This window comes from Streptomyces sp. TSRI0281 (assembly GCF_001905125.1).
Taxonomy (GTDB): Bacteria; Actinomycetota; Actinomycetes; order Streptomycetales; family Streptomycetaceae; genus Streptomyces.
In genome coordinates this window covers 59,976-116,229 of the sequence record NZ_LWLE01000006.1, presented here as the reverse complement: position 1 = coordinate 116,229, position 56,254 = coordinate 59,976, and the positions used below count along the sequence as shown (strand labels likewise).

General features: G+C 72.5%; 49 protein-coding genes and 4 pseudogenes (1 of these 53 running past the window's edge). 27 read left to right on the top strand and 26 right to left on the bottom strand.

Annotation, left to right across the window (positions count from 1 at the left end; translation table 11 throughout):
* Positions 1–226, bottom strand: the beginning of a protein-coding gene (locus tag A6A29_RS13240; RefSeq protein WP_241838444.1) for a DUF7847 domain-containing protein. It extends 776 nt beyond the left edge of the window; the window shows 226 of its 1,002 coding nt (coding positions 1–226); it begins with the start codon at positions 224–226; its stop codon lies off the left edge, out of view.
* 326 nt (positions 227–552) lie between these two features.
* Here A6A29_RS13240 and A6A29_RS13235 point away from each other — a divergent pair, with 326 nt between their 5' ends.
* Together A6A29_RS13235 and A6A29_RS13230 are read left to right on the top strand one after the other, a co-directional pair.
* On the top strand, positions 553–873 hold the full coding sequence (locus tag A6A29_RS13235; RefSeq protein ID WP_073720260.1) for a DMT family transporter: 321 nt from the start codon (positions 553–555) through the stop codon (positions 871–873).
* Positions 873–1,427, top strand: a complete 555-nt coding sequence (locus A6A29_RS13230) for a TetR/AcrR family transcriptional regulator (protein ID WP_073720259.1) — start codon at positions 873–875, stop codon at positions 1,425–1,427. Before A6A29_RS13235 ends, A6A29_RS13230 begins: the two co-directional genes overlap by 1 nt.
* Before the next feature lie 200 nt (positions 1,428–1,627).
* Here the strand turns inward: A6A29_RS13230 and A6A29_RS13225 are convergent, their stop codons facing one another.
* Positions 1,628–2,515 (bottom strand): winged helix-turn-helix transcriptional regulator, encoded by an 888-nt coding sequence (locus tag A6A29_RS13225; protein ID WP_073720258.1) that lies wholly within the window; start codon positions 2,513–2,515, stop codon positions 1,628–1,630.
* A gap of 131 nt (positions 2,516–2,646) precedes the next feature.
* Here A6A29_RS13225 and A6A29_RS13220 point away from each other — a divergent pair.
* Positions 2,647–3,989, top strand: a pseudogene (locus tag A6A29_RS13220) (MFS transporter).
* A gap of 10 nt (positions 3,990–3,999) precedes the next feature.
* Positions 4,000–4,998 carry a 2,3,4,5-tetrahydropyridine-2,6-dicarboxylate N-succinyltransferase gene (gene dapD, locus A6A29_RS13215; protein WP_073720257.1) on the top strand — a complete coding sequence of 333 codons (999 nt, stop codon included), beginning with the start codon at positions 4,000–4,002 and terminating at the stop codon, positions 4,996–4,998.
* Here the strand turns inward: dapD and dapA are convergent.
* Positions 4,995–5,882 carry a 4-hydroxy-tetrahydrodipicolinate synthase gene (gene dapA / locus A6A29_RS13210; RefSeq protein ID WP_073720256.1) on the bottom strand — a complete coding sequence of 296 codons (888 nt, stop codon included), beginning with the start codon at positions 5,880–5,882 and terminating at the stop codon, positions 4,995–4,997. The two genes, dapD and dapA, sit on opposite strands and share 4 nt — an antisense overlap.
* Positions 5,883–6,140: 258 nt before the next feature.
* Here dapA and A6A29_RS13205 point away from each other — a divergent pair, with 258 nt between their 5' ends.
* Positions 6,141–6,815: a DUF4232 domain-containing protein gene (locus tag A6A29_RS13205; RefSeq protein ID WP_073720255.1), complete on the top strand. Its 675-nt coding sequence runs from the start codon at positions 6,141–6,143 to the stop codon at positions 6,813–6,815.
* Positions 6,816–6,833: 18 nt separating this feature from the next.
* Here the strand turns inward: A6A29_RS13205 and A6A29_RS13200 are convergent, their stop codons facing one another.
* A complete protein-coding gene (locus A6A29_RS13200) occupies positions 6,834–7,628 on the bottom strand; it encodes a phosphodiesterase (protein ID WP_073720254.1) in 795 nt (264 codons plus the stop codon).
* Between the two features lie 140 nt (positions 7,629–7,768).
* Here A6A29_RS13200 and A6A29_RS13195 point away from each other — a divergent pair, with 140 nt between their 5' ends.
* Positions 7,769–8,476 (top strand): antibiotic biosynthesis monooxygenase, encoded by a 708-nt coding sequence (locus A6A29_RS13195; RefSeq protein WP_073720253.1) that lies wholly within the window; start codon positions 7,769–7,771, stop codon positions 8,474–8,476.
* A gap of 9 nt (positions 8,477–8,485) precedes the next feature.
* Here A6A29_RS13195 and A6A29_RS13190 read toward each other — a convergent pair whose 3' ends face one another.
* Complete coding sequence (locus tag A6A29_RS13190; protein WP_073720252.1) at positions 8,486–10,318, bottom strand: endonuclease/exonuclease/phosphatase family protein; 1,833 nt, start codon at positions 10,316–10,318, stop codon at positions 8,486–8,488.
* 228 nt (positions 10,319–10,546) lie between these two features.
* On the opposite strand from A6A29_RS13190, the gene A6A29_RS13185 reads away from it, so the two are divergent.
* The 3 genes from A6A29_RS13185 to A6A29_RS46445 all read left to right on the top strand — a co-directional run bounded on the left by A6A29_RS13185 (position 10,547) and on the right by A6A29_RS46445 (position 14,448).
* A complete protein-coding gene (locus A6A29_RS13185) occupies positions 10,547–12,049 on the top strand; it encodes a hypothetical protein (protein WP_073720251.1) in 1,503 nt (500 codons plus the stop codon).
* A 324-nt stretch (positions 12,050–12,373) separates the two neighbouring features.
* Entirely contained in the window at positions 12,374–13,852 is a 1,479-nt protein-coding gene (locus A6A29_RS13180; protein WP_073720250.1) for an alkaline phosphatase PhoX, read from the top strand.
* Positions 13,853–14,217: 365 nt separating this feature from the next.
* Positions 14,218–14,448 (top strand): hypothetical protein, encoded by a 231-nt coding sequence (locus tag A6A29_RS46445; protein ID WP_073720249.1) that lies wholly within the window; start codon positions 14,218–14,220, stop codon positions 14,446–14,448.
* Positions 14,449–14,596: 148 nt separating this feature from the next.
* Here the strand turns inward: A6A29_RS46445 and A6A29_RS13170 are convergent, their stop codons facing one another.
* From A6A29_RS13170 to A6A29_RS13160, 3 genes are all read right to left on the bottom strand, one after another.
* Positions 14,597–15,814: a TerD family protein gene (locus tag A6A29_RS13170; RefSeq protein ID WP_198953060.1), complete on the bottom strand. Its 1,218-nt coding sequence runs from the start codon at positions 15,812–15,814 to the stop codon at positions 14,597–14,599.
* 131 nt (positions 15,815–15,945) lie between these two features.
* Positions 15,946–16,170: a hypothetical protein gene (locus tag A6A29_RS13165; protein WP_073720247.1), complete on the bottom strand. Its 225-nt coding sequence runs from the start codon at positions 16,168–16,170 to the stop codon at positions 15,946–15,948.
* 156 nt (positions 16,171–16,326) lie between these two features.
* Entirely contained in the window at positions 16,327–17,136 is an 810-nt protein-coding gene (locus tag A6A29_RS13160; protein ID WP_073720246.1) for an NAD-dependent epimerase/dehydratase family protein, read from the bottom strand.
* Positions 17,137–17,408: 272 nt separating this feature from the next.
* On the opposite strand from A6A29_RS13160, the gene A6A29_RS13155 reads away from it, so the two are divergent.
* Together A6A29_RS13155 and A6A29_RS13150 are read left to right on the top strand one after the other, a co-directional pair.
* Complete coding sequence (locus A6A29_RS13155; protein ID WP_073720245.1) at positions 17,409–18,368, top strand: 5-dehydro-4-deoxyglucarate dehydratase; 960 nt, start codon at positions 17,409–17,411, stop codon at positions 18,366–18,368.
* Positions 18,365–19,543, top strand: a complete 1,179-nt coding sequence (locus tag A6A29_RS13150) for a hypothetical protein (protein WP_073720244.1) — start codon at positions 18,365–18,367, stop codon at positions 19,541–19,543. The genes A6A29_RS13155 and A6A29_RS13150 overlap by 4 nt, the downstream gene beginning before the upstream one ends.
* Positions 19,544–19,569: 26 nt before the next feature.
* Here the strand turns inward: A6A29_RS13150 and A6A29_RS13145 are convergent, their stop codons facing one another.
* Positions 19,570–20,820, bottom strand: coding sequence for an MFS transporter (locus tag A6A29_RS13145; RefSeq protein WP_073720243.1), 1,251 nt, complete (start codon positions 20,818–20,820; stop codon positions 19,570–19,572).
* Positions 20,821–20,964: 144 nt separating this feature from the next.
* Between A6A29_RS13145 and A6A29_RS13140 the strand changes: the two are divergent.
* Both A6A29_RS13140 and A6A29_RS13135 read left to right on the top strand, forming a co-directional pair.
* Positions 20,965–21,149: pseudogene (locus A6A29_RS13140) on the top strand (GntR family transcriptional regulator); the annotation flags it as partial.
* Positions 21,148–21,360, top strand: a pseudogene (locus tag A6A29_RS13135) (dihydroxy-acid dehydratase domain-containing protein); the annotation flags it as partial. The pseudogenes A6A29_RS13140 and A6A29_RS13135, both read left to right, overlap by 2 nt.
* Positions 21,361–21,407: 47 nt before the next feature.
* Here the strand turns inward: A6A29_RS13135 and A6A29_RS13130 are convergent.
* The 5 genes from A6A29_RS13130 to A6A29_RS13110 all read right to left on the bottom strand — a co-directional run bounded on the left by A6A29_RS13130 (position 21,408) and on the right by A6A29_RS13110 (position 26,982).
* The gene (locus A6A29_RS13130; protein ID WP_073720242.1) at positions 21,408–22,859 is read right to left on the bottom strand and encodes a peptidoglycan D,D-transpeptidase FtsI family protein; all 1,452 of its coding nucleotides are present in this window, start codon (positions 22,857–22,859) and stop codon (positions 21,408–21,410) included.
* Between the two features lie 92 nt (positions 22,860–22,951).
* The gene (locus A6A29_RS13125; protein WP_073720241.1) at positions 22,952–23,611 is read right to left on the bottom strand and encodes a response regulator transcription factor; all 660 of its coding nucleotides are present in this window, start codon (positions 23,609–23,611) and stop codon (positions 22,952–22,954) included.
* Entirely contained in the window at positions 23,608–24,945 is a 1,338-nt protein-coding gene (locus tag A6A29_RS13120) for a sensor histidine kinase (protein ID WP_073720240.1), read from the bottom strand. Before A6A29_RS13120 ends, A6A29_RS13125 begins: the two co-directional genes overlap by 4 nt.
* Positions 24,942–25,973 (bottom strand): hypothetical protein, encoded by a 1,032-nt coding sequence (locus tag A6A29_RS13115; RefSeq protein ID WP_073720239.1) that lies wholly within the window; start codon positions 25,971–25,973, stop codon positions 24,942–24,944. The genes A6A29_RS13120 and A6A29_RS13115 overlap by 4 nt, the downstream gene beginning before the upstream one ends.
* 238 nt (positions 25,974–26,211) lie before the next feature.
* Entirely contained in the window at positions 26,212–26,982 is a 771-nt protein-coding gene (locus tag A6A29_RS13110; protein WP_037691667.1) for an IclR family transcriptional regulator, read from the bottom strand.
* Between the two features lie 159 nt (positions 26,983–27,141).
* Here A6A29_RS13110 and A6A29_RS13105 point away from each other — a divergent pair, with 159 nt between their 5' ends.
* From A6A29_RS13105 to A6A29_RS13070, 9 genes and pseudogenes are all read left to right on the top strand, one after another.
* Entirely contained in the window at positions 27,142–28,662 is a 1,521-nt protein-coding gene (locus A6A29_RS13105; protein ID WP_073720238.1) for an aldehyde dehydrogenase (NADP(+)), read from the top strand.
* On the top strand, positions 28,659–29,270 hold the full coding sequence (locus A6A29_RS13100) for a DUF1349 domain-containing protein (protein WP_073720237.1): 612 nt from the start codon (positions 28,659–28,661) through the stop codon (positions 29,268–29,270). The genes A6A29_RS13105 and A6A29_RS13100 overlap by 4 nt, the downstream gene beginning before the upstream one ends.
* A 284-nt stretch (positions 29,271–29,554) precedes the next feature.
* A complete protein-coding gene (locus A6A29_RS13095; protein WP_073720236.1) occupies positions 29,555–30,850 on the top strand; it encodes a cytochrome P450 in 1,296 nt (431 codons plus the stop codon).
* Between the two features lie 178 nt (positions 30,851–31,028).
* On the top strand, positions 31,029–32,909 hold the full coding sequence (locus tag A6A29_RS13090; protein WP_073720235.1) for a serine/threonine-protein kinase: 1,881 nt from the start codon (positions 31,029–31,031) through the stop codon (positions 32,907–32,909).
* 46 nt (positions 32,910–32,955) lie between these two features.
* Positions 32,956–33,093: pseudogene (locus A6A29_RS43930) on the top strand (pectate lyase); the annotation flags it as partial.
* A gap of 82 nt (positions 33,094–33,175) precedes the next feature.
* Positions 33,176–33,673 carry a GNAT family N-acetyltransferase gene (locus A6A29_RS13085; RefSeq protein WP_073720234.1) on the top strand — a complete coding sequence of 166 codons (498 nt, stop codon included), beginning with the start codon at positions 33,176–33,178 and terminating at the stop codon, positions 33,671–33,673.
* 183 nt (positions 33,674–33,856) lie between these two features.
* Positions 33,857–34,405, top strand: a complete 549-nt coding sequence (locus tag A6A29_RS13080) for a hypothetical protein (RefSeq protein ID WP_073720233.1) — start codon at positions 33,857–33,859, stop codon at positions 34,403–34,405.
* Positions 34,406–34,681: 276 nt separating this feature from the next.
* Entirely contained in the window at positions 34,682–35,398 is a 717-nt protein-coding gene (locus A6A29_RS13075) for a DsbA family oxidoreductase (RefSeq protein WP_073720232.1), read from the top strand.
* An 83-nt stretch (positions 35,399–35,481) separates the two neighbouring features.
* Positions 35,482–36,546: an aminotransferase class V-fold PLP-dependent enzyme gene (locus tag A6A29_RS13070; RefSeq protein ID WP_073720231.1), complete on the top strand. Its 1,065-nt coding sequence runs from the start codon at positions 35,482–35,484 to the stop codon at positions 36,544–36,546.
* 181 nt (positions 36,547–36,727) lie between these two features.
* Here the strand turns inward: A6A29_RS13070 and A6A29_RS13065 are convergent, their stop codons facing one another.
* A complete protein-coding gene (locus A6A29_RS13065; protein ID WP_073720230.1) occupies positions 36,728–37,282 on the bottom strand; it encodes a MarR family winged helix-turn-helix transcriptional regulator in 555 nt (184 codons plus the stop codon).
* Positions 37,283–37,427: 145 nt separating this feature from the next.
* On the opposite strand from A6A29_RS13065, the gene A6A29_RS13060 reads away from it, so the two are divergent.
* Positions 37,428–38,498, top strand: a complete 1,071-nt coding sequence (locus A6A29_RS13060; RefSeq protein ID WP_073720229.1) for an alkene reductase — start codon at positions 37,428–37,430, stop codon at positions 38,496–38,498.
* 58 nt (positions 38,499–38,556) lie between these two features.
* On the opposite strand, the gene A6A29_RS13055 is transcribed toward A6A29_RS13060, so the two are convergent.
* The 6 genes from A6A29_RS13055 to A6A29_RS13030 all read right to left on the bottom strand — a co-directional run bounded on the left by A6A29_RS13055 (position 38,557) and on the right by A6A29_RS13030 (position 44,612).
* Positions 38,557–39,588, bottom strand: coding sequence for a VOC family protein (locus tag A6A29_RS13055; protein ID WP_073720228.1), 1,032 nt, complete (start codon positions 39,586–39,588; stop codon positions 38,557–38,559).
* Positions 39,589–39,695: 107 nt separating this feature from the next.
* Positions 39,696–40,589, bottom strand: coding sequence for an ectoine hydroxylase (gene thpD, locus A6A29_RS13050; protein ID WP_073720227.1), 894 nt, complete (start codon positions 40,587–40,589; stop codon positions 39,696–39,698).
* A 3-nt stretch (positions 40,590–40,592) separates the two neighbouring features.
* Positions 40,593–40,991 (bottom strand): ectoine synthase, encoded by a 399-nt coding sequence (locus A6A29_RS13045; RefSeq protein WP_073720226.1) that lies wholly within the window; start codon positions 40,989–40,991, stop codon positions 40,593–40,595.
* Positions 40,992–41,073: 82 nt separating this feature from the next.
* Positions 41,074–42,336 (bottom strand): diaminobutyrate--2-oxoglutarate transaminase, encoded by a 1,263-nt coding sequence (gene ectB, locus A6A29_RS13040; RefSeq protein ID WP_073720225.1) that lies wholly within the window; start codon positions 42,334–42,336, stop codon positions 41,074–41,076.
* A gap of 286 nt (positions 42,337–42,622) precedes the next feature.
* Positions 42,623–43,153 (bottom strand): diaminobutyrate acetyltransferase, encoded by a 531-nt coding sequence (ectA, locus tag A6A29_RS13035; RefSeq protein WP_198953059.1) that lies wholly within the window; start codon positions 43,151–43,153, stop codon positions 42,623–42,625.
* A gap of 352 nt (positions 43,154–43,505) precedes the next feature.
* Positions 43,506–44,612, bottom strand: coding sequence for a pyridoxal-phosphate-dependent aminotransferase family protein (locus A6A29_RS13030; RefSeq protein WP_073720348.1), 1,107 nt, complete (start codon positions 44,610–44,612; stop codon positions 43,506–43,508).
* Between the two features lie 86 nt (positions 44,613–44,698).
* On the opposite strand from A6A29_RS13030, the gene A6A29_RS13025 reads away from it, so the two are divergent.
* A complete protein-coding gene (locus tag A6A29_RS13025; RefSeq protein ID WP_079182726.1) occupies positions 44,699–45,796 on the top strand; it encodes an amidohydrolase family protein in 1,098 nt (365 codons plus the stop codon).
* A 336-nt stretch (positions 45,797–46,132) separates the two neighbouring features.
* On the top strand, positions 46,133–47,131 hold the full coding sequence (locus A6A29_RS13020; RefSeq protein WP_073720222.1) for an SCO1860 family LAETG-anchored protein: 999 nt from the start codon (positions 46,133–46,135) through the stop codon (positions 47,129–47,131).
* A gap of 293 nt (positions 47,132–47,424) precedes the next feature.
* On the opposite strand, the gene A6A29_RS13015 is transcribed toward A6A29_RS13020, so the two are convergent.
* Entirely contained in the window at positions 47,425–47,847 is a 423-nt protein-coding gene (locus tag A6A29_RS13015; RefSeq protein WP_073720221.1) for a MarR family winged helix-turn-helix transcriptional regulator, read from the bottom strand.
* 163 nt (positions 47,848–48,010) lie between these two features.
* Here A6A29_RS13015 and eno point away from each other — a divergent pair, with 163 nt between their 5' ends.
* Entirely contained in the window at positions 48,011–49,318 is a 1,308-nt protein-coding gene (gene eno, locus A6A29_RS13010) for a phosphopyruvate hydratase (RefSeq protein ID WP_073720220.1), read from the top strand.
* Between the two features lie 200 nt (positions 49,319–49,518).
* On the opposite strand, the gene cobC is transcribed toward eno, so the two are convergent.
* Positions 49,519–51,108 carry an Rv2231c family pyridoxal phosphate-dependent protein CobC gene (cobC, locus tag A6A29_RS13005; RefSeq protein WP_073720219.1) on the bottom strand — a complete coding sequence of 530 codons (1,590 nt, stop codon included), beginning with the start codon at positions 51,106–51,108 and terminating at the stop codon, positions 49,519–49,521.
* Positions 51,109–51,268: 160 nt separating this feature from the next.
* On the opposite strand from cobC, the gene A6A29_RS13000 reads away from it, so the two are divergent.
* Positions 51,269–51,991, top strand: coding sequence for a ZIP family metal transporter (locus tag A6A29_RS13000; protein ID WP_073720218.1), 723 nt, complete (start codon positions 51,269–51,271; stop codon positions 51,989–51,991).
* Between the two features lie 17 nt (positions 51,992–52,008).
* Here the strand turns inward: A6A29_RS13000 and A6A29_RS12995 are convergent, their stop codons facing one another.
* From A6A29_RS12995 to A6A29_RS12985, 3 genes are read right to left on the bottom strand one after another with little or no spacing between them, the layout of a single operon-like run.
* Positions 52,009–53,373, bottom strand: a complete 1,365-nt coding sequence (locus A6A29_RS12995) for a cobyrinate a,c-diamide synthase (RefSeq protein WP_073720217.1) — start codon at positions 53,371–53,373, stop codon at positions 52,009–52,011.
* Positions 53,367–53,966: a cob(I)yrinic acid a,c-diamide adenosyltransferase gene (gene cobO / locus A6A29_RS12990; protein WP_073720216.1), complete on the bottom strand. Its 600-nt coding sequence runs from the start codon at positions 53,964–53,966 to the stop codon at positions 53,367–53,369. The genes A6A29_RS12995 and cobO overlap by 7 nt, the downstream gene beginning before the upstream one ends.
* Complete coding sequence (locus A6A29_RS12985; protein ID WP_073720215.1) at positions 53,966–56,011, bottom strand: putative cobaltochelatase; 2,046 nt, start codon at positions 56,009–56,011, stop codon at positions 53,966–53,968. Before A6A29_RS12985 ends, cobO begins: the two co-directional genes overlap by 1 nt.
* Positions 56,012–56,254 lie beyond the last annotated feature (243 nt).

The window sequence follows — 56,254 nt, the reverse complement described above, 5'->3', positions numbered from 1 at the left end:
CGAAAGCGGCCACCAGCGGAACCCAGTCCTGCGAGTCCGGGGAGCCCGCGTAGTCGTCGACCATGACCGCGTCCCAGTGGTCCGCGACGGAGGAGTACGCGATGAGGGCCCCCACGGCCATCAGCAGCGTCGCCCCCGCGAAGACGGCCAGTCCCATGCCGAACAGGGGCTTCCAGTAGCGGCCCATGGTGGAGAAGGCGCCGCTGAGTATGTCGGAGACCCTCATCGGGGCGAGGGGTATGACCCCCGGCTTCGGCGGTGCGGCCCATGGGCTGCCCCAGCCCCCACCGTCCCAGCCCCCGCCGCCGTACGGGCCTCCTCCGTGGGGAGCCCCTCCGTAGGGGCCTCCTCCGTGCGGGCCCCCGCCGTAGGGCGTGCCTCCGTGTGGGCCACCGCCCCACCCTGCGTCCTGCGTCACTGCGTCTCCGTTGTGTCGTCGGCCGGTGCCGGCCGTGCCCTGTCATATGCCATGTCGTCGGTCGGGACACCGTAGCGCCCTGGGCGCCACGGCCATGTGTACGGCCGTACGCAACGATGCGTACACTTGTACACATGGGATACGGACTGCTGGCAGCGGCCATCACGGCCGAGGTGGCCGCGACGACGGCCATGAAGTACAGCGAGGGATTCACCAGGCTCTGGCCCTCGCTCATCACCCTCGTGGGGTACGTCCTCGCCTTCTCCCTGCTCGCGCAGACGCTGAAGACGCTGTCCGTGGGCACGGCCTACGCGATCTGGGCCGGAGTGGGCACCGCCGCCGTCGCCGCGATCGGCGTGATCTTCATGGGGGAGTCCGGCAGCCTGTTCAAGGTGGCGGGCATCGCCCTGATCATCGCCGGAGTCGTGGTGCTCAACCTGGGTGGAGCCCACTGATGGCCCGGCGTTACGACCCCGAGCGGCGCGAGCGCATCATCGACGCGGCCATCCGCGTGGTCGCCGCCGACGGCATCGCGGGGCTCACCCATCGCTCCGTCGCCGCCGAGGCGGACGTGCCGCTCGGCTCGACGACGTATCACTTCGGCTCGCTCGACGAGCTGCTGATCGCCGCCCTGCGCCGGTGCAATGAGGGCTTCGCCCAGGCGCTGAGGGAGAGCAGCGTCTTTGCCGCACCCTCCGGTCAGCGGTGCGGGGCCGAGCTGGTCGACGAGCTGAGCAGGCTGCTGGGGGAGTGGTTCGAGGGCGAGCGCGGGGCGACGGAGCTGGAGTACGAGCTGTATCTCGCCGCCCTGCGCCGCCCCGCGCTGCGTCCCGTCGCCGCCGAGTGGACCGATGGCGTGGTCGAACTGCTGGTCCGGCGCACCGACCCGGCCACCGCGCGGGCGCTCGTCGCGCTGATGGACGGGATCTGCCTCCAGGTGCTGCTCACCGGCGGTTCCTACGACGCGGCTTACACCCGGGAGATGCTGGCCCGAGTCGCCGGTGCCTGACGCTGGCCGGGGCCGCAGCCGGTGTGCCGGGTGGGTGGACGGTCGGCCGGGTGGGTTCGTCCGGCGCCAACGGCCCCGTGACGCCAGGTGAGTTCGGCTCGGTGCGGTGCGGCCCGGTGCGGCCCGGTGCGGCCCGGCCCGGTGCGGTGCGGTCCCGTGCGGACCGGGGTGGCCCGTTCGGGACGGTCCGTCCGGTGCGGTCAGGCGGGCGCGCTCAGGCGGCGCACCGTGGTCAGCGCCGTGCGTACGCTCGCCTCGATGTCCGTGATCGGGTACAGCGCCTCGTGGATCGTCCGGTCCCGGTCCACCACCAGCGTCAGCCGCTTGAGCCGGCTGACGCCCGCCGCCCGGAACGTCGGCAGCCGCAGGGCCGCCGTCAGGGACAGTCCCGCGTCGGAGAGCAGCGGGAAGCGCAGCCCCTCCGCGTCGGCGAACGCCCGCTGCTCGTCCGGGCGTTGGGTGGACACCCCGTGCACGGTCGCGCCGGCCTCCGTGAACTCCGCCCACAGGTCCCGGTACGTGCACGATTCGAGGGTGCAGCCGCTCGCCCCGGGAATCCGCCCCCACCCCGGCGGGTAGGCGTCCTGGCGCGCGTACGCGCCGGGGAAGCAGTACAGGACGGTGTACGGGGTGGCGTCGGCGACCGGGTCGCGCGGTGCGCCGTCGTGGTCCGGCACGAGCAGCTCCGGCAGCCGGGTGCCCACCAGGGCGCGCACCCGCGCCGCCTCCTTCGACGACTCGGCCGTCGTCGCCATCGTCTCCCCGTCCCCCAGCACCCAGGCGTCGCCCCAGTCCTGGAGCGCGATCAGTACGGGCAGCAGAGCGCGGCCGCGCGGGGTGAGCCGGTACTCGTACCGGACGGGGCGGTCCTGGTACGGCTCCCGCGCGAGCACGTCCGCCTCGACCAGCAGGCGCAGCCGTTCGGTGAGCACCTTGCGCGAGACGCCCAGCTCCTGCTGGAGGGCGTCGAAGCGGTGCACCCCGCGCGCCGTGTCGCGCACGATCAGCAGGGTCCACCGGTCGCCGACGACGTCCAGCGCCTGGGCGATCGAGCAGTCGGCGTCCGCCAGGCTGGTGCGCTGTGGCATGGCTCGCCCTCTTCCGTTCGTGGCTTCCCTCGGCTGTCGGTCCCGGTCAGTTGTACGCGGTTGACCTGCCGAAAGCATGCTGCCCTAGTCCGTTCCCAAAGGGAACTTTATCGGGGGCGGGTGGAACGGGCATGCTGCGCGGAGTGCCGAGAACGGTACGGCTGCTGGCTGTGGGCGCATTTCTCAACGGCGTCGTCAGCTTCACGTTCGTCTATCTCTTCGTCCATCTGACGGGACCGCGCGGTCTGTCCGTCACCCAGGCCGGAGCGATCGGCGGCATCGGCGGTGTCGGGCTGGTCGCCGGGAATTTCACCGGGGGCTGGTTCGGCGACCGGTACGGGCACCGCCGGATGCTCCTGATCGGCGCCTGTACGAGCGGTGCCGCACTCGTCACCCTGCCCGCCCTGCCGATCGCCGCCCTCTACGCGGTGCTGCCGCTCGCCCAGTACGCCTCGGGCGTCGTCCGCGCGGCCAATTCCGCGCTCGTCGCGGTGTCCGTGCCCGAGGGTGGCCGACGTCAGAGCTTCGCCCTCACCCGCTTCGCGGCGAACGGGGGCTTCGCCGTCGGACCGCCGCTCGGCGCGCTGATCGCCGCCCGCTTCTCGTACGACTGGCTCTTCCTGGCCGACGGGCTCGGCACCCTGCTCTTCCCGCGTACGTCGCCAAGATCCTGCCGGCCCGCGACATCGCGCACACCGGGTCCGCGCGCGACCCGCACGCGCCGGGGCTCTGGCGCGAACTGCGGGCCAGACCGGCGGTTTTGGTGCTGCTCGCCGCGATCGTCTGCGTCGACCTCGTCTACCGGCAGCAGTACTCCACCCTGCCCGTGTTCCTCGCCGACCACGGCCTCGGCACCCAGTTCTACGGCTGGCTGATCGCCATCAACGGCGGTGTCATCCTCTGCCTCGAACTGCCCGCCGCGCACGCCCTGCGCAAGCGGTCACCGCTCGGCATCGTCGGGGCGGGCCTGCTGCTGGTGGGGCTGGGGTACGCCGTACTGATACCCGGGGCCGGAGCGGTGTTCGCCGTCGCCATGATGCTGTCGCTGACCCTGGGGGAGATCCTCTACAAGACGCCCGCCACGGCGTACGTCGCCGACCAGGCGCCCGGCCACGCGCAGGGCCGGTTCCAGAGCCTGTACGCGGGCGCCTCGATCAGCGGTCAGGTTCTGGCACCACCGCTGGGCGGGGCGCTGTACGCGAGCGCCCCGGCGCTGCTGTGGCCGGTCTGCGCGGTGCTCGCGGGCGGTGCCGGGGTGGCGGTGCTGGCGGCGCGGCGGCTGCGGGAACCCGGACGGCCCCCGCGTGCGGCGGGGTGCGGGAAGGGCGAGGCGGCGGCCGGTATCCCGGCGGGGCGCGGCGAGGACCTGGGGACCGGCGCGGCGGCGGGGTACGGCAGGGGTGTGGGGACCGGCGCGGCGACGTGCGGCCCGGACGCTGAGACCGGTTCGCCGGAGCGGGCCCCGGCCGGTTAGGTTTCTGTTCATGACCGACACGACTTCCCAGGGTTCTGCCCGCACCACCGGCGCCGTCGCCGCCGGCCTCGCCACCATCGCCGGTGACGGCACCGTCCTCGACACCTGGTTCCCCGCCCCCGAGCTGTCCGCCGAGCCCGGCCCGGCCGGCACGCAGCGCCTCAGTGCCGAGGAGGCCGTGAACCGGCTCGGCGAGGGTGCGGCCAAGGCCCTCGGCGTGGACGCCCGGCGCGGTGTCGAGGTCGTCGCCGTCTCCACGGTCATCTCCTCGCTCGACGACAAGCCGCTCGACGCGCACGACGCGTACCTGCGTCTGCACCTGCTCTCGCACCGTCTCGTCCAGCCGCACGGCCAGAACCTCGACGGGCTCTTCGGCCTGCTCGCCAACGTCGCCTGGACCTCGCTCGGCCCCGTCGCCGTCGACGACCTGGAGAAGGTGCGGCTGAACGCCCGTGCCGAGGGTCTGCACCTCCAGGTCACCTCGGTCGACAAGTTCCCGCGCATGACGGACTACGTCGCACCGAAGGGTGTACGCATCGCCGACGCCGACCGCGTACGGCTCGGGGCGCACCTCGCGTCCGGCACGACGGTCATGCACGAGGGCTTCGTGAACTTCAACGCGGGCACGCTCGGCACCTCGATGGTCGAGGGCCGGATCTCCGCGGGCGTCGTCATCGGCGACGGCTCCGACATCGGCGGCGGCGCCTCCACCATGGGCACCCTCTCCGGCGGCGGCAAGGAGCGCATCGTCATCGGCGAGCGCTGCCTGATCGGCGCCGAGGCGGGCGTCGGGATCGCGCTCGGCGACGAGTGCGTCGTGGAGGCCGGGCTGTATGTCACGGCCGGTACGCGCGTCACGCTGCCGGACGGCCAGGTCGTCAAGGCCCGTGAGCTCTCCGGCGCCTCGAACATCCTCTTCCGCCGCAACTCGGTCACCGGCACCGTCGAGGCCCGCCCGAACAACTCGGTGTGGGACGGGCTCAACGACATCCTGCACGCCCACAACTAGCGTGTAGCGGCGAGGAGTTCCTCGTACGCCTTCCGCAGCCCGTCGGTCGCCCCGCGCCCGGCGGGCTGTAGCGGTTCACGGACCGGGCCCGCCGCGAGCAGGGCCTTGGCGGTGACGGTGCCGGGCAGGCCGGAGGCCATCATCAGCTCGGTGAGGTGTGCGGTGAGGCCGTTCAGACGGGCCGCCTCGGCCGTGCGGCCCGCGTCGAACGCGTCCAGGGGCGCCCGCATCTGACGTGGCGCCACATTGGCGACCGTGCTGACATAGCCCGCGCCGCCCAGCGCGTACAGCGCAAGGTTCAGCTCCTCGCAGCCCGAGTAGTACGCCAGCGAGGTCCGGGTCATCACCTTCGTCGAGCCGAGCAGGTCGTACGCGCAGTCCTTCACCGCCACGACGCGCGGGTGCTCCGCGAGCCGCAGCAGGGTCTCCGGTTCGACGCGGGTGCCGGTGCGGCCCGGGATGTCGTACAGCATCAGCGGGATGCCGGACGCCTCCGCGACCCGCAGGAAGTGCGCCTCGACGGCGGCCTGCGGGGGGCGGCTGTAGTACGGGGTGACCACCAGGAGGCCGTCCGCGCCCGCGTCCTCGGCCTCCCGGGCCAGGGCCACCGTGTGCCGGGTGTCGGCGCTGCCGACGCCCGCGACCAGCGTCACCCCGTCGCCGACCGCCTCCCGGACCGCCCGCAGCAGCGCGGTCTTCTCGGCATCGCCCGTGGTGGGGGACTCACCGGTGGTGCCGCTGAGCACCAGCCCGTCACAGCCGTCCGCGACCAGACCGGTGGCGTGTGCGCGGGCCGCGTCCAGGTCCAGCTCACCGGCGGCGGTGAACGGCGTGATCATGGCGCAGAGGGTGCGGCCGAAGGGGCGTGGCGCAAGGGGGGTCATGTCCGAAGTGTCGGCCCCATGACGGTGAAGGTCCACTTAGATCTGCTTGGCGTGACAGGGAAGCGATGCTGAACGGTCCCGGTCGGCCGGGCGCGCCCGGACGCGGCCGACCGCCGCCTTCGCAGGCCGGGGAAAACCCTGCGGGACGCGGCCCGAGGGCCGGGCATCCGCACCGGACCGCTCCGCAGCCGCCCGGCCCCGGCCGTCTGACATGATCCAACGGACAGGCGGGCGCGGGTCGTTGCGAGGGGTGGGCGTATGAGGAAGCGGGTACGGAGAGCGGTTGCGGCGGCATGGCCGGCGGTGGCCGGGATGGTCCTGAGCGGCTGTTCCGGATTCCTCGTCCCGGCCGGTGAGGGCGAGCCGGAACCCACGCCGAGCGCCACGCGTACGGTCCCGTCCGGTGTGCACGCGGACACCCTGCCGCCGACCCCCGCCGCCCCGCCGGGCCCGCCGGTGACCGGCGCACCGGACCGGGGCTCCCGCCCCGGTGACGGCGCCACCGCCTCCGGCGACTGCCCCGCCTCCGGTGTCGTCGTGGACATGGGGCAGGTGGAGACCGCGATGATGCACCGGGCCGTGGTGCTCACGCTCACCAACTGCGGCGACAAGCCCTACCGCGTCCACGGCTATCCCTCGGTCCAGGCGCTGGGCGAGGAGGGCGAACGGCTGCCGGTCAAGGTGAATCCGGGCGGCTCGTACTTCGGCCAGGACCCGGGGCCGAAGGAGGTCACGCTGAAGCCCGGTGCCGCTGTGAAGTCGATCCTCGCCTGGGTCTCCACCCAGGAGGGCGGCGACCTCATCGAGGGCGACGCGCTGGAGATCGCCGCCGCCACCGACACGGGCGCCCGCGTCTTCCCGCTGGAGGGCCACGACATCCGCCTGATGGACGAACTGAACATGACCGCCTGGCGTACCCGCCTGAGCATCTGAGGCGGGTGCGCCGGGCGGTCAGCGGCCGAGCAGCGGCGCGGCCGTATGGCTCACCGGGACGATATGGGTGACCCAGCCGTCCGCCGCGGTGTCCCCGGTGAGCAGGTGCAGCAGGAAGGACGTCGGCTCGGGCAGGTATCCCGGCAGGCCCCCGCCCCGTACCAGGCCGCTCTGGAGATATGTGCTCGGGGCGACCGCCACCGTGCTGCCCGCGAACGCCGCCGTGACCGGGCGGTGGACGTGGCCCGCCAGCACCCGTACGACATGCGGGTGGGCGGCGACGACGTCGGCCAGTGCCGCGCCGTCGGCCAGGCGCATCCCGTCCAGGAACGGGATGCCGACCGGGACCGGAGGGTGGTGCAGGCAGACGAGGGCGGGAACCCCGGGCCGGTGGGCGAGCGCCGTGTCGAGCCAGGCCAGTTGGTCCGGCCCGAGGCGGCCACCGCCCGAACCGGGCACCGTCGAGTCCAGGACGAGAACCGTGAGCGCCGGATGCTCCACCGCGTAGTACGGCAGCCGGCCGCCGCCCAGGAAGGGTGTCCCGCCGAACGCCCCTACCAGCGCGCCGGGCGCGTCGTGATTCCCCGCCACCAGGTGCAACGGCAGCGGGAAGTCATCGATCAGCTCGCGCAGCACGGCGTACTCCCCGGGCTCACCGTGCTCGGTCAGATCGCCGGTGACGACCACGCAGTCGGGGCGGGGTTCGAGCGCCAGCACCCGGCGCAGGGCGGTGTTCAGCCCGGTGGCGGGGGCGCCGGCCAGGACACCGGTCGTGAGGTGGGGATCGCTGAGGTGGGCCACGGAGACAGTCATCCCGGTACCCTGCCCCGCCCCGTCCGGCGTGCACCCGGTCGAGTGGGGCCGGCCTGCGCTTCTTGACCTCAAGTGCGCTTGAGGGATCAGTGTGGTGAGCGGCGGCGCACCACCGGGTGCGGCCAGAGGGGATCACCGTCATGACCGTGCAGTTCAACTCCCGGCCCGACCTGACGCGTTCCGATGCCGGCATCGTCAAGGTCAGCACCTGGGACGTCGGTACGCCCGAGCGGCAGCGCCGGAGCGTCGAGGCCATCCGTGAGGCATGGGGAGGCCGCGACTGGCCGCATCCGGGGCTGCTCTCGTACAGCGTGTACACGGGGGAGGACGGCAGGACGCTGCTGCACTACTCGCAGTGGTCCGGTGAACAGGCGTACCAGGACTTCTTCCGGGAGAGCCGCGACGCGCGCAACGCCGACATCGACGCCGCCGTCCCCGGCATCGAACGCCTCGGGCTGCACACGTACGAGCCGTACCGCTCCACACCCCTGGCCGGGGGCGAGAGCCGCGAGCCCGGGTGTGTCGTGATCGTCGACGTGGAGTTCGCGGGTCCCGACCCGGCCCGGCAACGGGACTGGGTGGACTCGGTGTTCGAGGCGCTGGGCACCGATCCGGCGCCCGCCGCGGGCGGTATCGCCGGGCACTTCCATGTGAGCACGGACGGCACACGCGTCCTCAACTACGCCGAGTGGGAGAGCGCACAGGCCCACCTCGACGCCCTGTCCGCACCCGGAGACGGCATCGGGTCCCGGACGCCGCAGTGGGAGAAGGTGCGGTCCTACCCGGGGGTGACCGGCGGCGGTGTGCACCGCTACGCGCCCGCGCTCTCCCTCGGCGCGGGCGGGTAGCGGGGCCGCTCAGGGGCGGAAGCGCAGCACCTGCGGGTCGTGGTCGCTGTTCTGGTCGGCGAACTCCGCGTTGATGTGCACGCTGTCGTAGTCGAAGCCGCGGATCGACGGGCTGGTCAGGATCTGGTCCAGGACCTGGGTGTTGCCCTGGAAGACGTACGAGTAACGCTCCGACCGAGGCAGGGACTTCACCGCCGGGTACAGCGCACCACCGGCTGTCAGCGCCCCCGTCGTACCGGAGAACTCGAAGTCGTTGATGTCACCCACGACCAGGACGTCGGCGCGCTTGTCCGCGCTCAGCAGCTTCTTCACGAAGGTGTTGACCGAGGTGGCCTGCGCCAGGCGCTGGACCTCCGAGGAGCGCGTCGGCGGCTGGTGGTGCGAGAGGATCGACTCGTCGCCGCCCTTCGACGCGAAGTGGTTGGCGACGACGAACACCGGACGCCCCCGGAAGGCGAACTCGCCGACGAGCGGCTTGCGGCTGTCCGTCCACGCGGCCGCCGCCGGATCGATCCGGCCGGGGGAGTGCGTCAGGGCCGCCCCGCCCCGCTCCCGTACGACCTCGGTCGCCGTCGTCGCGTCGCCGCCCGCGCGGTCGGTGAACGACACCCGCTCCGGGTTGAACAGGAAGACCTGGCGGATGTTGCCGCCCGGCTCGCCGCCGTCCTTCTTGTCCTCGGGGGCGATGGAACGCCAGTCGTAGGCCGGGCCGCCCGCCGCCGCGACCGCCTCGGTGAACCTGCGCACGGTCTGTTCGGCCGAGACCGTGCCGTCGTCCGTCGCGCCGTTGTCGTCCTGGATCTCCTCCAGGGCCAGGATGTCCGGCGAGGCGAGGTTGTCCACGACAGCCGCGGCCAGCGCGTCGAACTTCTCCTGCGGGTCGCCCGGGTCGAGGTTCTCCACGTTGTACGTCGCCACCGCGAGCTCACCGTCGCGCTGGGCACGGGTCCGCTCCTGGCGCAGCCCGCGGTCGAGGACCGTGCCGAGGGTGCGGGCGGTCAGCGTGTAGCCGCCGTACTGGCTGAAGTCCAGCGGCCCTTCCGTCCTGCCCGCCAGCACATCACCGACATCGGCCTTGGGGAACGGCTGCTCGGCGAGCGGCACCAGCGACTGGATCTGGAGCCGTCCGGTGTTCTGCGAGGTGTACGAGCCGTAGACCGTGCCGCCCCGGCGGTTGGCGTTCTCGTGCGGCTTCACCGTCACCCACAGCTCCGCGTGCGTGTCGGTGGCGCCGACCACGCGCGAGGAGCCGACGCGGACGTTCATGCCCTCCAGGGACTCGTAGAAGTCCAGGGCGTACCGGCCGGGGGAGAGCGGGAGCCCGTTGACCGAGCCGCCCGCCGCCGGGTCGCCCGCCGGGGCGTAGCGGGAGGGGACCGAGCGTTCCGAGACGGTGACCGGGGAGGGCAGCGCGTTGCCGGACGAGACCACGGCGACGGTGGGCTTGGTGAGCTGGGTGAGCGACTGGTTGCCGGAGGCGGCGCCGCCGGGGACGTACTCGGCGACCGTGCCCGAGACGGTGACCGCGTCGCCGACCGCGACGGCGGGCGACGAACCCGTGTAGACGAAGACACCCTCACTGGTGGCCCGGTCGGCGTCGGGGTTCGGGTCCTGGAACCAGAAGCCCTTCGAGCCGTAACCCCGCACACCGGTGACGATGCCCGGGACGTCGGTGACCTGGGTGCCGGCCAGCGGGGATATCCGGGTGGCGCCCTGGATGTCATGGATACGGACCTGGCCGTCGGCGGCGACGGCCGAGGACGCACCGGTGAGCAGACCCGCGGCCAGGGCGGCGGTCACGACGGCGGAGACGGCGGTGGTTCGGGAGGATGCGGCAGGCATCACGGACTCCGGAGGTTCGGGGGCGGAGACGGGCCCGTACCGGACAGGACGGTACAGGTCTACGCGCGTCAATCTCTTGGGTCCGCACGTGAGTTGTCAAGGTTCCCCGGATGACGGTCGCGGTACGTTCTGCGAACCGGGTGGCATGGGGCGAAATGCGTCTACGCTTGGGCGGCCCAACCGCGTACACACCCGGTACGCCCGAGCACGTCCCGAGGAGAACCCCCGATGTCCGCAGAGCGCCCCACCCTGCCGCCGGTGCGGCTGCACTCCGAGGCCGAGCTGGCGCGGGCCGCACTGGCCGCTCCGCTGCTCGCCCGCGCAGTCCGGCTCGCCCGCTGGGCCGGACCCGGGACCCGGGTCGGCGCGGGCGGCGAGCTGGTCGAGGCACAGCTGCCCGCGGCGGCCGAGCACCTGGGCCTCTCCCCGGACGAGGACGGTGCCGCGTACGCCAGTGAGGCGTGGCGCCTCGCCGTCGACACCGGGCTCCTCGATGTCACCGATCCCGAGGGCGATGACGAGGTGCCCGAGGGCTCCGAAGGCGCCGAGGACGTCGCGGAGGCCGAAGGGACCGTCACGGTGGGCGAGGGCCTGGCCGTGCTCACCGGCGGCTCCCCGCAGGACATCCTGGCGCTCTGGCTCGAAGGCCTGGAGGCCGTGCACGCCGACGCCACCGCACCGGTCTTCGACGACTTCGCCGATCTCGTCCAGGAGGACGGCTCGATCGACTTCGACGCCCTGGACTGGGACCCGGAGGCGGAGGCGGAATTCCTCGACGGAGTCCTCGGCAACCTGTATCTCCTCACCCTCGCGGAGAACGGCGCGGGCGACACCCCCGTACCGCTGCCGGCCCTCGCCGCGTCGATGATCGTGCCCGACGACATGGGCGAGCCCACCGACGACATCCTGGAGCAGGTGTCGGAGGCGATGATGCGGCTGGACGACCAGTTCCGGCTGCTGGAACCCATCGGGATCGTCGAGTACCGGCCGGTGGACGAGGCGCTGCTGGTCGAGGAGGGCGAGGGCGACGGGTCGGCCGGTCTCCCCGACGAGGACGACGTCACCCGCTACGGCATGGTCAAGCTCACCCCGCTCGGCCTCTACGGCATCCGCAACCGGATGCTGGAGGCCGGAGTGGACGCGCCCGCCGTCGGTGACCTCGCCGACAAGGGCGCCGACGCGCTCCTCGACGGCATCGCCCACTACCCGGAGGCGGCGGCCCGGTCCGAGGTCGAGCTCTGGCTCGCCCGCCGGGGCACGGGCGACGCGGTGGCGGCGGCGGCCGACCTGCTGGCGGCGGCGCGCGGTACGGACGAGGGCGCCCCGCTGCGCCGGCTCCACTGCCAGCAGGCGCTCGCCCTGGCGGGCCACGAGGCGGAGCCGGCGGTACGCGCGGTGCTGGACGACCCCGAGCTGGGCGGCCTCGCCCGGGTCTGGCTCGCCGAGCGCGGTGCCGCCGACGTGCCCGTACCGCCGGAGTCGATGGTCTTCTGGCTGGCCATCGACACCATCGCCGCGCAGCTCGACGCGGACGGTGATCTGGACGAGCTCCAGGGGCTGGTGGAGGGCCTGGCCGGGCAGCACAGCGGCTTCTTCGACGGGGCCTGGCGGGTGGACCACCCGGCTACGGCGGACGTGCTGGAGGCCATGGGGCGGCTGCACAGCGACAAGAGGTCGGCGAAGGACGCCCGGAAGGCGGCGTTCAAGGCCCGCTCACGCACGGGCGCCTGAGCGAGGCCGCCGAGGGCTTGGTGTGAGCCTGGCCGCTTGAGGGCGTGGCGTGAGGGCCTGGTTTGAGCGCCTGGCGTGAGCGGGTCGCGAGCGCGAGGGCGAGCGAGCCGCCCGAGCGTGTGGCTTGAACAGGACCCTTGAGCGGTGCGGTCAGTGCCGCACGGGACACCTGTGGTGGGTGGGGCGGGCCCGGCTTCCGGACCCGCCCCACCTGCGTTCACAGCAAGGGTGCGGCTCGAAGTCGTGTGCTGTTCAACCGGCGTTCGCCCGGGGGAGGGAACGTGATCGCGCCAGTCACGCCGCCCGCCGCACCAGGAGTCCGCCATGTCGTTCACACGCAGGGAATTCACCAGACAGTCCGCCCTCACCGGCGCGGGCATCGCCCTCACCGGTGCCGTCGGCGCCCTGGCCACCGCGCCCGGCGCCCTCGCCGCCGAGGACGCGAGGCACGGCCACGACGGCCATGACCACGACGGCCACGGCCACGACCACCACGGGCACGGCAGGGAGCCCGGCTACGGCCCGCTCCTCCCCGACCCCAAGGGCATCCTCGCGCTGCCCGCCGGATTCTCGTACCGGATCGTCACCCACAGCGGTGTCACCAAGCTGGAGTCGGGCGAGTACACCCCCTCCAACCACGACGGCACGGCCGCCTTCGAAGGCCCCCGCGGCGTCACTCTCCTCGTCAACAACCACGAGCTGAGCGGCACCCGCGCCAAGTGGCAGTACCCGGTCCCGCTCACCGAGGGCCTCGTCTACGACCCGGTCGCGGCCGGTGGCTGCACGGTCGTGGAGACCCGCCGCGACGGCCGCACCGCCGAATGGGTCGGCATCGCCGGTACGTCCACCAACTGCGCGGGCGGCAGCACCTCCTGGGGCACCTGGCTGACCTGCGAGGAGACCGAGGACAAGGCGGGCAAGAACGGTCTGCTCAAGGACCACGGCTACGTCTTCGAGGTCGACCCCTACGACAAGCGCGCCAACCGCGACCCGCGCCCGATCAAGGCGTTCGGCCGGTACGCCCACGAGGCCGTCGTCATCGACCCCAAGCGCGGCCACGCCTACCTGACCGAGGACGCCTCCGGCCCCAACGGACTGCTCTACCGCTGGGTCCCGCCGCACGGCTTCAAGCACGGCCGGGGCAAGCTGCGCACGCTCGCCGACGACGCCGGTGTCCTCCAGGCCACCAGGTGCTTCGACAAGAGCGGGCGGTTCGTCGACGACCTGTCCCGTGCCACGAAGATCGGCACGGTGTACGGCGTCGACTGGGTCGACGTCCCCGACCGTGATGCCAAGAAGGTCTCGGTGCGCAAGCAGTTCGCCGACACCGACATCACCCGCGCCCGCAAGCTCGAAGGCATGTGGTGGGGCGACGGCGGCGCCTACTTCGTCTCCTCCTTCGCCCGCGACGAGAGCCCCGTCCAGCACGACGGCCAGGTCTGGTTCTACGACCCGAAGCGCCGCACGGTGACCCTGAAGGTGCTCCTCGGCGTCAACGCCGACCCGTCGAAGGACGGCGCCTTCGACGGCCCGGACAACATCACCGTCTCGCCGTACGGCGGCATCGTCATCTCCGAGGACGGCGAGGGCATCCAGCACCTCTTCGGGGCCACCGAGAGCGGCCGGACGTACCCGATCGCGCGCAACGAGCTCAACGCGGGCACCGCGGAGGACCCCTCGTACAGCGAGATCGCCGGGGTCACCTTCTCGCCCGACGGGAAGACGCTGTTCGCCAACATCCAGACGCCCGGCATCATGCTCGCCATCACCGGTCCGTGGAAGCGTCAGCCGAACCGGCACTGACGGGCGTGGGCCGAACCGGTACTGACGGGGGTGGGCCGAACCGGTACCGACCGGGTGCCCCGTCGTCACCGACGGGCAGGGGGCGGTCACGTTCGGTGGCGCGGTCGTCGGGGGCTTCCCGGCGGCCGCGCCCGGCCGCGCCCGGAACCGGGCCGCGCGCCGGGTCCGCCACACCCTGTCCGGAGGGGAGAACCACCACACCTTCGGGGGTCTTTCCGGCGCGGAATTCCGTGTGACGCCCCGGCCGGCAGCGGCCGGAACCGCCGACTGGCCCCGGTAACGCCTGATTACGAATCCGGCACTACTGGGCCCCCGGGAGCGGTCGGGCATGGCGTCGGGCGTCCGGGAGGCGCATACTCAAGGTAATGAAACAGTCAGCCGGATCCCGGCGTCACCTGCCTTCCAGTCCCTTCAACCGCCCGGCCCAGGCGGCCCCACCGGTCGAATGTTTCGATGTGGGCGACAGGGTGTCGCACGACCAGTTCGGGCTCGGCAGAATCCTTGCTGTCGAGGGCGACAACGATGCAGTCCTCATCGACTTCTCGGGGCGACAGGGGAGGATCCTGAGCCCGTACTCCAAGCTGACCAAGCTCTGAGAAGGAGGACGAGCACGAGCAGCGTCCACCCGGAGAATCTCCGGATCCGGGGCACCTGAGAACCATCAGGTGCCCCGGAAGCCGTTCCCGGACGGGTCCGGGAACGGCGAGTCCGGGAACGGCTTCGGGCTTGCGCTCGGGCGGGGTCCTACAGGGCCTTGGCGGCGGGCTTCACCATGCCGCGCACGGTGCGCGACTTCACGAACTCGCCCATGCCGGTCATCTCCCACTCGCCGGAGAACTGCTTGATCAGCTTGGCCATCAGCACACCGGTCTGCGGCTCGGCGCCCGTCAGGTCGAAGCGGACCAGCTCTTCACCGGTGGCCGCGTCGATCAGCCGGCAGTACGCCTTGGCGACCTCGGTGAACTTCTGTCCGGTGAACGAATTCACCGTGAAGACCAGGCCGGTCGCCTCGGCGGGGATGCGGCCCAGGTCCACGACGATCACCTCGTCGTCACCCGCGCCCTCGCCCGTGAGGTTGTCGCCGGAGTGCTTGATCGCGCCGTTCAGGATGGAGAGCTTGCCGAAGTAGCAGCTGTCCAGGTGGTTGCGGTTGGGGCCGTAGGCGATCACCGAGGCGTCGAGGTCGATGTCCTTGCCGCGGAACGCGGGCTCCCAGCCGAGGCCCATCTTGACCTGGGACAGCAGCGGCCGGCCGCCCTTGACCAGGGACACGGTCTGGTTCTTCTGGAGGTTGACCCGCCCCTTGTCGAGGTTGATCTTGCCGGAACCGGCGGGCGCGGCGGCCGGCGGCGCGGGCGGGGCGGGCGGTGCCGGGGGAGCGACCCGCGGGTCCACGGGGGCGGCGACCGGGGCCGGAGCGGCGACCGGGGCCGGAGTGGCCGCGGCGGCCGGCGCTGCGGGCTCCTCGACCGAGACGCCGAAGTCCGTGGCGATGCCGGCCAGCCCGTTCGCATACCCCTGGCCGACCGCGCGGGCCTTCCAGACGCCGTTGCGCCGATAGATCTCGATGACCACGAGCGCCGTCTCGGCGCCCAGCTGGGGCGGGGTGAAGGTGGCGAGCGCACTGCCGTCGTCCGCGTTGCGCACGGTGGCGGTGGGCTCGATGCCCTGGAAGGTCTGGCCCGCGGCGTCCGGGCTCGCGGTGACGACGATCTTCTCGATGCCGGGCGGGACCGCGGCGGTGTCCACCACGATCGCGTCGGGCGCGGAGCCGCCGCCGGAGCGGTAGGACACGCCGGGGCCCGAGGGCTGGTTGTAGAAAATGAAGTCGTCGTCGGAGCGCACCTTGCCATCGGCGGTGAGCAGCAGGCCCGAGACGTCGAGCCGCACCGGTGCGGCGACGTCCACCGCCACGCGGGCGGCGGAGAGAGGGATGTTCGAGCCGGGGGTCATTGCGGTCATGCACGGGGTAACGAACGACCCCGCTTTGCCGTTCCCTTACCTTTGCCCGCCATCACCCGGCTGCGCGCGTGCCGTCCCGGACCGTTCCGTGCGGCCCCCGGACCCGCTCGGCGGCGGGCCCCGGACCCGCTCTACCGGCGGCGGTTGCGGGGGTGGTCGCGGGCGGCGCGCTCGTTGCCGTGCTTGTACGCGCCCGTCCAGCGCGCCATCACCAGCTGGGCGTCCCCCGACTCCACCTCGGCCAGGAACTTCTCCGCCCGGCCGCCGCGCAGGGTGCCCGCGGGGCGGCCGTGATGCGTGAGCGTGACGGCGGCGTCGCCGTGCTGCTCGTACCGGAATCCGGAGGGTCTGGGCATGGGCGCATCCTGCCCGGCCGCCGGGCGGCACGTCGCCCGGTTATTGCCCGCCGCCCCGCCGCCCCGCCGCCACGCCCGCTCCCACCGTCAGCCGCCCGGCCTGCCCGTCACGGCCACCGCTGCCCCCGCCACCAGCGCCGGGCTGCCCGTGGAGGCTCAGCGCGGCCAGATCGGCGGGTCGGTCACGAAGTGGCCGCCCAGGTGCGCGTGCTCGGGATTGTCCGGGTCCAGTTCGCCGTGTTCGGCGATGAGCGCGGCGGCGTAGCTCTCCGAGTCGTCCTGCGGCTCGTACCCCAGCGACCTGGCCGTCGACAGGTCCCACCACAGGCGGGTGTTGTCGGAGGAGCCGTGGACGACGGTGTGTCCGACGCCCTCGGCGGTGAGCGCGGCGTGGAAGAGCCGGGCGCCGTCGCCGGGGCTCATCCAGACCGACAGCATCCGTACCGAGGACGGCCGGGCGAAGCAGGAGCCGATGCGCACGGAGACGGTCTCGATGCCGTGCCGGTCCCAGTAGAGCTGGGCCAGGTCCTCGCCGAAGGACTTGGAGAGGCCGTAGAAGGTGTCGGGGCGGCGGGTGATGCCGATCGGGATCAGCGGATCGCCGGGGGCCGGGGGCGGGGTGTAGCCGATGACGTGGTTGGAGGAGGCGAAGACGACGCGCCGTACGCCTTCCTCGCGGGCGGCCTCGTAGAGGTTGTACGTCCCCTCGATGTTGGCGCGCAGAATCTTGTCGAACGAGGCTTCCAGGGAGATGCCCGCGAGGTGGATGATCGCGTCGACGCCCCGTACGGCCGCGCGCAGCGCCTCCTTGTCGCCCAGGTCGGCGGTGATCGCGTCCGGTTCGCCCTCGACCGGGGCGACGTCGAAGAGACGGAGTTCGTAGCCGTACGCGGGCAGCAGTCCGCGCATCAGGGTGCCGAGGCCGCCGGCGGCGCCGGTGAGCAGGACGGTGCGGGGAGCGGGCATACGGGGATCTCCTCGGTGCGAGCGCATGAGTCGACTGCGCGACGCCTCAAAAACATGGATGACATTCACATGCGTGGACACGCTAGGAAGGAGTGGCGGGGCGCGTCAAGTGTCCCGCCGGGGCCGGTTCCCCGGTGCGGGGCGAGTGGTTCCGCTTGTGGCTGCGAGTTTCCTTCTTGACCTGCGCCGCACGGCTGCCTTAGCGTGGCGGCGTTCAGAAATATGGACAACGATCAGAATTGTGTACGCCTGAATCCGCTCAGGGAGCGCCCGTGACCTCAGCCCCCCTCGCCGCCCGGCTCACTCGTGTCGCCGGACCGCTCTTCTTCCCCGTCACCGCGTACGGGCCGGACGGCACCGTCGACCTCGACACCTTCCGCGCACATGTGCGCCGGGGCATCGACGCCGGAGCGGCCGCCGTCTTCGCCTGCTGCGGCACGGGCGAGTTCCATGCGCTGACCCAGGAGGAATTCCGCCTCGTCGTCGCCGCCGCGGTCGAGGAGACCGCCGGTCAGGTGCCCGTCGTCGCGGGCGCCGGATACGGCACGGCGCTCGCGATCCAGTACGCGAAGCTCGCCGAGGAGGCGGGGGCCGACGGGCTCCTCGCCATGCCCCCGTACCTCGTCGTCGCCGACCAGGAAGGGCTGTTGAGCCACTACGCGGCCCTCGCGGCGGCCACCTCGCTGGAGACGATCGTCTACCAGCGCGACAACGCGGTCTTCACCCCGCAGACCGTCGTCGCCCTCGTGCAGACGCCGGGAGTGATCGGGCTCAAGGACGGCTACGGCGACCTCGACCTGATGCAGCGGATCGTCAGCGCCGTACGCACGCAGTTGCCCGGTGAGGACTTCCTGTACTTCAACGGGCTGCCCACCGCCGAGCTGACCGGGCTCGCCTATCGCGGCATCGGCGTCACCCTCTACTCCTCCGCCGTCTTCGCCTTCGCCCCCGATATCGCCCTCGCCTTCTACCGGGCCCTGGACTCCGGCGACGACGGCCTGGTCAACGCGCTGCTCGACCGCTTCTACCGGCCGCTCGTGGAACTGCGCGGCAAGGGGCGCGGTTACGCCGTCTCGCTGGTCAAGGCGGCCGTGCGGCTCCAGGGCCTGGACGTCGGCGAAGTGCGCACCCCGCTCACCGAGCCGCCCGCCGCCCACATCAAGGACCTGGTGGAGATCATCGCGAGCGGTCGCGCGGTGCTGGAGGAGTACGCGGCGGGGGAGCGGGCGTGAAGACCTCCGCCTTCCTCTACCCGTGGGACGTCGTCGGGGACCCGGACGCCGCCGCGCGGATCGCGGACCTCGGCGTCCAGCAGGTGACGCTCGCCTCCGCGTACCACTCCACCCGGGCGCTCACCCCGCGCCATCCCGCGCACCGGATCGTCACCGCCCAGCACGCCGCGGTGCTCTACCCGCCGGAGGAGAACCGCTGGGCGGGCCGCGAACCGGCTCCCTACGGGCAGACCTGGATGGACCGGGACGACCCGTACGGGGATGCCGCCCGCGCCCTGACCGACGCCGGTCTCGACGTGCACAGCTGGGTCGTCCTCGCGCACAACTCCCGCCTGGGCGCCGAGCATCCGCACCACAGCGTCGTCAACGCCTACGGCGACCGCTACCCCTGGGCGCCCTGCATCGCCCGCCCCGCCGTCCGGGCCTATCTGGTGGACCTGGCCGCCGAGGCGGCCGCCCGGCCCGGGACGAGCGGCACCGAACTGGAGTCCTGCGGCTGGTACGGCTTCGCCCATCTGCACGCCCACGACAAGATCGCGGGCGTCGGACTCGGGGACGCGGCGCAGTACCTGATGTCGCTGTGCTTCTGCACCGCCTGTCAGGACGGCTACGGCACGCAGGGACTGGAGGCCGCGGAGTTGAGTGCCGCCGTGCGCCGCGCCCTGGAACCCGTCTGGGCCGGTTCCGGCTCCACCGAAGCCGGCTGGTCCGGTGTCGAGAAGCTCCTCGGCCCCGACCTCGCCGCGGCCACCCTCCGGTGGCGGACCCGGGCCGCCCGCTCCCTCCAGGAGTCCGCGGTCGCCGCGGTACGGGCGGCGGCCGGTCCGGACTTCCAGGTCCTGCTGCACGCCGACCCCGCCCCGTACCGCTCCGGCGCCAACGTCGGCGTCGACGCGGAACACATCCTCGCCGTGGCCGACGGCGTGGTGCTGCCCTGCGCCGGCGGCGACGCGGCGCGCGAGGCCGTGCTCGGGCCGTTCACCGGACGGTCCGGGGTGCTCGCCGCCAACTTCGGCGTGGTGAGCGGGATGGGCGGCAGCCCCGGCACGCTGGAGCGGGACGCGGCCCACGCCGCCTCCCTCGGCGCGAACCAACTGCGCCTGTACCACGCCGGGCTGGCCTCCGACCCGGACCTCAGGGCCGTCGCCGAAGCGCTGGCACGCATCGGGCGATGACGGGACCGGACCGGTGGGGGCGCCCGTCAGCCGCCCCCGCCGGTCCGTGCTCCGGCGTGCCGGTCCCCGTTCCGCCGTCCCCGGCCGCCCAGGACCAGGACCGCCGCCGCGAACAGCCCCGCCGCGCCCGTCAGCGACAGCAGCAGCCGGGTGTCCAGCACCGCGACCAGCCCGGCGCCGAGCGCCAGCGCCACCGCGTTGGGCGCCATCATCAGCGAGTTGGCGGTGGCCGCCGTCCGGCCGAGCACCGCGTCCGGTGTCTCCCGCTGCACCGCCGTCATCGCGGTGATCAGCACACACGGCAGCCCGAACCCGATCGCCGCCGCGGTCACCGGCCCCACCGCCTCGTACGGCAGCGCCCGCGCCGCCACCGCCGCCGCGAACAGGGCTGTCCCGGCCGCCGCGAACCTCCGCTCCCCCAGCCGCCGAAGCAGCGCCCCCGCCAGCAGCCCGACCGCCACCGAACCGGCGCCCTGCACCGCGTACAGCAGCCCGGCGTAGGCGGGGGGACGGCCCAGCACGTCATCGACGTAGGCGTAGGTCGCGGCCCCGTTCAGCCCGGCGAGCAGCATCGTCACCGACCCCGCGTACACCAGTGGCCGCAGCGTCGACGAATTTCGCAACTGCCGTGCGCCCGCCGCCAGTTCGCCCCACCAGGCCCCCTTCCCGGGCCGGAGCCCCACCCGTTCCCGCACCCGTTCGCGTACCGGCAGCCGCGCGAAGGCCAGGGCGGCCAGGGCGAAGGTCGCCGCGTCCAGCACCGCCACCGTCCCGCCGCCGAACCGGGCGTACAGACCCGCGCCCGCGAGCGGTGCGAGCAGCTTCATGCCCTCGCCGGCACTCATGCGCAGCCCGTTGAGATCGCCGAGCAGCCGTGTGTCCACCGACCGGGCGATCAGGGTCGCCTCCGCGGCGTCCACGAGCACCCCGCTCACCCCGTAGAGCACCAGAACCACGAAGACCAGCCAGATCCGCCCGGCCGAATCGACCAGCAGCAGAGGGGTCAGCAGACCCGCCATCGCGACGTTCACCCAGACCAGCAGCGGCTTCTCGGGCAGCCGGTCCGCCACCGCGCCGAGCGCGGGGCCGACCAGCACCGGCGCCCACATCGCGAACACGGTCAGCGCCGCCAACGAGTCCGAACCCGTCAGGGACTTGACCCAGATCCCGGCCGTGAGCCACAACGCCGAGGTCCCGAAACCGGAGACGACCACCCCCGCCAGATACCGCCCCGCCGTGCGATCCCGCAGCACCCTGCCCATCGCCGAACCCGCCATCGCGCTCTCCCCGCCTCCCTGACCTGCACATCTGTCACACGGGTCAGGGTGGTGACTAAGGAGGGGGCGGGGCATCGGGCAGATTCCCTAGAGCTTCCGCGGTGGACCGGGCCCCGGCACCCCACAACTTCATTTGTCAGAAGCGTGGCGATCAAGCACGCGATCCTCACGGCGCGGCTGAGACCAGGGCAGGCGCTCGTCGAGACCGAACTCGCCGCACAGTTCGGGGTGTCGAAGACCCCGTGCGCGAGGCGCTGAAGACGCTCGCCGGTACCGGGCTCGTCGTCAAGAGCCAGTACAAGGGCGTCACCGTGCGGCTCGTCGACGCGACGGGCCGGGCTCATCGGCGACTGCGAGACGGCCGAGCCGGAGAGCGGGCTCGCCCGTTCGCCCGGCCACTGCATGACCATGGGGACGGCCTCCACACTGACGGCCGCCGCCGAGGCGCTGGGTGTCACGGTGCCCGGTGCCTCGTCCATCCCGGCCGTCGACTCCGGCCACGACCGGACGGCGGCGCGGTCCGGGCTCCGGATCGTCGAACCGAAGCAGGTCCCCGGGGGTGGCACCGAGGCGGCCGGGCACGCCCGCTATCCCTTGAGCGCCGCCTTCATCATCTTCTGGGCGATGGGCGCCGCCAGCCCGTTGCCGCTGGTCTCCGAGCGGGAGGTGTCCGAGCTCTCGATCACCACGGCGACCGCCACCTCCTTGCCGGAGGAACGGTCCTTCGCGTACGAGGTGAACCAGGCGTACGGGGTGTTGCTGTTGTCCACGCCGTTCTGCGCGGTGCCCGTCTTGCCACCGACCTCGGCCCCGGCGATCCGGGCGTTGCTGCCGGTGCCCTCCTCGACGACGGTGACCATCGCGCTGCGCAGCTGCTTCGCCGTCGACTCCGAGACGACCCGCTCCGCCTCGCCGTCGCCGAAGTCCTCCAGCGTCTCGCCGTCCGCGTCCGTCACCTTGGAGACCATGTGCGGTGCGGCCAGCTCACCGCCGTTGGCGAGGGTCGCCGAGACCATGGCCATCTGCAGCGGGGTCGCGGTGACCTCGAACTGGCCGATGCCCGTCAGCGCCGTCTGCGCCTTGTCCATGCCGGACGGGTACACGCTCGGCGAGGCCCGCACAGGGACGTCCAGCTTCTCGGTGTCGAAGCCGAACTTGTCCGCCATGGCCTTCAGCTTGTCCTGGCCGAGATCGGCGGCGACCTTCGCGAACACGTTGTTGCAGGAGTACTGGAGCGCGGTGCGCAGCGTGGCGTTCTCGCACGGGGCGGAGGCGCTCTCGTTGCGCAGCACCGTCGAGGTGCCCGGCAGCGTGTACGGGTCGGGGCTGTCGGTCCGCTCGTCGACCGAGCCGTAGAGCCCGTTCTCCAGCGCCGCCGACGCCACCACCAGCTTGAAGGTCGAACCGGGTGCCAGCGGCTGCCGCAGCGCCCGGTTGACCAGCGGCTTGTCCTTGTCGGTGAGCAGCTGCTTCCAGGGGTCGCCGTCCGTCGTGCCGCTGATCGCCGAGGGGTCGTACGAGGGAGTGGAGACCATGCCCAGGATCTGCCCGGTCTTCGGGTCGATGGCCACGGCCGCGCCCTTGTCGTCGCCCAGCGCCTCGTAGGCGGCCTTCTGGACGTCCGGGTCGATGGTCGTCAGCACACTGCCCGGCGCGGCCTGCTCGCCGGTGAGCAGACCGGCCGGGTTCTTCAGCCGGTCGTCCGTGCCGTCGAGGACGTCGCCGTAGATGCCTTCGAGCTGGGTGGCCCCGTACGCCTGCGAGCTGTAGCCGGTCACGGCCGCGTAGAGATCGCCCTGCGTGTAGGTGCGTTTGTACTGGAGATCGCCACCCGTCGTCCTCTTCGATCCGGTGACCGGGGAACCGGCCACGACGATGTCACCGAGCGGCTGCGCGTACTGCGCGATGGTGTTCCGCCGGTTGTGCTTGTCGTCCGCGAGCGCCCGTGCCTCGTACGCCTGCACCCAGGTCGCCCGCACCAGCAGGGCGAGAACCATCAGCAGACAGAAGACCGAAGCGCGCCTGATTGTCTTGTTCATCCCGCTGGAGGGACGAGCGGGGCGGCGTCCGGCGTTCCCGGCTGTGCCCCTTCTCACCGTTTTCTCAGGCGCCGGACCGGCCGGGCGGGGGCTCAGCCGGGGGTGATGAACCCGGATTCGTACGCCACGATCACCGCGTGCGTACGGTGCCGGGCGCCGGTCTTCGCCAGGACCGCCGCCACATGGGTCTTCGCCGTCGCCGCGCCCACTCCGAGCCGCCCCGCGATCTCCGCGTTGGTCAGGCCCGCCGCCATCAGCCGCAGCACCTCCGCCTCCCGCTCGGTCAGCCGCGCCACCCAGTCCGGGGGCGCCGGCGCCCGCGGTTCCCCGTACGCCGCCGCCAGATTGCGTACGGCGGACGGGTACAGCAGGAACTCGCTGCGGGCGACCAGCCGCACCGCCTGGACGAGTTCCCCGGCCGCGGCCCGCTTCAGCAGGAAGCCCGCGGCCCCGGCGCGCAGCGCCTCGTACACGTACGAGTCGTTCTCGAAGGTCGTCACGACCACGATCCGCGGTGGTCCGTCGACGGTGGCCAGGATCCGCTCGGTGGCCCGGATGCCGTCGGTCTCCGGCATCCGGACGTCCATCAGCACGACGTCGGGGCGCAGCGAGCGCACCACGGAGAGCGCCTCGGCCCCGGTGGCCGCCTCGCCGACGACCTCCAGACCGGGTTCGGCGTCCAGGATCACGCGCAGCGCCGTACGGACCATGCGCTCGTCGTCGGCGATGACGATCCGGATGACGTCGCTCATCGCTCCGTCCGCCCGGCGGCGTCCAGGGGCAGCCGGGCGGTCAGCCGCCAGGTGCCGCCGTGGGGACCGGCCTCGGTGCGGCCTCCCAGCAGCACGGCCCGTTCGGCGATGCCGCGCAGCCCGCGGCCGCCGCCGGGCCGCAGCGCCGGGGGCCGTCCGGACAGCGGGTTCTCCATCGTGATCTCCAGCTCCTCTTCGCGGACCGCGATCCGCAGCTCCACCGGCGCCCCGCCCGCGCCGTGCCGCAGGGCGTTGCTGAGCCCCTCCTGCACGATCCGGTACGCCTCTCCCGACACGGCCCCCGTGACCGTGCCGGGCTCGCCCAGCGCCTCGTACGCCACCGGAACCCCGCAGCGCGCCAGCAGCCCGTCCAGCGCGTCCAGCCCGGGTCCCGGACCCGGTTCTTGCCTCGGTCCCCGTCCCAGTCCCTGCTCCGGTCCCAGTCCCTGCCCCGGTCCCGGTCCCTGGTCCTGCGGGACGCCGTCCGGGCCGTTCGCCGGTTCGTCGTTCTGTCTCAACAGGCCGAGCATGGAGTCCAGTTCACCGACCGTGCGCCGGGTGGTCTCCTCGATCGCGGCCAGCGCCTCCCGGACGAACTCCGGATCGTCGGCCAGGACCCGGCGGGCCGCGCCCGCCTGGAGGGTCACCGCGCTCAGGGCGTGGCCGACCGAATCGTGCAGTTCCCGGGCGAGCCGGTTGCGCAGCGCCAGAGCGGCCGCCCGGCGCTCGGCGGCGGCCAGCCGGTCGTCGGGCGTCGGCCCCAGCAGCACCGGCGCCCGGCGGGCCAGCAGCTCTCCGGCCGCCGCCGCGCACAGGGCCGGCGCGGAGAGCAGCGCGAGCCCGGCGAGCGGGGTGAGGGCCACGATCCAGGGCCGGTCCAGCGCCGGTGGCAGCCCCAGCAGCGCGGAATCCCGCAGCGCCGCGGAGAACGGCAGCCCCATCACACCCACCGCGAACGGGGTCAGGGCCAGCGTCATGCCGCTGACGACACCGCCCAGCGCCAGGTGCAGGGTGTACCAGCCCGCGGCCCTGACCCTGGCCTGCCGGGACCGGGCCGGGCCCTCGGCCAGCCGCTCGGCCGGAATGCCGCACAGCGCACGGGCCGCGGCCACCGAAAGGGGCCGTACGAGCGGGAAGAGGCCGGTGACCGCGGCCATCGGCAGGGCGTACGCGAACGCGGTGAACTGGCCGGTGAGGGACGAGAAGACCCCGTCGCCCCCACCGGAGGCGCCGACGAGGACCATGCCGACCAGGAAGTACGGCATCAGCAGCGCGCCGCCGATGATCAGATGCAGCCACCGCAGCCGGGCCCGGCGCCCGAACAGCGGGGTCACGCGCGGGCGGCGGGCAACGGCCGGGCCTCCGCCGCGTTTCGCTCGGCGAGGAAGTACGCGCCCAGGGTGAGGACCAGCATCCCGACCAGCATCTGCACAGCGTAGATGAGGCCCATCGCCGGGGTCGGCCGGTCCCCGATGCCGTCGACCCCGCCCAGCGAGGCGATGCTCATCCAGCCGCCCCAGCAGGCCACCGCCCCGGAACCGCCCCAGGCCAGGGCGAGCGGCACGGTGAGGGGGAGCCGTCCGCCGAGCCGGAAAGCGAGCATCAGGGCCCCGGTGGCCGCGGTGACGGCGAAGAGCGTGTCGACCGCCTGAAGGACGTAGAAGTCGCTGGTGCGTTCCGCGATCCGGCCCTCGTTGAGCCCCGCGGTCGAACCGGTGGCCCAGAGCAGATGCATGGTGCCCGGTACGAGGGCGAGCAGCGAGGCCGCGACCGCGGCGAGGCGCAGGACGGGCGTGGTGGGGCTGTCCCGCAGGTCGCGCACGGTGCCCTGCCACAGATGTCCCCAGCGGTCCCCGGCGTGGAGCACGAACAGGGAGCCGAGGGCGAGTCCCTGGACGATGAAGCCCGTGTAGACGACGCCGAACACCCACTCGTCCAGGAACGGGCGGGCGGCGCCCGCCGAGCCGTCCGTATCGCCGCCGAGCAGTCTGACCAGCATCTGGAGGGGGAAGCCCGTCATGATCGGCAGGAGCAGCCCGGTCGCCACCCAGACCGGCAGGACCAGCGGCCAGGCGGGCACCCGGTGCCCCCGGGGCCGGGTGAGCAGCACGGCGAGGACGACGACCGCGCCGTCCATCAGCGCCGACACACCATTGGCGAGGATCATCGTGGTGCGGTGGTCGAGCAGGGTGCTGTGGTCCGGGATGCCGAGCCGACTACCCGCTATCCAGGCGGACTTGAGGGCGATGTAGGGCAGGCAGGCCGCGATGGCGAGCGTACGGAGCACGGCGCGGGCGCGGCCGGTGCGGGGCGCGGGCGCCGGCGGCGCCGCGGTGCGGGAGGTACGCGGTGTGCGTGTCATGGCGGCCACGTTTCCGTGCGGCCCGCTTCCGCACGTCGTGCGCGGCGACGATCCGTCTCCGCCGTACGGCGGAGACGCCCTCACCCGCCGGGCGCCACTCGGCACCGGTGCCAGGACCCGGACCGGCACCGGGGCCGGGGCCGCCGGGTCGGACATCCGTGCGTGGAGCGGCGGCAGTTCGCCGCCCCGCGATCCCGCGCGGGAGGTTCGCCGTCCCGTCTCGGGTGCGGGAGGTCCGTCAGAGCCGGCGGGTGGCGAGCGTGAGCCGGTCGCGGGCGTCGAACAGGGCGTCCTTGACCATCTGCTCGTGCGCGGGAGTGAGCCGGGCGACCGGCACCGAGCAGCTGATCGCGTCGCGCGCGGGCGTCCGGTAGGGGATCGCGACACCGAAGCAGCGCAGGCCGAGGGTGTTCTCCTCGCGGTCCACCGCGTACCCCTGCTCGCGGATGAGGTGCAGCTCCTCGATCAGCTTCTCGCGGTCCGTGAGGGTGTGCTCGGTCAGCGCGGGCAGCGTCTCGGGCAGCATCTTGCGGACCTGCTCGTCGCTGTGGGTGGCCAGCAGCGCCTTGCCGAGCGACGTGGAGTGGGCGGGCAGCCGACGGCCGACCCGGGTGAACGGGCGCAGATAGTGCTGGGACTGCCGGGTGGCGAGGTACACCACGTTCGTCCCGTCGAGGCGGGCCAGGTGGATGGTCTCCGTGGTGTCGTCGGAGAGCCGGTCCAGGGTGGGGCGGGCGGCGGCCACGACCTCGTCGCCGTCGATGTACGACGTACCGACGAGCAGGGCGCGCACCCCGATGCCGTACCGGGTGCCCGTCGCGTCGGTCTCCACCCAGCCCAGTTCCACCAGTGTGCGCAGCAGCATGTAGAGGCTGGACTTCGGGTAGCCGACGGCCTCCTGGACGGCGGCGAGCGAGTGCATCCCGGGGCGCCCCGCGAAGTATTCGAGCAGCTCCACCGTCCGTACCGCGGACTTGACCTGTGCCCCACCAGACTCGGCAACCGACATCGCCCTACGCCCCTTTCCAGCCCTCACGCCAAAATCCTGCGACTTCTTGCCAACACGGAACGCACGGAAATAGAGTCCCAGCACATTCACGATCAGGAACGCTGTTCAGAATACCGAACAACGCCGTGAAGCGTGGCAGCGGACCGGGAAGGAAACACGGTGGCAGCAGCACCAGTCTGGAGCGTCGACCCCCGAACCGGGAACCCGCGTGAGCAGGTTGCGGTGGAGGCTACAGCGGAGGAGGTCGACCGGGCGGTCCGGGCGGCCCACGCCGTACGCGACGCCCTCGCCGACCGGACCGTACGTGCCGCGTTCCTGCGCACCGCGGCAGATCTGCTCGCCGAGGCGGGGGAGCACGTCATCGAGGCCGCCGACGCGGAGACCGCGCTCGGCCCGGCCCGGCTCACCGGCGAACTCGCCCGCACCGCAGCACAGTTGCGGGCCTTCGCGGAGGTCGTCGACGAGGGCGCCTACCTCGACATCCACATCGACCACGAGGACGGGACCAGGACCCCGCCCTGGCCGGACCTGCGCCGCTACAAGATCCCGCTCGGCGTCGTCGCCGTCTACGCGGCCAGCAACTTCCCGCTCGCCTTCTCCGTCCCCGGCGGCGACACCGCGAGCGCGCTCGCGGCCGGCTGCCCGGTCGTCGTCAAGGCGCACCCCGACCACCCCGCGACCTCCGAGCTGTGCGCCTCCGTGATCCGCCGCGCCGCGGCCCGGGTCGGGCTGCCCGAGGACGTACTGATCCTGGTGCACGGCTTCGGGGCGGGCATCGAGCTGATCAAGCACCCGCTGGTGAGCGCGGCGGGCTTCACCGGCTCGGTACGCGGCGGACGGGCCCTGTTCGACGCGGCCGCCGCCCGGCCCGCCCCCATCCCCTTCCACGGTGAACTCGGCTCCCTCAACCCCGTCGTCGTCACCGAGGCCGCCGCCGCCGAGCGCGGCGAGCAGATCGGTGCCGGCCTCGGCGCCTCGATGACCATGGGCGCCGGGCAGTTCTGCACCAAGCCCGGCTTCGTCCTGGCCCCCGAGGGCGAGGCCGGGGACCGGCTGCTGAAGGCCCTCACCGAGACCGTCAGCGACACCGACGCCGGAGTGATGCTCGACCACCGGATGCGGGACGCGTTCCTGGCGGGCGTCGGCGAACGGGCCGCGCTCGCCGATGTGGAAGCCCCCGTCACCCCCGGCGCGGGCGGCGAACACACCGTGTCCGCGGGCTTCCTGACCGTACCGGCCCACCGGCTGGCCGCCGAGGGCCCGCACGACGCGCTCCTGGAGGAGTGCTTCGGCCCGGTCACCGTCATCGCGCGGTACGCGTCCGAGGACGAGATCACCGCGGTGCTCTCCCGGCTCCCGGGCAACCTGACCGCCACCCTCCAGATCTCCGCGGAGGAGGCCGACGGCGGCGCGGCGGACCTGCTCGCCGCCCTCACCCCGCTCGCCGGACGCGTCCTCGTCAACGGCTGGCCGACCGGCGTCGCCGTCGCCCCCGCCCAGCACCACGGCGGCCCCTACCCGGCCTCCACCTCCACCTCCACCTCCGTCGGCACCACCGCCGTCGAACGCTGGCTGCGCCCGGTCAGCTACCAGAACACCCCCGCCGCCCTGCTGCCACCGGAACTGCGCGAGGACAATCCGCTGGGCCTGCCCCGCCGCCTGGACGGACGACGCGCATGACGACACACCTCCCCGAAATCCCCTTCCCGCTACGGGCGTTCGGCCCCGAGGGCCGCTGGGCCTACGCGGACGGCGTGCTGACCGGACGGGCCGGTGCCCGGCAGGACCGCTTCGTACCACCGGGCGGCGACGACCTGACATCCGCCACCGACGCGCCGCGCCTGCTCGGTGCGGTCCCGGACGGGGACTTCCAACTGCTTGCCCGTGTACGGGTCGGCTTCGACGCCGCCTTCGACGCGGGGGTGCTCTATCTGCACGTCGGCGAACAGGAGTGGGCCAAGCTCTGCCTGGAGCTCTCCCCGCACACCCCGACGATCTGCACCGTGGTCACCCGCGGGCACTCCGACGACGCCAACTCCTTCGTCGTGGAGGAGGACCACTGCTGGCTGCGGCTCAGCCGCACCGGCGGCGCCTTCGCCTTCCACGCCTCGGCCGACGGCGAGACCTGGACCTTCGTCCGTACCTTCACCCTCGGCACCCCCGAGGAGCGGGCTTCCGCGCTCGCCGGATTCCTGGTGCAGTCACCCACCGGGGAGGGATGCGGCGCGGTCTTCGACCGGATCACCTTCCGGGCCGAGGGGCTGACCGACCCGCGCGACGGCCGCTGAGACGCCGCCGTCCCCCGCACGCGCCCACGGAGTCCGGCCGCCCCGCTCTCCGTCAACTGCCCGGCCCCGCTCACCACATGAGCGGGGCCGGAGCGGTTCACCGGTCATGGACCCTCGCTCGCCGCCCCGTGATCCGTGGCACGTCCGGCCCCGCAGTGCCGTTCCGGCGGCCCCCATGGGGACGCCCACTCACCGGTCCGGCAGGATTTCCCCTCCCGCCCCCTTCTCGTAACCGGCATCGGCACCCGGCCCTGTTCGTCCCACCTCACAGATGCGAGCACAGCATGTCCGTACGTTCCGCGATGACGACCTGGCTCACGCGCCGCTACCTCGCCCGCCTCCGGTCGAAGGGCACCTCCCTCGACCTCTCCGCCCTCTCGAAGCTCCCCGACGCCGCGCTGCTGCCGCTGCGCCGCGAGGGCCTCGACCCCGTCCCCGAACTCGGCGCGCTGCGCGACCGCGAACCGGTCAGCCGACTGCCGATACCGGGCATGACGGTCTGGCTGGTCTCCGGGTACGAGGAGGCCAAGCAGGTCCTCGGCGACGCCCGCGCCTTCAGCAACGACTTCGCCCACCTCGTCGGCCGCACCGGTGTCGCCGAGAACCACCAGCCGGGTGGCCTGGGCTTCTGCGACCCGCCGGACCACACCCGCCTGCGGCGCCTGCTCACCCCCGAGTTCACGATGCGCCGCCTGGGCCGCCTCACCCCCCGTATCCACGCGATCGTCGAGGAGAGCCTGGGCGGACTGGCCAAGGCCGCGGACGCCGAGGGCCGGGTCGATCTCGTCGAGCACTTCGCGTTCCCGGTCCCGGCGCTGGTCATCTGCGAACTGCTCGGCGTCCCCTACGAGGAGCGGGAGGCGTTCCAGCAGTTCTCGGTGGCCCGCTTCGATGTGCTCGGCGGCGTCGGCGCGTCCTTCGGGGCCATCTCCCGGTCCCGTGACTATCTGCACGGCGTGGTCGAACAGCAGCGGCGCTACCCCGGTGACGGTCTGCTCGGCATGCTCATCCGCGAACACGGCGACAGCGTCACCGACGAGGAACTCACCGGCCTCGCCGACGGCGTCCTCACCGGCGGCCTGGAAACGACCGCGAGCATGCTCGCCCTCGGCACGCTGATCATGCTCCAGGACCGCGAGCACTTCACCGCTCTCCGTGACGCGGAGGACCCGGCCGCCGTCGCGGCCCCCTTCGTCGACGAACTCCTGCGTCATCTCACGGTCGTCCAGACGGCCTTTCCGCGCTTCGCCCGCGAGGACCTGCAACTGGGCGGCGTCCGCATCTCCGGCGGCGACATCGTCATCGTCTCGCTCAGCGCCGCCGACCGCGACCCGCGTCTGGGGCCCGCGATGGACTCCTTCGACCCGTCGCGCCCGCCCGCCTCCTCCCACTTGGCCTTCGGCCACGGCATCCACCGCTGCATCGGCGCGGAGCTGGGCCGGATGGAACTCCGGGCCGCCTTCCCCCAACTCGTCTCGAACTTCCCCCGGTTGAGCCTCGCCGTGCCACCGGCGGAGCTGGAGTTCCGGAAGCTGTCCATCGTGTACGGAGTGGACGCGCTCCCGGTGTATCTGGACTGACCGCCCGTCAGTCCGGCCGTCGCCGGATCCTTGGATAAGGTGCCACCCGACAGCGCGGGCCCGTACGGCGGCCCAGCGGCGGTTCGTCCAGGGATCCATCCAGGAATCCACCCAGGAATCCACCCAGGAATCCATCCGGGATCCCGTGCAGAGTTCCATACGGGGAGACGTGAGTTCGATGAGTGGTCAGCAGCCGGAACGGGGCAGTTCCCCACAGGTCTTCCAGCCGCTCGCGGGGGACGATCCGGTCACCATCGCCGGATACCGGCTGGCCGCCAGGCTCGGCGCGGGCGGCATGGGCAAGGTGTACCTCTCGTACACCCCCGGCGGGCGGCCCGTGGCCATCAAGGTGATCCGTCCCGAATTCGGGGAGGACCCCGAGTTCCGCCGCCGGTTCGCCCAGGAAGTGCAGTCCGCGCAGCGGGTGCAGGGCCTGTTCACCGCGCCCGTCATCGACGCCGACACCGACGGCGCGCAGCCCTGGCTGGCCACCGCGTACGTGCCGGGCCCCTCGCTCGCCGACGCGGTCGTCGCGCACGGCGCACTGCCGGTCGAGGCGGTGCTGCTGCTGATCGCGGGCATGGCCGAGGCGCTGCACGTCATCCACGGAGCGGGCATCGTGCACCGCGACCTCAAACCCTCCAACGTGCTGCTCGCCGCCGACGGGCCCCGCGTCATCGACTTCGGCATCGCGTACGCCGCCGACGCCACCTCGCTCACCGGCAGCGGCGTCACCATCGGCACCCCCTCGTTCATGGCCCCGGAACAGGCCGCGGGGCAACGGGTGACGGCGGCCACCGACGTCTTCGCGCTCGGCCAGGTCGCGGCGTACGCGGCGACGGGCAGGCCGGCGTTCGGGGAGGGGACCTCGCACGGGGTGCTCTACCGGATCGTCCACGAGGAGCCCGATCTCAGCGGGGTCCCGGAGCGGCTGACGGAACTGGTCACCCGGTGCCTCGCCAAGGACCCGGCGGCCCGGCCCTCGGTCGCCGAGGTCATCGGGCTCTGCCAGTCCGCGAACGCGGAGACGGTGCTGCGCCGCCCCGAGGACTGGCTGCCGGTCCCGGTCGCCGCCGACATCACCGGACGGGCGGCGGCCCCGGCCCCGGTCCAGACACCCCCGCCCCCGGCCACCGCCCCGCCGGCCGCCTACTCGCCGACGGCACCCGTGGCCGCCGCGCCCCAGGGCTACGGCCCGCCCGCGACGCAGCACCCGCATCAGCCCACACAGCCCGCTCAGCCCCAGCAGTACCGCACGCCGGCGCAGGCACAGGCCCACGCCCCCACACAGTTCCCGGCCCAGGCGCCCGCGCAGGCCCATGCCCACGCCCCGACCCAGTTCCCGGCGCACGCGCAGACGTACCCCGGTCAGCCCGGCCCGCCCGCCTACCCGGGGCAGCCCACCTACCCGGGGCAGCCCCTGTACCCGGGTCAGCCGGGCCACCCCGGTCACCCGGCGGCCGGTCCCGCGAAGAGCACGGGCAAACGGAACGCGGCCATCGCCATCGCCGCCGCGCTGGTCCTCGCCATCGTGGGCAGCTCGGCGTACGACATGCTCAAGGGCAAGGACGACGACACCGCACAGGGCGGCGGCTCGTCACAGGGCGAGCGCAGTGGCGGCGGGAGCGGGACGGCCGACCGGAAGCCGGACGCCAAGCGGGACCCGAAGCCCTCCGTCCACAAGGGCATCAACCTCACCGCGGGCTATCACCTGACGCTCGGGGACGACGCCCTCCGGCCGCAGCAGGGCGAGGACGGCGGGTACGAGCTCTCGTACGACACCGGCGGCTACCTCGACGCGGAGAGCACGGAGGGGCATCTGGCCCTGCTCGATCCGGGGCAGCCGGGATCGCTCGCCGCCTGCCGCGCGGAGACCCGGTTCAGCCAGACCGTCTACGTGGACAAACTCTCCAAGGGGCGCCAGCTCTGCGTCACCGGAACGGGACACCTGGGCCTCGTGACCGTCCAGGGCTTCTCGGCCGAGGAATCGCCCAGTACGTACCTGACGCTGGACGTGACCGTCTGGCGCAACGGCGCGGACGTCGGCTCCGGCAGCTGAGCACCCGCACCGCTCGGGCGTGGCGACGTACCCGGACACCGGCGGCGGCAACGTCCTCGGCGGCGCCGCCACCGCGATCTCGCGGACCGGCTCCTTCACCACCCCGCCGTACAGCTACACCGCCGAGCCCGCGTCGGCCGTCGCCGCGTCGGTGACGTCGGGAGCGGGAGCCGGAAAGCTCTAGCAGCGCCCTGAACGGCGAAAAGGGGGCGCGCGGTTTCCGGTCCGGCGCAACCCGCGGGCCGGACCCGCGCGTCCCCCTCTTCATGATCAGAGAAGCGACCCCCGCCGACATCGACGCCATCGTCCTGCTGCACACCGAGGCCCGCGCCACGTACTACCGCGGCCACCTCCCCGCCGAGGAGTACCAAGGGGCCGACGAGGTCGCCCGCAGCCGCGACGGCTGGTCGCGCGCCGTCGAACGCCCCGACGCCACCGTCCTGTGCGCGGAACGGGACGGCGCCCTGGCCGGGATCGCCGCCTACGCCGTACGCGACGGCATCATGAACCTCACCCAGCTCCATGTCGCCCCCTCCCAGTGGCGTACGGGCCTAGGCACCGCCCTGCACTCCGCCTGCACCGACGCATGGCGCGGCGCCGGGGTGACGGCCGCCCGGCTGGAGGTCTTCGCCCCCAACACCAGGGCCCAGTCCTTCTACGCCCGCCACGGCTGGACCCCGGACCCGGACGCCCCGCACGCCGGGAGCCACCTCGTCCTGCGCCTCCTCCTGCGGGACGGGGATGCCCGGCCCGGGGATCAGTAGGCCGCCGCGAACATGACCGGCCGGTCCCCACCGAATCCGGGGAATGCCGGTCATGTGCACGCCGGGCGCGGACAGGTCCGCTGTCTCACAGGCGTGTCTCAACTCACGTGCACACTGAACCACTTCAGGGTCGGATTCGTGATTACCAGTGACACATTTACGCCGCACCTCCTGAGGGAATTCATGACGCGCAGATGGGCGCTTATCACCACGATCACCGTATTGACCGTCGCGCTGGCCTTCGTCGTCGTCCAACTGGTGCGCGGCCCGGACTCCGGGAAGGAACAGGCCGTGAAGGAACAGCCCGGGGCGAAACCGGCCGCGTCGAACCCGGCCGAGTCGAACCCGGCCGACGACAAGGGGGACGGCGACGGCTCCATCCCGGCCGGATACCTCGGCACCTGGTCGGGCGCCATCGACAACGCCGCGGGCCGCTCCACCCGGGAGCTCGTCATCCAGCAGGGCACCGTCGGCCGGACCGTCCTCAGTCTCACCGCGGACGGACCGCTCGACAACGGCGGCTCGTACCACTGTGTCTTCCAGGCGATCCTGACCGCGGAACCGTCCCCGGGCGGACCCGTCGAGGTCGGCCCCTCCACGGTCGCCGTCGGTGAACCCATGTCGTCCTGCACCGCGGGCCCGCCCACCACGCTCACCCTGCTCCCGGACGGCTCCCTGCGTCGCGAGAACGCGGACAGCGGCGAGCAGCTCACGTACACCAAGTCCGGCTGAGCAGCCCAGGTGACAAGTGCCGATCCGCCGCTGCCGCGCGGGAGGCGCCGGTTTCGGCACCCGGGCCGCAGATCTCTTCTCCTGGTCCCGTGCGGTGGTCGGCTCCCGTCACGTGCGGGACGGTGAAGGGGGAGCGAAACGGACCCCCCCTCGACCTGCGCCCGTCCTGTGTGACGGGGATGTCCCGCTCGGGAATCAGCAGGTCCCCTTCCGTTGTTCGACCTGTGTGCGGAGGAGCCCTCCGTACCACCCGAGACCCTGGAGAGCGGAAGAGTCATGCGCGTCGAGATCTGGAGCGACATCGCCTGCCCGTGGTGCTACATCGGCAAGGCCCGTTTCGAGAAGGGCCTGGCGGAGTTCGCCCACCGCGACGAGGTCGAGGTGGTGCACCGTTCCTTCGAGCTCGACCCGGGCCGGGCCAAGGGCGACACCGCGCTGGTGATCGACATGCTGGCGCAGAAGTACGGCCGCACCCGTGCGGAGGCCGCGTCCATGGAGGCCAATGTCGCGGCCAACGCGCAGGCCGAAGGGCTGGGCTACCGCACCGAGGGACGCGACCACGGCAACACCTTCGACATCCACCGGCTGCTGCACCTGGCCAAGGCGCGCGGCCGTCAGGACGCGCTGCTGACCCTCGCCTACCGGGCGAACTTCGCCGAGGAGCGCTCCGTCTTCGACGACGACGAGCTGGTCCGGCTCGCCGTCGAGGCCGGGCTGGACGGCGAGGAGGCCCGCGCGGTGCTCGCCGACCCCGAGGCGTACGCGGACGACGTCCGGGCCGACGAGCGCGAGGCGTCCGAGCTGGGCGCCAACGCCGTGCCGTTCTTCGTGCTCGACCGGCGCTACGGGATCTCCGGCGGCCAGCCGTCCGAGGTCTTCCTCAAGGCGCTGGAACAGGCGTGGAAGGACCGTCCGGCCACCGCGCTGACCGCGATCGGCGAGGACGGGGCCGCCTGTGACCCGGACGGCGCCTGCGAGGTCCCGCAGACCTGAGCCCCATTCCATAAGAATCGCTTGGGTATGCCCCTTGAATCCTGGCAATTGACTATGACTTAAGGGGCCTTCAGGCTTGGGCCATGGAGATCACTTCGCTCAGCCTCAGCCAGGCGGCGGCCACCGAGTTCGCGCCGGAGACCACGTACCTCAACAGCGCCACCAGCGGACTGCTGCCCCGCCGCACCGTTCGGGCCGTCAAGGCGCTCGCGGACCACAACGCGTCCGGCCGAGGGGCGGGCGCGGGCAGCTTCGAAGCGGTGGAGGCCGCCCGGAGCGCATTCGCCGGGCTGGCCGGTGTCGGCCCCGACCGGGTCGCCACCGGCGGCTCGGTCACCGTCCATGTCGGGCTGATCGCAGCCTCGCTGCCCCCGGGCGCCGAAGTGCTCGTCCCCGAGGGCGAGTTCAGCTCGGTGGTCAGCCCGTTCGCGCTCCGCGGCGACCTGCGGATGCGGTACGTCCCGCTCGCGGACCTCGCCGACGCGGTGCGACCGGAGACCGCGCTCGTCGCCTTCTCCTCCGTACAGTCCGCCGACGGCAGGGTCGCCGACCTGGCCGCCGTCCGGGCGGCCGCCGCCTCGTACGGTGCCCGGACACTGGTGGACGCCACCCAGTCGGCGGGCTGGTTCCCGTTGGACGCCGGGGCGTACGACTACACCGTCACCGGCGGTTTCAAGTTCCTGCTCTGCCCGCGGGGCGCGTCGTTCCTCACCGTGACCGAGGAGGCGCAGGCGTCCCTGCCGCCCGTGTTCGTCGGCTGGGTGGCCGCCGAGGACCCCTGGAACAGCACCTACGGCCCGATCGAGCGGCTCGCCCCCTCCGCCCGCCGATTCGACGAACCGCCCGCCTTCCTCGCGTACCACGGGGCCGAGCACTCCCTGGCCCTGCTGGCTGAGGTCGGCACCGATGCCCTGTACGCCCACGCCACCGGGCTCGCGGCCCGGTTCCGCGAGGGCCTGGCGGGGATCGGCCACAAGGCGGTTCCCGGTGAATCGGCCATCGTCGCCGTGCCCGGGCTCGGCGCCCGTGAACCCGATCTGGCCAGGGCCGGAGTCATGGTCTCGGCTCGGGCGGGCAATCTGCGGGCGGCCTTCCACCTCTACAACACCGAGGCGGACGTGGACCGGGCGCTGGACGCCCTGTCCTGAGCGGGGGAGAGGAGGGGAGTACGGACGGTCCTGGCCCGAGCCGGCGGAACGGGGACGTCGTGGTTCCCGCCGACGGAGCGGGGGCGTCCTGGTCCGGGCCGGCGAAGTGCGTGGCGGCTCGGGCGGGCTCGGGTGGGCGCGGCGCGAGCGTGAGTACGGGTACGGGTACGGGGCTTCGGGCTCAGGCGAGTCCGGGGCAGCCCTCGGCCTCCGCGCAGAGATTCGCCTCGACCCTGGCCAGCAGCCGGGCCAGCTCCGCACGCTCCTCCGGGCCGAGGCCCGCCAGGGTGTGCTCCTCCAGATTCGTCCACGCCGCCTCCACCGAGGTGCGCAGGGCGCAGCTGTCGTCCGTGGCCTCGACGAGGACCGCCCGCCGGTCGGCCGGGTCGGGGCGGCGGCGCACATGCCCGGTCTGTTCGAGGCGCTGGAGCATCTTGGTGACCGTGGAGGGGTCGAGGTCCAGCGCCTTGATCAGCTCCGACTGCCGGACCGCACCCGCGTCCCACAGGTGCATCATCAGGAATTCCTGACCGGGGTAGAGGTCCAGCCCCTTGAGCAGCTTGCCCGCCGTGATCCGGTGCAGCCGGGCGATCCGTGAGACGGCATGGCTCAGGGGGCCGCCGCGCGCCGCGCTCGGCAGCGCGTCCGTACAGGGGGCGGTGTCGGCGGCATCGGCAGCAACGCCGGTTCCGGGGGTCGCGGTGGTGTCGGCCGGGCCGGCGTGGGCGGTCTTCATCAGGGGCTCCTCGGGGCGGGGCTACGGCGAGTCCGATGATGCCCCGGCAGCGTCTCCCAACTTTACCTTGGTCGGCCAAGTAATGCGCTACAGTGACGAACGGCGCGAATGCTTGGCCGACCACATATATTCTCCGGGAGCTCCCATGACCACCGCGTTCGACCCGATCGACCTCTCCGGTACGCAGCTCGCCAACCGCATCGTCATGGCACCGATGACCCGCAGCCGGGCCGGCGCGGGCGGCACGGCCACCGCCGACACCGCCGAGTACTACGCCCAGCGCGCCTCGGCCGGGCTGATCATCACCGAGGGCATCCAGCCGTCGGTGGTGGGCCAGGGCTACTCCGACACCCCCGGTCTGCACAGCGCCGAGCAGATCGCCTCCTGGCGCAAGGTCACCGACGCCGTGCACGCCCGGGGCGGCCGGATCTTCGCCCAGCTCATGCACACCGGACGGATCGGCCACCCGGTCCTGCTGCCGGACGGGCTGGTGCCGGTGGGTGCCTCCCCGGTCAGGGCGGAGGGCAACGCCTTCACCCACGAGGGGCCGAAGGAGTTCGTGGAGCCGCGCGAACTGACCCGCGACGAGGTCCGCGCGACCGTCGCGGACTTCGCCACCGCCGCCCGCAACGCCGTCGAGGCGGGCTTCGACGGGGTGGAGGTGCACGGTGCCAACGGATATCTCATCCACCAGTTCCTGGCGCCCAACACCAATCTGCGCGAGGACGAGTGGGGCGGCTCGGACGAGGCCCGCATCCGCTTCGCCGTCGCCGTCGTGGAGGCGGTCGCCGCGGAGATCGGCGCGGAGCGCACCGGGCTGCGCATCTCACCCGGAAACCCGTACAACGGCATCGACGAGCCCGCCCCGGAAGCCGCCTACACCGCCCTGGCCGCGGCGATCGACCCGCTGGGACTCGCCTATCTGCACGTCCTGGAAGCGGTGGAGATCCGTGAGCTGACGCTCGCGCTGCGCAAGCGGTACACCGGTACGCTGATCATCAACGTCCTGTCGGACGGGCCGACCGGGCCCGACCACCACACGGTGGTCGACGACGGGATCGCGGACCTCATCTCCTACGGACTGCTCTTCCTCGCCAACCCGGACCTGCCGGCCAGGCTGCGCGCGGGCGGCCCGTTCAACGTCCCGGACCCCGGCACGCTCTACGGCGGCGGGGCCGAGGGGTACACCGACTACCCGGCGCTGGACACGGTCTGAGGACCGGCCGCGCACGCCGAACCGGGGCCGGCCCGGTCCGGCGCCGGATCTCCCACCGTCAGGCGCCGGCCGCCGGGTCCGAGCCCAGCGGCGCACCGTGCCACTTCCAGGAGGTGCGGCGCGGCCGGCCCGGCAGCTCGGTGCGGCCCGTGGACCACAGCAGGGCCGTCCACCGGTCCTCGTCCGACGGAGCCTCGGGGAACAGCCGGGCCAGCACCCGGTCGCACAGGGCGGCGGGCGGCGCCCAGGAGATGCCCAGTCCCTCGGCGATGTCATGGGTGTGGACCAGGGTCTCCACGATGCCCATCGCGGCGAACCCCTCCGGGTCGGAGACGCCGTGCGAGTGGTACGAGCGGACCTCGGGCGGGGTCGTCCGCACCATCGCGGCCAGCAGGGCGCCGCTCGCCTCCAGCGTCTGCAGCAGCCCGGCAGCACCGGCCGCGCGGTCCGCGAAGACCGCGTTCGCCGGGCCGCCCGCGCGCTCGGCGGCCCACCGGTAGGGGACCTCGCCGTTTAGCGGCGGTGTGCGCGGGCCCAACTGGACCGCGTACGCGAAGAGATCGTCGCTCAGATGCTCCACCGTCTCCCAGCAGTCCCACTCCAGGGTCCCTGCGGGCACCTGCCAGCCGTCCGCCGGGGCCGTGCCCAGCGCGTCCACCGACAGCCGTACCGCCGTGGTCACATCGTCCGCGGTGACCGGCAGCCGGGTTCCGGTCAGTGCCGCTCGCTCGGCGGCGCTGCACTCCACACAGAACTCGTTGCCCTCCGGGTCCGCGAGCGTCGCCCAGCCCCGGCCGTTCGGCTTGCGGTGATCGCCGACCATCGTGGCGCCCAGCGCCAGCAGCCGCTCGACCTCCTCGTCACGGGAGCGGTCGTGCGGCTGGATGTCGACGTGCAGACGGTTCTTGGTGCTCTTCGGCTCGGGCACCGTGATGAACAGCAGCGCGGCACCGGGGGCCTCGACGAGCGCCTCGGGATCACCGGGGACGTCGTCGTCGGAGAGGGGCGAGCCGAGCACTTCGGACCAGAAACCGGCCAGCTTGTACGCGTCGGCGCAGTCGATGGTGAGGTGACGTACGTGTGAGGTCATGGGCCATACCTTCGCCGTTGACCGGGCCCCGGTCCAGCCGGTTATGGCAGTGTGGGGGGGGCGGGGCGGGACACCACCCCGCCCCCCCACCGGCCCCGCTCCCGGCGCTACTTCACCGGGGTGAAGTCCCGCGCCCCGATGAACTCCGGGCGGCGGACCGGAGCCGCGAAGGGCTCCTCGGCGGCGTTCTCCACGCTGTTGAACACGATGAAGACATTGCTGCGCGGGTACGGGGTGATGTTGTCGCCCGAGCCGTGCATGCAGTTGCAGTCGAACCAGGTCGCCGAACCGGCCCGCCCCGTGAAGAGCTTGATGCCGTGCCGGTCGGCCATCTTCGTCAGCGCCTCGTCGGACGGGGTGCCGGCGTCCTGCATCTGCAAGGACTTCTTGTAGTTGTCCTCCGGCGTCTCGCCCGCACAGCCGAGGAACGACTTGTGCGAGCCGGGCATGATCATCAGCCCGCCGTTGGTGTCGAAGTTCTCGGTCAGGGCGATCGAGACGGACACGGCCCGCATGTTCGGCAGACCGTCCTCGGCGTGCCAGGTCTCGAAGTCCGAGTGCCAGTAGAAGCCCGAAGCCCCGAAGCCCGGCTTGACGTTGATCCGCGACTGATGGACGTACACGTCCGAGCCGAGGATCTGGCGGGCCCGGCCCACCACCCGCTCGTCGCTCACCAGCCGGGCGAAGACCTCACTGAGCCTGTGGACCTCGAAGACGGACCGTACGTCCTGCGACTTCGGCTCGATGATCGAGCGCTCGTCGGCGCGTACCGCCGGATCGGCGATCAGCCGGGTCAGTTCGGCGTGGCAGACGGCGACCTCGTCCGGCGTGATCAGCTGGTCGACGGTGAGGAAGCCGTCGCGTTCGAACCCCTGGAGGTCCTTCACGGCGACCGGCCCCGGTGCGCCGGGCGCGGACCAGATGACCGGGTCCTGGCGGGGAGTGGTCATCTCGGCGGCGCCGCGCGAGGGGTACAGGTCGGCGCGTACATCGGTGGTCATGGTTCAGCCCTCCTCGGTCAACAGTGGGTAGACACCGTTCTCGTCGTGGTCCTCCCGTCCGGTGACGGGAGGATTGAAGACGCACACACAGCGGAAGTCGGTCCTGGGCCGCAGCGTGTGGTGCTCGTGCCCGTCCAGCAGATACATCGTGCCGGGCGAGATCCAGTGCTTCTCGCCGGTCTCGTCGTTGGTGAGCTCGGCCTCGCCCTCGGTGCAGAGCACCGCCTCGATGTGGTTCGCGTACCACATCGAGGTCTCCGTGCCCGCGTAGAGCACGGTTTCGTGGAGCGAGAAGCCCACCTTCTCCTTGGCGAGCACGATGCGCTTGCTCTCCCAGGTGCCGGATGCGGCCTTCACATGCCGGTCGGTGTTCTCGATGTCACTGAACGATCGGACGATCACGGTGAGTCGGTGCCTTTCTCTCTACAACTTCTCTGTGCGGTGGGAGTTACTTTTCGTACCGCCTGCCCCAGGGGTAATGGGGTCAGGCCGTCTCGCGGACGCAGCGGGCCAGCGTGCGCAGGCCCTCGTCCAGCTCTTCGGGGGTGATGGTCAGTGGCGGCAGCAGCTTGACGACCTCGCTCTGCGGGCCCGAGGTCTCCAGCAGGAGCCCCAGCTCGAAGGCGCGGGCGCAGACGGCCGAGGCGCGCGCCGGGTCGGCGAACTCCATGCCCCAGACCAGGCCGCGGCCGCGGAACTGCGCGGTCGGCTCCTCCGCGCAGATGGCCAGCAGCGACTGCACCACCTGCTCGCCGCGGGTCTGCGTCTGCTTCTCCATCTGGCCGTCGGCCCAGTAGGCGTCGAGCGCGGCGGCGGCGGTGACGAACGCCGGGTTGTTGCCGCGGAAGGTGCCGTTGTGCTCGCCCGGCTCCCAGATGTCCAGCTCCGGCTTGAACAGGCAGAGCGACATGGGCATGCCGTAGCCGCTGATGGACTTCGACAGGGTGACGATGTCCGGCACGATGCCGGCCTCCTCGAAGGAGAAGAAGCCACCGGTACGGCCGCAGCCCATCTGGATGTCGTCGACGATCAGCAGCATGTCCTGGCGGTGGCACAGCTCCTGGAGCGCGCGCAGCCACTCGGCGCGGGCGACATTGATGCCCCCCTCGCCCTGGACGGTCTCCACGATCACGGCGGCGGGCTTGTTGAGCCCGGAGCCCTGGTCCTCCAGCAGCCGCTCGAACCAGAGGAAGTCGGGGACCGTGCCGTCGAAGTAGTTGTCGAACGGCATCGGCGTGCCGTGCACCAGCGGGATGCCCGCGCCGGCCCGCTTGAAGGCGTTGCCGGTCACGGCGAGCGAGCCGAGCGACATGCCGTGGAAGGCGTTGGTGAACGAGACGACGGACTCGCGGCCCTTGACCTTGCGGGCCAGCTTGAGCGCCGACTCGACGGCGTTGGTGCCGGTCGGGCCGGGGAACATCACCTTGTACGGGAGGTCGCGCGGCCGCAGGATCACGTTCTGGAAGGTCTCCAGGAACGCGCGCTTCGCGGTGGTCGCCATGTCCAGGCCGTGGGTGATCCCGTCGCGCTCGATGTAGTCGATCAGCGCGCGTTTCAGCACCGGGTTGTTGTGGCCGTAGTTGAGCGATCCGGCACCGGCGAAGAAGTCGAGGTACGAGTGGCCGTCCTCGTCGGTCAGCCGGGCGCCCTGCGCGCGGTCGAACACCGCGGGCCAGCCGCGGCAGTAGCTCCGTACCTCCGACTCCAGGGTCTCGAAGACACTCAGGGCGGGCGGGGTGATGGTCACAGCGGGTCTCCTGGTCGAGAAGGGTGCGACGGGTGGCTGTGAAGCCTGCTTCCGGCGTGGAAGCGTGGTCCGGGACGCGCCGGGGGGTCGGTCCGGCGCGGACGATCGTGGCGTCGACGCGGTGTCGGTCGGGCCGCGTCGGCGGGTCGGTGGGGCAGCTCCGGTTCCTGGGCGGATCGGGGCGGCGGGCTGTGGCGCTGTGTGCGTCGGGTGCGGCGTGCGTCGGGCGCTGCGTCCGGCGGCCGCGACGTGCGACAGGCGCTGCGTCCGGTGGGCGCGGCGCGCGTCAGGCGTGGAACGGGCCTATGCGGTACAGCACTTCCGGCAGGTGCGTTTCCTCGGGGAACAGTCCGCTGTCGAAGAGCACCTCGCGTTCCAGGGACACGTCGTGGCGCTGCGCGTAGGAGGTGAACAGCCGGTCGGACGCGGTGTTGTCCGGGGTGATGGTCGTCTCGACCAGGGCCAGGCCCTGGTCTGCGGCGACCCGCGTGGTCAGCGCGTCCAGCAGCGTGGCGGCCAGGCCCTTCCCGCGGTGGCCGTGGTCGACGGCCACCTGCCAGACGACGAGGGTTTCGGGCCGGTCCGGCCGGATGTATCCCGTCACGAAGGCGATGGGCTCGCCGTTCTCGTCGCGGGCGACCACGGAGGTCGCGGCGAAGTCACGGCACCACAGCAGGTAGCTGTACGAGGAGTTGAGGTCCAGGACCTCGGAGTCGCGGGCAATGCGCCAGAGCGCGGCTCCGTCCTCCACTCGTGGGGTGTCGATTCTGAGGAATTCACTTCGGGCACGGGCAAAATCTGCTGGTGCGGCGGTCATGTGAATTGAATTTACCCAGCAAATTTCGAAATCGCATCGAGGCGAGGGGTTGGGTCAACGGTGCTGTTGTGCTATCACGCGGGCGCGTGCTCTCGCGCGAATCGGCTGCGATTTCTCACCATGTGACCTGAATTTTTCCGGCATTTCAGTCGCGATGTGGAGTCGGTCACAGATTTGTAACTCTCAGGAGATGCGGATGAATTACGAGGATCCATGTTCACGGAATCCTAGCGTTTAGGGTGACGGAAAGCGGGCAGAAGAATGCGGGGAGCTGCTTTCGATAAAGCAGCTCCCCGCATTCATTAATTCTGGTCCGCCGGGTGATGCGTGCAGGGCGGGGGTGTTGGGGAATCTATTCGCTCGGCCAGGTTTCCGAAACGGCCTTGCGGGCAGCTTCGAAGTCGACCTGCCGGCCCGTATCGGCCAGCGCCGCCCCCAGGGCCGCGAGCGAGGAGCGCACCGCACCCCGCGTCGCATCCACCCCGTAGTGATTGACCCGGATCATCTCCTTGGACAACGCCCCGCCGCCCGCGATGAGCGGCAGCGAGGGGTCCGCCGCGAGCGCCTGCGCGACCAGCGAGGAGGCGTCGACCCCCGACGGGGCGCGCAGCGTCGTGGCGACCGGAGCCGCGTCCCGCGCCTCGTGGACGTACGGCTCCAGACCGCCGCCGAGCGCCACCGCGCCCGCCCGGGTCGCCGCCGCGGCCGAGGCGTGGCGGGCCATCAGCGCATCCAGGCCCTCGGCCTCGATCCGCTCCGCACACGCCTCCAGCGCCAGCATCTCCAGCTGCGCCGGGGCGTGCGGCAGCGCCTTGCGGCCACCGTCGATCCAGCGCTCCTTCCAGTCCAGGAGGGAGAGGTAGGAGCGGCGCGGAGCCGCGGGGTTGGCGGCGATCCGCTCCCAGGCCCGCGCGCTCACCGACACCGCCGACACCCCGGCCGGTCCGCCCATCGCCTTCTGTGCGCCGATCACGCACAGGTCGACGCCCCACACGTCCGGCAGCAGCGGTTCGGCGCCCACCGAGGCGACGGCGTCCAGCATGAACAGCGCGCCGTGGGCCCGGACCACCTCACCGATCTCCGCGACCGGGTTGGTGTTGCCGGTGGCCGCTTCCGCGTGCACCAGCGAGACGAAGTCGATCTCCGGGTGGGCGGCGAGCGCCTGCGCGACCTGGTCGGCGGTGACCGCCGCGTGGAACGGCACCGAGAGGTCGATGACCCGGGCACCGCAGTCCCGCAGCCAGTTGCCGAAGGTCTGCCCGTACGGGCCCGTGACGATGTTCAGCGCGGTCGAGCCGGGCCGGGCGCCGCCCCGGATGCAGCCCTCCAGGGGCAGCAGCGCCTCTCCCTGCATGATCACGATGTCCTGCTGCGTGGCGAGAAGACCGGCCACCCGCCGCTCGATGGCCGCGAAATGCGCGGCGGTGAGCGGGGCGAGGTCGAGGAAGGGGTGCGTCACGGTGGTGCTCTCTTCGGTTCGGTCAGCGGTTCTGCGCACGAACAGTGCTCCGTCGAGGGTACCGAGGGCCTCGTACAGTGCCGCGTATGAGTGATCAGGAGCAGCGGGTGCTGCGGGTGATGGGGCGGGTGCTCGTCGGTCCGGACGAGATCCGGGACGAGCTGTGGGCCGTGGGCGGGCGGATCACGTACGAGCGGCCACCGGGCGCGGACGACGCGGTGACCGTCACCGGGTGGGCGCTGCCCGGTCTGGTCGACGCGCACTGCCATGTGGGCCTCGACCGGCACGGCCCCGTCGACGCGGCGACGAGTGAGAAGCAGGCGCTCACGGACCGGGAGGCCGGCACGCTGCTGATCCGGGACGCCGGATCGCCGTCCGACACCCGGTGGATCGACGACCGCGAGGATCTGCCGAAGATCATCAGGGCCGGCCGGCACATCGCCAGGACCCGCCGGTACATCCGTAACTACGCCCATGAGATCGAGCCGGGCGACCTGGTCGCCTATGTCGCCAGGGAGGCCCGGCGCGGGGACGGCTGGGTGAAGCTGGTGGGCGACTGGATCGACCGGGACGACGGTGATCTGACCGCCTGCTGGCCGCGCGGCGAGGTCGAGGCGGCCATCGCCGAGGCGCACCGGCTGGGCGCCCGCGTCACCGCGCACTGCTTCGCCGAGGCGGCGCTGCGCGATCTGGTGGAGGCCGGGATCGACTGCATCGAGCATGCGACCGGCCTGACCGAGGAGACGATTCCACTCTTCGCCGAACGCGGTGTGGCGATCGTTCCGACGCTGGTCAACATCGCCACCTTTCCCGATCTCGCGGCGGGCGGCGAGGCCAAGTTCCCTCGCTGGTCCGCCCATATGCGCCGGCTGTACGAGCGCCGCTACGACACCGTGCGTGCCGCGTACGACGCCGGGATCCCGGTCTATGTCGGAACCGACGCGGGCGGCTCGCTGGCCCACGGTCTGGTGGCGGCGGAGGTCGCCGAACTGGTGAAGGCCGGCATTCCGCCCCGCGAGGCCCTCGCCGCGACGGCCTGGGGCGCCCGGCGCTGGCTGGGGCGGCCGGTTCTGGAGGAGGGGGCCCCGGCGGATCTGGTCGTGTACGACGAGGATCCGCGCGCGGATGTACGGGTGCTGGCCGCGCCCCGCCACGTCGTGCTGAACGGGCGCGTGATCGGCTGAGCGGCCGGGTGCGGTCGGCCGGGGTGCTGTGTTGACAGGCAGTGTCCGCAGGAGCCTCCGGCTCGTTGAGTCACTTCTGCGGTACCCCGGCGCGGTCAACACCCGTACCGCTCGCGCTCGGTGAAACGGGTGACGCCCAGGAACGCACGTGCCACGCATCTGACGAAAGATTCGAATACGCACGCTAAAACCCCTCTTTGGGGTGAACTCACCGCAGGTATCCGCCAGTTCACCCTCCGTACGTAAAGATTCACGGAGTCGAGGCCACCGGCGCACGCGATGTCCCCCATTGGACGGCGCCGGTGGCTCCATGTCTCTTGTGGGGGTTCCACCATCTTGAACAGCAACACCTTCCGTCTCGCTGCCCTGGCGGTCGCCGCCGCTCCCGTCGCCCTGCTTGTCGCCGTCCCCGCGCAGGCCGCCACCGCGACGACCACGACCACCGGCGAGGGCAGGGCGAGCGCGGTCGTGCTCCGTACCGCACTGAATGTCTCCCTCCTGAACAAGACGATCGAGGTTCCGCTCAAGGCCACGCTCAACGAGGTACAGGCCCCCGCCAGCGCGGAGAAGACCGCGCTCAGCGTGAAGGTCGACGGTGTGGACCGCGGGCAGCCGGTCAGTGTGCTGCGCGCCGATGTGGCCACTTCCGAAGCCACCGTCGACAAGCACAGGGCGCAGGGGTACAGCAATCTGGCGAAGGCCCGGGTGCATCTGCCCGGACTGCCGCTGCTCCCGCTCATCGAGGTCGAGAAGGTCACCTCCAAGGCGGTCTGCGAGGTCGGCAGGAAGCCGGTCGCGGAGTCGAACGTGCTGGGCCATGTGTCGGTCCTCGGTACGAAGGTCACGCTCACCGCGGGCGGCACGACCCGGGTGGCGGTGCCGGGCGTCGGCGAGGTGATCCTGGACCTGTCGAAGACCAGCACCACCTCGCGGACCGCGGCGGCGGCCGCGCTCCAGCTCCGGGTCTCCGTGAACCCGCTCAAGCTCAACGTCGCCGATGTGCAGGGTGACGTCACGCTGGCCGAGGCGACCTGCGAGACGCCGAAGAAGACGGAGGAGCCGGGCGGTACCGACGGCGGTTCGGACAACGGTGGTTCCAGCAGCGGTGGTGCGAGTGACGGCGGTGCGTCGGGCAGTGGCGGCTCGACGGGCGGCGACAAGGGTGACGGTCCGGATGTGAAGACCCAGACCGGCTCCGGCGCGGGCCCGGCCGAGGAGAACCTCGCCGAGACCGGTGGCAGCTCCGCCACGCCGTACATCGCGGGTGGTGCGGCGCTGCTGCTGGCGGTCGGCGCCGGGGCGACGGTGATGGCCCGCAGGCGTACCCAGGGCTGATCCGACCCGAGAGGGAGGGGGAGGGGAGGGGAGGGGAGGACCGGGGGGTCCGAGAATCTGGGTCCGGGGGCCTGGGAGGGGGCTTGAGGGGCGGCGTTCGCGGGAGGAGCGCCGCCCCTCGGGGTGCACGCTGCCTCGCGGAGGCGGCCCAAGGGCTGTCCCGATCCCTGGCGGGCGCGGGGCGGCCCTCGGCGTGTGGCGAGCCACTCCAGCTAGGCGGCGCTCGGCGTGTGGCGAGCCGCTCCAGCTAGGCGGCGCTCGGCGTGTGGCGAGCCACTCCAGCAGGGCGGCGCTCAGCGTGTGGCGAGCCGCTCCAGCAGGGCGGCGCTCCGTGCCAGCAACTCGCGCTCCTCATCCGTGAGTTCGGCCTCGATGGCCTGCGCGAGCCAGCCGGCCCTGCGGCCACGCTCCGCTTCGAGCGCGGCCCGGCCCGCGTCCGACAGCTCGACCAGCGACTTGCGGCCGTCCGTGGGGTGTGCCCGGCGCGTGATCAGGTTCTGCTCCATGAGCAGCCCCACCGCCCGTGCCATCGACTGGGGGCGTACGCGCTGATCGGCGGCGAGGTCGCTGGTGGTCATGGCGCCGTCGCGGTCGAGCGCGCCGAGCACGGCGACCTGGCCCAGCGGGATGCGGTCCTCGTGTTTGACGCGTCGGGTGAGCTTGCCCATCGCGGTGCGCAGTTCGGCGGCGATGGCGGCGGCTTCCGAGGTGGGCATAGGGCACTTTACCCCGTTGGTCAGCAAAGCTGTGCACCTGACCTGCACAGCAATGCTGTACAGCCAAACTGATCAGCATTGCTGTAGGGTTTGGTGTAGTCGGGCTCAGCGCCAGCGTTGTCGCAGCCGGGGCCACGGCATATGACAACGGGAAGGAACTCCCATGTCCGCACAGGCAGTCGGCACCGTCGATGCCGCCATCGAGACCGTCACCGCCCGCCGGATCATCGACAGCCGGGGCAACCCCACGGTCGAGGTCGATGTCGTCCTGGCGGACGGGTCCCTGGGGCGCGCGGCTGTCCCCTCCGGCGCCTCCACCGGTGCCCGGGAGGCCGTCGAACTGCGCGACGGGGACTCCGCGCGCTGGCACGGCAAGGGCGTCGACCGGGCGGTGGCCCACGTCAACGGGGAGATCGCGGCGTCCGTGCGCGGCCGGGACGCGGCGGACCAGGCGGGTCTCGACGCCGCGCTGGTCGCCCTCGACGGCACCGCCACGAAGTCCCGGCTCGGCGCCAACGCGATCCTCGGCGTCTCCCTCGCCGCCGCCAAGGCCGCCGCGGCGGCCCACCGGCAGCCCCTCTACCGCTACCTCGGCGGCGCCGGCGCCCACCTCCTGCCGCTGCCGATGATGAACATCGTCAACGGCGGCGCCCACGCCGACAATCCGCTGGATTTCCAGGAGTTCATGATCGCGCCCGTGGGTGCGGAGACCTTCGCCGAAGCCGTCCGCATGGGCAGCGAGGTCTTCCACACCCTGCGCCGCGATCTGCTGGCCGCCGGGCACTCCACGGGCGTCGGCGACGAGGGCGGCTTCGCGCCCGCGCTGCGTACCGCCGAGGAGGCGCTCGACTTCGTGATGACCGCCATCGAGCGCACCGGCTACCGCCCCGGCACGGACATCGGCCTGATCATGGACCCGGCGTCGTCGGAGTTCTTCCGCGACGGGGTGTACGACTACGCGGGCGAGGGGGTGCGCCGTACTCCCTCGGAGAACGCCGACTACCTGGCCGGGCTCATCGACGCCTACCCGGTGCTCTCCATCGAGGACCCGATGGCGGAGAACGACCTGGACGGCTGGCGCGAGCTGACCGCCCGCGTCGGTGACCGCTGCCAGCTCACCGGCGACGATGTGTTCTGCACCAACGAGACGCTGCTGCGCGAGGGCATCCGCACCGGCGTCGGCAACTCGGTCCTGGTCAAGGTCAATCAGATCGGGACCCTGACCGAGGCGCTGGCCGCGGTGGACACGGCCCACCGGGCGGGGTGGACGGCCGTCATGTCGCACCGCTCGGGCGAGACGGAGGACACCACCATCGCGGATCTGGCGGTGGCGACCGGCTGCGGCCAGATCAAGACCGGCTCGCTCTCCCGCTCCGACCGCACGGCGAAGTACAACCAACTGATCCGGATCGAGGAGGAGCTGGGCGACTCGGCGCGCTTCGCGGGCCGCTCGGCCCTGCGCCGGGCGTGAACAGCGGGCGGACATAGAGGCCACGCGGGCCCCCGATCGTGGGTGATCGGGGGCCCGCGCTCGCCCGCCGGGCGCTGCGCGGGCGCCCCTCGCCGCGGGGCCCCTCGCCGCAGGGGCGCCTCGCCGCAGGGGCGCCTCGACGCGGGGGCGCCTCGACGCGGCGGCCCGCTCGGCGCGAGGCGCCGGTGACACGTGCCGCCTCAGCGCAAAGGTCTCCCGGGCAGCGCCTGGAGAGCCTGATCGAGCGCCTGGAGGAAACGGTTGGTCGTCACCCGGTCGCGTACCGCCAGCCGCAGCCACTCGGGCCCGAGACCCGGGAACGTGTCCCCGCGCCGCGCGGCGAAGCCCAGCAGCCGCAGCCGCTCCCGTACCTCGGCCGCCCGCTCCATCCGCAGCAGGACGAACGGCCCCTGGGCCGGCTCGACCGCCCGCACCTCACCGAACTCCGCGAGCCCCGCCAGCAGATGGGCACGGTCCACCGTGATCCGGTCCGCCGCCTCGGCCGCCTCGACCAGCGCCCGGGGCTCCATGCACGCCTCGGCCGCCGCCAGCGCCGGCGAGGACACCGGCCACAGCGGCTGCGCCTCGGCCAGCAGACCGATGGTGACCGGGTCGGCCAGCACATAGCCGATCCGCAGGCCCGCGAGCCCCCAGGTCTTGGTGAGGCTGCGCAGGACGACGAGCCCGGGAATGTCGGTACGCCCGCACAGCGCCTCGCGCTCGCCGGGAACCACATCCATGAACGCCTCGTCGACCACCAGCGTCCGCCCGGGGCGCGCCAGTTGCTCCAGGAGGGCGGCCGGATGGAGCACGGAGGTCGGGTTGGTCGGATTGCCGACCACCACCAGATCCGCTTCCTCGGGCACCGCCGCCGGATCCAGCCGGAAGCCGTCCTCGGCGCGGAGCAGCACCCGGCCCACCTCGTGCCCGGCCGCCCGCAGCGCCGCCTCCGGCTCGGTGAACTGCGGGTGCACGACGACCGGATGCCTGGCGGGCAGCGCGCGGGCGATCAGGACGAACGCCTCCGCCGCGCCCGCCGTCAGCAGGACCCGGTCCACCGGCAGCCCGTGCCGCCCGGCGACCGCCTCCCGGGCCGGCGCCCCGTCCGGATACGAGGCCAGGGAGACGAGCGATGCCGCTATCCGCTGCCGCAGCCACTCCGGCGGCGTATGGGTGCGTACATTGACCGCGAGGTCGGTCAGATTCCGGTCGCGTACCTCCGCGTCACCGTGGTGCCGGAGATCGGGCCCGGCGCTCTCGACGTGCTGCGTGGGGGGATTCATGGCTGCCATGGTGAAGGGGTCCGCCCCGTCCGTCACCGTCGGGGTGGAACTTTTCCGGTCAGGAGCCATGAGGGTGGCCGGAATGCGTCGGGCCACCGCACAGGTCACCGCCCCCTTCCGGCCCGTCCGGCGCGTCGATGCCGTCTTCGCGACCACCAGTTCGTCCGCCTCGATCAGCGCGGCGGCCTCCGCGACCGAAGGCGTGCCCACGGCCGCGCCCGGCGCACCCGAGGGGTTCGGTACGAGGACCCCGGCCAGCGCCTCGGCCGGATGGGTCCGCAGCGGCACCCCGAGCCGCGCCGCGGCCCCGACGATCCCCGGCTCGGCGGCCTTGGCCACGACGGTCGCCAGCTCCACGACATCGGCTATCCGCAGTCCGGCGGCCCGCAGGGTCGCCTCGATCAGACCGAGCACCTCGTCGAGCGGGGCGCCGCGGCGGGCACCGACCCCGACGACGAGCGTCCCGGTGACGGGCACGGGGAGGGGGGCGGAGGCTGCTCCGGTCATGGGCGGAGTCCTTTCGTACGCCGGCCGGGGGCCGGGTGTTGCGGGGGCAGGTGCTACGGGCCCGGTGTTCACGGTTCGGGTGTGACGGGGCGTGCGGGCAGGGCGTCGGTCAGGGTGACCTGAGATGCGGGCACGGGGGTCGATCGGCTAGCAAGGGCCCATGGCGGTGTTCGTCGCGCTCGGCGCGTTCCTGATGACCCTGGCCGGCGGCTGGGTCGCTCAACGCGTCACCGACCGCCGCCACCTGGTGCTCGGCTTCGCGGGCGGGCTGATGCTCGGCGTGGTCGGCCTCGATCTGCTGCCGGAGGCGGTCGAGGCGGCGGGCGAGCCGGTTTTCGGTGTGCCCGCCGCCCTGCTGCTGTTCGTGGGCGGCTTCCTGGTGGCCCATCTCGTGGAGCGGCTGCTCGCCGTACGCCAGGCGGCACACGGGGCGGGGGAGGAACGTGTGCCGCAGGTGGGCCTGACGGCGGCGGCCGCGATGGTGGGCCACAGCCTGATGGACGGAGTGGCGCTCGGCGCCGCGTTCCAGATCGGCGGAGGCATGGGCGCCGCCGTCGCACTGGCCGTGATCACTCATGACTTCGCCGACGGTTTCAACACGTACACCATCACCAGTCTCTACGGGAACGCCCGCCGCAAGGCGCTCTTCATGCTGTTCGCGGACGCCCTGGCACCGATCGTCGGCGCGGCTACGACACTGCTGTTCACCCTTCCGGAGGAACTGCTCGGCTGCTATCTCGGCTTCTTCGGCGGCGCGCTGCTCTACCTGGCCGCCGCAGAGATTCTGCCCGAGGCACACCACGACCATCCCGCCCGCTCCACATTGCTGTGCACGGTCGGGGGCGTGGGCTTCATCTGGCTGGTGGTGGGCATCGCGGACTAGTCCGCGCCCGGCCGGCCTCACACCCGGCCGGCCCCGCCGCACTGCTCGACGAAGCGCCGCGCCACCCCGGGCGAGGACGCCCAGTGCGTATGCAGATAGCTCGCGTGCACGCCCTGCTGGACGAAGCCCTCCACACGCCGCTCCGGCTGGTGCATGCCCCACGCGGGAGTGGACCCGGCACCCGGTTCCAGTACCGTCCGGTGGAACTCATGACCGCGCATCCGGGTCCCGGCCACCGCCAGCGAACTGTCGGAAACCGCCACCGCCTCCCGGTAGCCGAGCGTCAGCCGCTCCGACATCCGGGCCTCGGCGTCCAGCACCCCGCACATCGGCCGCCCGTCCAGCTCGCGCGCCAGATACAGCAGCCCCGCGCACTCCGCCGCCACCGGAGCACCGCTCAGCGCCAGTTCGGTCACCGCCCTGCGCAACGGCTCGTTGGCCGACAGCTCGGGGGCGTACATCTCCGGGAACCCGCCGCCGATCACGAGGCCCGCCGTGCCCACCGGGAGCTTCTCGTCGCGCAGCGGGTCGAAGACCGCGACCTCCGCGCCCGCCGCCGCCAGCAGCTCGGCGTGCTCCGCGTAGGCGAAGGTGAACGCCGCCCCGCCCGCCACGGCCACCACGGGCCCGGCTCCGGTCCCGGCCGCCGGGTGACGCTCCGGCTCCCACACCTCGTCCGGCAGCGGGGGAGCCGACCTGGCCAGGGCCATCAGCGCGTCGAGATCGCATCCCGCGCGCACCCGTTCCCCCATCGCCCGTACGGCGTCGACGGCATCCGTCTGCCGCTCGGCCACCGGCACCAGGCCCAGGTGGCGCGAGGGCGTCGCCAGGTGCGTGGCCCGCCGCAGCACCCCGAGCACCGGCAGCCCCGACTCGTCCAGCGCGTCGCGCAGCAGCGCCTCGTGGCGGTCGGAGGCCACCTTGTTCAGGATCACGCCGCCGATCCGTACCTGGGGATCCCAGGACGCGAACCCGTGCACCAGGGCCGCGACGGAACGGGACTGCGAGGAGGCGTCGACGACCAGGACGACGGGCGCCCGCAGGAGCTTGGCGACCTGGGCGGTGGAGGCCAGCTCGCCCTGCCCCGAGGCACCGTCGTACAGCCCCATGACGCCCTCGACCACGGCGAGGTCGCAGCCGCCCGCTCCATGCGCGAACAGGGGGGCGATCAGACCGGTCCCGCACATGTACGCGTCGAGGTTGCGGCCGGGCCTGCCGGTCGCCAGCGCGTGGTAGCCCGGATCGATGTAGTCCGGGCCCACCTTGTGCGGGGAGACCGCGAGCCCGCGCGCGGCGAACGCGGCCATCAGCCCCGTGGCGACCGTGGTCTTGCCGCTGCCGGACGCCGGAGCGGCGATGACCAGACGGGGAACAGTCACCACTCGATGCCCCTCTGGCCCTTCTGACCGGCGTCCATCGGGTGCTTGACCTTCGACATATCGGTCACCAGATCGGCGGCCTCGATCAGCTTGTCCGGAGCGTTGCGCCCGGTGATCACCACATGCTGGGTGCCGGGACGGTTCCGCATCACCTCGACGACCTCGTCGGTGTCGATCCAGCCCCAGTGCATCGGGTAGGCGAACTCGTCCAGGACGTACAGCTTGTACGTCTCGGCCGCCAGGTCGCGCTTGACCTGCTCCCAGCCCTCACGGGCCTTCTCCTCGTTGTCCAGCTGGTTGTCGCGCTGTACCCACGACCAGCCCTCGCCCATCTTGTGCCAGGCGACGGTGCCGCCCTCGCCGCTGGCCCCGAGGACCTTCAGCGCGTTCTCCTCGCCGACCTTCCACTTCGCCGACTTCACGAACTGGAACACCCCGATCGGCCAGCCCTGGTTCCAGGCCCGCAGCGCGAGTCCGAAGGCAGCCGTCGACTTCCCCTTGCCGATGCCCGTGTGGACGAACAGCAGCGGACGGTTGCGCCGCTGACGGGTGGTGAGCCCGTCGTCCGGTACGGATGTCGGCTGTCCCTGTGGCATTACGCGGCCCTTCCGGCTGTGGTGACGTCCTTGACGAGCCCGGCGATCGAGTCGGCCCGCAGCTCGTCGAGCGTGACGGCGGTACCCCCCAGATCCCGGGCGAGTTGTGCGGCGAGCCCGAGGCGTACGATCCCCGACTCGCAGTCCATGACGACGGACGCGGTGCCCTCGGAGCGGTGCAGCCGCCCGGCCCTCCCGGCGAGCGCCACCGGCTCGGGGCCGCCGGTCGCCCGGCCGTCCGTCACCACGACGAGCAGCGGGCGCCGCGACGGATCACGCAGCCGCTCCACCCGCAGGACGTCATGGGCCTTCAGCAGCCCGGCGGCCAGCGGCGTACGGCCCCCGGTCGGCAGCGACTCCAGCCGCGCCGCCGCCGCGTCCACCGACGAGGTCGGCGGCAGCGCCACCTCGGCGTCCTTGCCCCGGAAGGTGACCAGGCCGACCTTGTCCCGCCGCTGGTACGCGTCCAGCAGCAGCGAGAGCACCGCACCCTTCACCGCGCTCATCCGCTGCCGGGCCGCCATCGAACCGGAGGCGTCCACGACGAAGAGCACCAGATTGCCCTCGCGCCCCTCGCGCGTCGCCTGCCGCAGATCGTCGCGGCGCACGACGAGGCCGCGCCCGGACCGTCCGCGTGCGTGCTGGTGCGGCGCCGCAGCCTGCACGGTCGCCGCCAGGTGCAGCTTCGTCAGGGCACCCCGCGGGCGCCGCGACCCGGTCGTACGGCCGTGCTCGGTACGGGCCCGGGACCGCCGCCCCGCAGCACCCTCGCCGAGCCCCGGCACGCTCAGCATCTTCGTCCGGAACGGCTCGGCCGAGGCCACGGGCTGCTGCTCCGCACCGGCGGAACGTCCGGGCGCGTCGGTGCTGCCCTCGTGCGCGGGCCCCGGCGTGTCGCTCCCGTCGGCCTGCGGCGGCACGCCACCGCCACCACCGTCGTCGCCCCCGTCACCGGGGCCGTCCGGGTGCGGCCCGTCGGGGTCCGGGTCGTTGTCGCCCTCCCCCTCGCCGCCGGCCTCGCCGTCGTTCCGGTCCTCGGCGGCTTCCCGGAGCGTGTCGTCCAGCTTGTCCTCGTCCAGACCGGGCGCGTCGAACGGATTGCGCCGGCGCCGGTGCGGGAGCGCCAGGAGCGCGGCCTGCCGCACATCCTCGGCGAGCACCTCCTCGCGCCCGGCCCACGCGGCCAGGGCGGTCGCGGTACGGGCCATCACGATGTCGGCACGCATGCCGTCGACCTCGAACGCCGCACAGGTCGCCGCGATCTGCCGCAGCACGCCGTCGCCCAGCACGACACGGGGGAGCAGGGCGCGCGCGGCGACGATCCGCTCCCTGAGCGCGGACTCCTCGTCGGCCCAGCGGGCGGCGAAGGCGACCGGATCGTCGTCGTGGGCGAGCCTGCGCCGCACGACGTCGACCCGCTGGTCGGTGTCACGGGACGCGGCCACCTCGACCGTGAGCCCGAACCGGTCCAGCAACTGCGGCCGCAGTTCGCCCTCTTCGGGGTTCATGGTCCCGACCAGCAGGAAACGCGCCGCGTGCCGTACGGAGACGCCCTCGCGCTCGACGTACGAAGCACCCATGGCCGCCGCGTCCAGCAGCAGGTCCACCAGATGGTCGTGGAGCAGGTTGACCTCGTCCACGTACAGAATCCCGCGATGCGCGTCGGCGAGCAGCCCCGGCTCGAAAGCCTTCACGCCCTCGGAGAGCGCCCGCTCGATGTCCAGCGCGCCCACGAGCCGGTCCTCGGACGCCCCGACGGGCAGCTCCACGGTCCGCGCGGCCCGCGACACGCCGGTTCCGTCGCCGTGGGGCCCATCGGGACACGCCGGATCGGGAACCCCCGGGTCGCACGAGAACCGGCAGCCCGGCACCACGGAGACCTCCGGCATGAGCGCGGCGAGCGCCCGCACGGCGGTGGACTTGGCGGTCCCCTTCTCACCCCGCACGAGCACCCCGCCGACAGCCGGACTGACGGCGTTCAGCAACAGCCCGAGCCGAAGATCGTCCTGCCCGACGATCGCGGTGAAGGGATAGGGCGTACTCACAGGGCCTCCTTGTTGACATCCGACACTTCAAGCCCGTCCGGCCTTCCCACCGCGTCCCGGGCACATTCAAGCCCGTCCGGCTCCTGCACCGAGTCGCGGGCAACTTCAAGCCCGTCCGGCCTTCCCACCGCGTTCCGGGCACATTCAAGCCCGTCCGGCGATTGAGGACCGGGGTCCGGGGCGGAGCCCCGGTTTCGGGAAGGGGCGGGGCGGGGAGACGAGCCCGCCGCAGGCGCCCCGCCC

Excerpts from the sequence above, each read along its gene's own strand:
- A6A29_RS13235 (WP_073720260.1), top strand. The coding sequence starts at position 553 with ATGGGATACGGACTGCTGGCAGCGGCCATCACGGCCGAGGTGGCCGCG.
- A6A29_RS13230 (WP_073720259.1), top strand. The coding sequence starts at position 873 with ATGGCCCGGCGTTACGACCCCGAGCGGCGCGAGCGCATCATCGACGCG.
- A6A29_RS13225 (WP_073720258.1), bottom strand. The coding sequence starts at position 2,515 with ATGCCACAGCGCACCAGCCTGGCGGACGCCGACTGCTCGATCGCCCAG.
- dapD (WP_073720257.1), top strand. The coding sequence starts at position 4,000 with ATGACCGACACGACTTCCCAGGGTTCTGCCCGCACCACCGGCGCCGTC.
- dapA (WP_073720256.1), bottom strand. The coding sequence starts at position 5,882 with ATGACCCCCCTTGCGCCACGCCCCTTCGGCCGCACCCTCTGCGCCATG.
- A6A29_RS13205 (WP_073720255.1), top strand. The coding sequence starts at position 6,141 with ATGAGGAAGCGGGTACGGAGAGCGGTTGCGGCGGCATGGCCGGCGGTG.
- A6A29_RS13200 (WP_073720254.1), bottom strand. The coding sequence starts at position 7,628 with ATGACTGTCTCCGTGGCCCACCTCAGCGATCCCCACCTCACGACCGGT.
- A6A29_RS13195 (WP_073720253.1), top strand. The coding sequence starts at position 7,769 with ATGACCGTGCAGTTCAACTCCCGGCCCGACCTGACGCGTTCCGATGCC.
- A6A29_RS13190 (WP_073720252.1), bottom strand. The coding sequence starts at position 10,318 with ATGCCTGCCGCATCCTCCCGAACCACCGCCGTCTCCGCCGTCGTGACC.
- A6A29_RS13185 (WP_073720251.1), top strand. The coding sequence starts at position 10,547 with ATGTCCGCAGAGCGCCCCACCCTGCCGCCGGTGCGGCTGCACTCCGAG.
- A6A29_RS13180 (WP_073720250.1), top strand. The coding sequence starts at position 12,374 with ATGTCGTTCACACGCAGGGAATTCACCAGACAGTCCGCCCTCACCGGC.
- A6A29_RS46445 (WP_073720249.1), top strand. The coding sequence starts at position 14,218 with ATGAAACAGTCAGCCGGATCCCGGCGTCACCTGCCTTCCAGTCCCTTC.
- A6A29_RS13170 (WP_198953060.1), bottom strand. The coding sequence starts at position 15,814 with ATGACCGCAATGACCCCCGGCTCGAACATCCCTCTCTCCGCCGCCCGC.
- A6A29_RS13165 (WP_073720247.1), bottom strand. The coding sequence starts at position 16,170 with ATGCCCAGACCCTCCGGATTCCGGTACGAGCAGCACGGCGACGCCGCC.
- A6A29_RS13160 (WP_073720246.1), bottom strand. The coding sequence starts at position 17,136 with ATGCCCGCTCCCCGCACCGTCCTGCTCACCGGCGCCGCCGGCGGCCTC.
- A6A29_RS13145 (WP_073720243.1), bottom strand. The coding sequence starts at position 20,820 with ATGGCGGGTTCGGCGATGGGCAGGGTGCTGCGGGATCGCACGGCGGGG.
- A6A29_RS13130 (WP_073720242.1), bottom strand. The coding sequence starts at position 22,859 with ATGAACAAGACAATCAGGCGCGCTTCGGTCTTCTGTCTGCTGATGGTT.
- A6A29_RS13125 (WP_073720241.1), bottom strand. The coding sequence starts at position 23,611 with ATGAGCGACGTCATCCGGATCGTCATCGCCGACGACGAGCGCATGGTC.
- A6A29_RS13115 (WP_073720239.1), bottom strand. The coding sequence starts at position 25,973 with ATGACACGCACACCGCGTACCTCCCGCACCGCGGCGCCGCCGGCGCCC.
- A6A29_RS13110 (WP_037691667.1), bottom strand. The coding sequence starts at position 26,982 with ATGTCGGTTGCCGAGTCTGGTGGGGCACAGGTCAAGTCCGCGGTACGG.
- A6A29_RS13100 (WP_073720237.1), top strand. The coding sequence starts at position 28,659 with ATGACGACACACCTCCCCGAAATCCCCTTCCCGCTACGGGCGTTCGGC.
- A6A29_RS13095 (WP_073720236.1), top strand. The coding sequence starts at position 29,555 with ATGTCCGTACGTTCCGCGATGACGACCTGGCTCACGCGCCGCTACCTC.
- A6A29_RS13090 (WP_073720235.1), top strand. The coding sequence starts at position 31,029 with ATGAGTGGTCAGCAGCCGGAACGGGGCAGTTCCCCACAGGTCTTCCAG.
- A6A29_RS13085 (WP_073720234.1), top strand. The coding sequence starts at position 33,176 with ATGATCAGAGAAGCGACCCCCGCCGACATCGACGCCATCGTCCTGCTG.
- A6A29_RS13080 (WP_073720233.1), top strand. The coding sequence starts at position 33,857 with ATGACGCGCAGATGGGCGCTTATCACCACGATCACCGTATTGACCGTC.
- A6A29_RS13075 (WP_073720232.1), top strand. The coding sequence starts at position 34,682 with ATGCGCGTCGAGATCTGGAGCGACATCGCCTGCCCGTGGTGCTACATC.
- A6A29_RS13070 (WP_073720231.1), top strand. The coding sequence starts at position 35,482 with ATGGAGATCACTTCGCTCAGCCTCAGCCAGGCGGCGGCCACCGAGTTC.
- A6A29_RS13065 (WP_073720230.1), bottom strand. The coding sequence starts at position 37,282 with ATGAAGACCGCCCACGCCGGCCCGGCCGACACCACCGCGACCCCCGGA.
- A6A29_RS13060 (WP_073720229.1), top strand. The coding sequence starts at position 37,428 with ATGACCACCGCGTTCGACCCGATCGACCTCTCCGGTACGCAGCTCGCC.
- A6A29_RS13055 (WP_073720228.1), bottom strand. The coding sequence starts at position 39,588 with ATGACCTCACACGTACGTCACCTCACCATCGACTGCGCCGACGCGTAC.
- thpD (WP_073720227.1), bottom strand. The coding sequence starts at position 40,589 with ATGACCACCGATGTACGCGCCGACCTGTACCCCTCGCGCGGCGCCGCC.
- ectA (WP_198953059.1), bottom strand. The coding sequence starts at position 43,153 with ATGACCGCCGCACCAGCAGATTTTGCCCGTGCCCGAAGTGAATTCCTC.
- A6A29_RS13025 (WP_079182726.1), top strand. The coding sequence starts at position 44,699 with ATGAGTGATCAGGAGCAGCGGGTGCTGCGGGTGATGGGGCGGGTGCTC.
- A6A29_RS13015 (WP_073720221.1), bottom strand. The coding sequence starts at position 47,847 with ATGCCCACCTCGGAAGCCGCCGCCATCGCCGCCGAACTGCGCACCGCG.
- eno (WP_073720220.1), top strand. The coding sequence starts at position 48,011 with ATGTCCGCACAGGCAGTCGGCACCGTCGATGCCGCCATCGAGACCGTC.
- cobC (WP_073720219.1), bottom strand. The coding sequence starts at position 51,108 with ATGACCGGAGCAGCCTCCGCCCCCCTCCCCGTGCCCGTCACCGGGACG.
- A6A29_RS13000 (WP_073720218.1), top strand. The coding sequence starts at position 51,269 with ATGGCGGTGTTCGTCGCGCTCGGCGCGTTCCTGATGACCCTGGCCGGC.
- cobO (WP_073720216.1), bottom strand. The coding sequence starts at position 53,966 with ATGCCACAGGGACAGCCGACATCCGTACCGGACGACGGGCTCACCACC.